Source organism: Bradyrhizobium sp. CCBAU 53421, from assembly GCF_015291625.1.
Lineage (GTDB): Bacteria > Pseudomonadota > Alphaproteobacteria > Rhizobiales > Xanthobacteraceae > Bradyrhizobium.
In genome coordinates, this window is record NZ_CP030047.1 from 9,157,853 (window position 1) to 9,214,585 (window position 56,733).

General features: G+C 63.9%; 52 protein-coding genes and 1 tRNA gene (2 of these 53 only partly in view). 28 read left to right on the forward strand and 25 right to left on the reverse strand.

Translation table 11 applies throughout. From position 1 onward, the window contains the following. From XH92_RS42350 to XH92_RS42365, 4 genes are all read left to right on the forward strand, one after another. On the forward strand, positions 1-905 hold the final stretch of the coding sequence (locus XH92_RS42350) for a PAS domain S-box protein (protein ID WP_246788142.1). It extends 907 nt beyond the left edge of the window; 905 of the gene's 1,812 nt are visible here — the last part of the coding sequence; its start codon lies beyond the left edge, outside the window; it ends in the stop codon at positions 903-905. Continuing rightward, the gene (locus tag XH92_RS42355; protein ID WP_194457327.1) at positions 899-1,573 is read left to right on the forward strand and encodes a response regulator transcription factor; all 675 of its coding nucleotides are present in this window, start codon (positions 899-901) and stop codon (positions 1,571-1,573) included. The genes XH92_RS42350 and XH92_RS42355 overlap by 7 nt, the downstream gene beginning before the upstream one ends. Positions 1,574-1,666: 93 nt before the next feature. Beyond that, positions 1,667-2,056: a response regulator transcription factor gene (locus XH92_RS42360; protein ID WP_246788144.1), complete on the forward strand. Its 390-nt coding sequence runs from the start codon at positions 1,667-1,669 to the stop codon at positions 2,054-2,056. Positions 2,057-2,413: 357 nt separating this feature from the next. After that, the gene (locus tag XH92_RS42365; protein WP_194457328.1) at positions 2,414-2,716 is read left to right on the forward strand and encodes a hypothetical protein; all 303 of its coding nucleotides are present in this window, start codon (positions 2,414-2,416) and stop codon (positions 2,714-2,716) included. A 27-nt stretch (positions 2,717-2,743) separates the two neighbouring features. On the opposite strand, the gene XH92_RS42370 is transcribed toward XH92_RS42365, so the two are convergent. Next, positions 2,744-3,268, reverse strand: coding sequence for a methylated-DNA--[protein]-cysteine S-methyltransferase (locus XH92_RS42370; protein ID WP_194457329.1), 525 nt, complete (start codon positions 3,266-3,268; stop codon positions 2,744-2,746). Positions 3,269-3,357: 89 nt separating this feature from the next. Here XH92_RS42370 and XH92_RS42375 point away from each other — a divergent pair, with 89 nt between their 5' ends. The 3 genes from XH92_RS42375 to XH92_RS42385 all read left to right on the forward strand — a co-directional run bounded on the left by XH92_RS42375 (position 3,358) and on the right by XH92_RS42385 (position 6,815). After that, positions 3,358-3,720 (forward strand): DUF1304 domain-containing protein, encoded by a 363-nt coding sequence (locus tag XH92_RS42375; RefSeq protein ID WP_194461694.1) that lies wholly within the window; start codon positions 3,358-3,360, stop codon positions 3,718-3,720. Between the two features lie 205 nt (positions 3,721-3,925). After that, positions 3,926-5,146: an ABC transporter substrate-binding protein gene (locus XH92_RS42380; protein WP_194457330.1), complete on the forward strand. Its 1,221-nt coding sequence runs from the start codon at positions 3,926-3,928 to the stop codon at positions 5,144-5,146. 442 nt (positions 5,147-5,588) lie between these two features. Beyond that, the gene (locus tag XH92_RS42385) at positions 5,589-6,815 is read left to right on the forward strand and encodes an ABC transporter substrate-binding protein (RefSeq protein ID WP_194457331.1); all 1,227 of its coding nucleotides are present in this window, start codon (positions 5,589-5,591) and stop codon (positions 6,813-6,815) included. A 205-nt stretch (positions 6,816-7,020) separates the two neighbouring features. Here the strand turns inward: XH92_RS42385 and XH92_RS42390 are convergent, their stop codons facing one another. Further along, entirely contained in the window at positions 7,021-7,446 is a 426-nt protein-coding gene (locus XH92_RS42390) for a DUF1330 domain-containing protein (RefSeq protein WP_194457332.1), read from the reverse strand. A gap of 139 nt (positions 7,447-7,585) precedes the next feature. On the opposite strand from XH92_RS42390, the gene XH92_RS42395 reads away from it, so the two are divergent. Then, positions 7,586-9,841 carry a transglycosylase domain-containing protein gene (locus tag XH92_RS42395; RefSeq protein ID WP_194457333.1) on the forward strand — a complete coding sequence of 752 codons (2,256 nt, stop codon included), beginning with the start codon at positions 7,586-7,588 and terminating at the stop codon, positions 9,839-9,841. Positions 9,842-10,028: 187 nt separating this feature from the next. Here XH92_RS42395 and XH92_RS42400 read toward each other — a convergent pair whose 3' ends face one another. The 4 genes from XH92_RS42400 to XH92_RS42415 form a co-directional block, all read right to left on the reverse strand. Further along, positions 10,029-10,868: a M48 family metallopeptidase gene (locus tag XH92_RS42400; protein WP_194457334.1), complete on the reverse strand. Its 840-nt coding sequence runs from the start codon at positions 10,866-10,868 to the stop codon at positions 10,029-10,031. 198 nt (positions 10,869-11,066) lie between these two features. Further along, positions 11,067-12,395 carry a polyhydroxyalkanoate depolymerase gene (locus XH92_RS42405; protein WP_194457335.1) on the reverse strand — a complete coding sequence of 443 codons (1,329 nt, stop codon included), beginning with the start codon at positions 12,393-12,395 and terminating at the stop codon, positions 11,067-11,069. A gap of 128 nt (positions 12,396-12,523) precedes the next feature. Further along, the gene (locus XH92_RS42410; protein WP_194457336.1) at positions 12,524-13,348 is read right to left on the reverse strand and encodes an ABC transporter permease; all 825 of its coding nucleotides are present in this window, start codon (positions 13,346-13,348) and stop codon (positions 12,524-12,526) included. After that, a complete protein-coding gene (locus tag XH92_RS42415) occupies positions 13,345-14,208 on the reverse strand; it encodes an ABC transporter ATP-binding protein (protein ID WP_371818116.1) in 864 nt (287 codons plus the stop codon). The genes XH92_RS42410 and XH92_RS42415 overlap by 4 nt, the downstream gene beginning before the upstream one ends. Before the next feature lie 78 nt (positions 14,209-14,286). Here XH92_RS42415 and XH92_RS42420 point away from each other — a divergent pair, with 78 nt between their 5' ends. Both XH92_RS42420 and XH92_RS42425 read left to right on the forward strand, forming a co-directional pair. Continuing rightward, entirely contained in the window at positions 14,287-15,606 is a 1,320-nt protein-coding gene (locus tag XH92_RS42420) for an ActS/PrrB/RegB family redox-sensitive histidine kinase (protein ID WP_194457337.1), read from the forward strand. Positions 15,607-15,740: 134 nt separating this feature from the next. Continuing rightward, positions 15,741-16,295, forward strand: coding sequence for an ActR/PrrA/RegA family redox response regulator transcription factor (locus tag XH92_RS42425; protein ID WP_016845514.1), 555 nt, complete (start codon positions 15,741-15,743; stop codon positions 16,293-16,295). 244 nt (positions 16,296-16,539) lie between these two features. Here XH92_RS42425 and XH92_RS42430 read toward each other — a convergent pair whose 3' ends face one another. Beyond that, a complete protein-coding gene (locus tag XH92_RS42430) occupies positions 16,540-17,022 on the reverse strand; it encodes an MmcB family DNA repair protein (RefSeq protein WP_194457338.1) in 483 nt (160 codons plus the stop codon). Positions 17,023-17,170: 148 nt separating this feature from the next. On the opposite strand from XH92_RS42430, the gene XH92_RS42435 reads away from it, so the two are divergent. Together XH92_RS42435 and XH92_RS42440 are read left to right on the forward strand one after the other, a co-directional pair. Further along, positions 17,171-18,289, forward strand: coding sequence for a VWA domain-containing protein (locus tag XH92_RS42435; RefSeq protein ID WP_194457339.1), 1,119 nt, complete (start codon positions 17,171-17,173; stop codon positions 18,287-18,289). A 107-nt stretch (positions 18,290-18,396) separates the two neighbouring features. Then, on the forward strand, positions 18,397-20,088 hold the full coding sequence (locus XH92_RS42440) for an alpha-amylase family protein (protein WP_194457340.1): 1,692 nt from the start codon (positions 18,397-18,399) through the stop codon (positions 20,086-20,088). Here the strand turns inward: XH92_RS42440 and XH92_RS42445 are convergent. Both XH92_RS42445 and XH92_RS42450 read right to left on the reverse strand, forming a co-directional pair. Then, on the reverse strand, positions 20,085-21,692 hold the full coding sequence (locus XH92_RS42445) for an alpha-amylase family glycosyl hydrolase (protein ID WP_194457341.1): 1,608 nt from the start codon (positions 21,690-21,692) through the stop codon (positions 20,085-20,087). The two genes, XH92_RS42440 and XH92_RS42445, sit on opposite strands and share 4 nt — an antisense overlap. A gap of 95 nt (positions 21,693-21,787) precedes the next feature. Beyond that, positions 21,788-22,600, reverse strand: coding sequence for an RMD1 family protein (locus XH92_RS42450; RefSeq protein ID WP_194457342.1), 813 nt, complete (start codon positions 22,598-22,600; stop codon positions 21,788-21,790). Between the two features lie 176 nt (positions 22,601-22,776). On the opposite strand from XH92_RS42450, the gene XH92_RS42455 reads away from it, so the two are divergent. Then, positions 22,777-23,445 carry an MBL fold metallo-hydrolase gene (locus tag XH92_RS42455; protein WP_194457343.1) on the forward strand — a complete coding sequence of 223 codons (669 nt, stop codon included), beginning with the start codon at positions 22,777-22,779 and terminating at the stop codon, positions 23,443-23,445. 101 nt (positions 23,446-23,546) lie between these two features. Here XH92_RS42455 and XH92_RS42460 read toward each other — a convergent pair whose 3' ends face one another. Beyond that, positions 23,547-24,752, reverse strand: a complete 1,206-nt coding sequence (locus XH92_RS42460; RefSeq protein ID WP_194457344.1) for a PHB depolymerase family esterase — start codon at positions 24,750-24,752, stop codon at positions 23,547-23,549. Between the two features lie 219 nt (positions 24,753-24,971). Continuing rightward, positions 24,972-26,378 (reverse strand): MFS transporter, encoded by a 1,407-nt coding sequence (locus XH92_RS42465; RefSeq protein WP_194457345.1) that lies wholly within the window; start codon positions 26,376-26,378, stop codon positions 24,972-24,974. 298 nt (positions 26,379-26,676) lie between these two features. Here XH92_RS42465 and XH92_RS42470 point away from each other — a divergent pair, with 298 nt between their 5' ends. Further along, on the forward strand, positions 26,677-27,918 hold the full coding sequence (locus XH92_RS42470) for an LLM class flavin-dependent oxidoreductase (RefSeq protein WP_194457346.1): 1,242 nt from the start codon (positions 26,677-26,679) through the stop codon (positions 27,916-27,918). 371 nt (positions 27,919-28,289) lie between these two features. On the opposite strand, the gene XH92_RS42475 is transcribed toward XH92_RS42470, so the two are convergent. Continuing rightward, on the reverse strand, positions 28,290-29,198 hold the full coding sequence (locus XH92_RS42475) for a LysR family transcriptional regulator (protein ID WP_194457347.1): 909 nt from the start codon (positions 29,196-29,198) through the stop codon (positions 28,290-28,292). Positions 29,199-29,374: 176 nt separating this feature from the next. On the opposite strand from XH92_RS42475, the gene XH92_RS42480 reads away from it, so the two are divergent. The 8 genes from XH92_RS42480 to XH92_RS42515 all read left to right on the forward strand — a co-directional run bounded on the left by XH92_RS42480 (position 29,375) and on the right by XH92_RS42515 (position 35,052). Then, positions 29,375-30,121 carry an SDR family NAD(P)-dependent oxidoreductase gene (locus XH92_RS42480; RefSeq protein WP_194457348.1) on the forward strand — a complete coding sequence of 249 codons (747 nt, stop codon included), beginning with the start codon at positions 29,375-29,377 and terminating at the stop codon, positions 30,119-30,121. A 35-nt stretch (positions 30,122-30,156) separates the two neighbouring features. Next, the gene (locus tag XH92_RS42485) at positions 30,157-30,903 is read left to right on the forward strand and encodes an SDR family NAD(P)-dependent oxidoreductase (protein WP_194457349.1); all 747 of its coding nucleotides are present in this window, start codon (positions 30,157-30,159) and stop codon (positions 30,901-30,903) included. Positions 30,904-30,918: 15 nt separating this feature from the next. Next, entirely contained in the window at positions 30,919-31,551 is a 633-nt protein-coding gene (locus XH92_RS42490; protein WP_194457350.1) for a glutathione S-transferase family protein, read from the forward strand. A gap of 117 nt (positions 31,552-31,668) precedes the next feature. After that, positions 31,669-32,118, forward strand: a complete 450-nt coding sequence (locus tag XH92_RS42495) for an ester cyclase (protein WP_194457351.1) — start codon at positions 31,669-31,671, stop codon at positions 32,116-32,118. Between the two features lie 138 nt (positions 32,119-32,256). Then, on the forward strand, positions 32,257-33,369 hold the full coding sequence (gene ada / locus XH92_RS42500; RefSeq protein WP_210345527.1) for a bifunctional DNA-binding transcriptional regulator/O6-methylguanine-DNA methyltransferase Ada: 1,113 nt from the start codon (positions 32,257-32,259) through the stop codon (positions 33,367-33,369). Positions 33,370-33,527: 158 nt separating this feature from the next. Then, positions 33,528-33,785 carry a hypothetical protein gene (locus XH92_RS42505; RefSeq protein ID WP_194457353.1) on the forward strand — a complete coding sequence of 86 codons (258 nt, stop codon included), beginning with the start codon at positions 33,528-33,530 and terminating at the stop codon, positions 33,783-33,785. A 159-nt stretch (positions 33,786-33,944) separates the two neighbouring features. After that, a complete protein-coding gene (locus XH92_RS42510) occupies positions 33,945-34,505 on the forward strand; it encodes a methylated-DNA--[protein]-cysteine S-methyltransferase (protein WP_194457354.1) in 561 nt (186 codons plus the stop codon). A gap of 55 nt (positions 34,506-34,560) precedes the next feature. Then, the gene (locus XH92_RS42515; RefSeq protein ID WP_194457355.1) at positions 34,561-35,052 is read left to right on the forward strand and encodes a hypothetical protein; all 492 of its coding nucleotides are present in this window, start codon (positions 34,561-34,563) and stop codon (positions 35,050-35,052) included. A 376-nt stretch (positions 35,053-35,428) separates the two neighbouring features. Here the strand turns inward: XH92_RS42515 and XH92_RS42520 are convergent, their stop codons facing one another. Further along, positions 35,429-36,478, reverse strand: a complete 1,050-nt coding sequence (locus XH92_RS42520) for an adenylate/guanylate cyclase domain-containing protein (RefSeq protein WP_194457356.1) — start codon at positions 36,476-36,478, stop codon at positions 35,429-35,431. A gap of 91 nt (positions 36,479-36,569) precedes the next feature. After that, positions 36,570-37,412, reverse strand: a complete 843-nt coding sequence (locus XH92_RS42525; RefSeq protein WP_194457357.1) for an SDR family NAD(P)-dependent oxidoreductase — start codon at positions 37,410-37,412, stop codon at positions 36,570-36,572. Positions 37,413-37,591: 179 nt separating this feature from the next. Between XH92_RS42525 and XH92_RS42530 the strand changes: the two genes are divergently transcribed. Together XH92_RS42530 and XH92_RS42535 are read left to right on the forward strand one after the other, a co-directional pair. Continuing rightward, entirely contained in the window at positions 37,592-38,554 is a 963-nt protein-coding gene (locus XH92_RS42530; RefSeq protein WP_194457358.1) for a sensor histidine kinase, read from the forward strand. A 213-nt stretch (positions 38,555-38,767) separates the two neighbouring features. Further along, positions 38,768-40,540 (forward strand): bifunctional diguanylate cyclase/phosphodiesterase, encoded by a 1,773-nt coding sequence (locus XH92_RS42535; protein WP_194457359.1) that lies wholly within the window; start codon positions 38,768-38,770, stop codon positions 40,538-40,540. 283 nt (positions 40,541-40,823) lie between these two features. Here the strand turns inward: XH92_RS42535 and XH92_RS42540 are convergent, their stop codons facing one another. Continuing rightward, positions 40,824-41,462, reverse strand: coding sequence for a carboxymuconolactone decarboxylase family protein (locus tag XH92_RS42540; protein WP_194457360.1), 639 nt, complete (start codon positions 41,460-41,462; stop codon positions 40,824-40,826). Between the two features lie 166 nt (positions 41,463-41,628). Between XH92_RS42540 and XH92_RS42545 the strand changes: the two genes are divergently transcribed. Beyond that, positions 41,629-42,033: a YccF domain-containing protein gene (locus XH92_RS42545; protein ID WP_194457361.1), complete on the forward strand. Its 405-nt coding sequence runs from the start codon at positions 41,629-41,631 to the stop codon at positions 42,031-42,033. 121 nt (positions 42,034-42,154) lie between these two features. On the opposite strand, the gene XH92_RS44205 is transcribed toward XH92_RS42545, so the two are convergent. The 3 genes from XH92_RS44205 to XH92_RS42555 form a co-directional block, all read right to left on the reverse strand. Continuing rightward, the gene (locus XH92_RS44205; protein ID WP_371817908.1) at positions 42,155-42,412 is read right to left on the reverse strand and encodes a GCG_CRPN prefix-to-repeats domain-containing protein; all 258 of its coding nucleotides are present in this window, start codon (positions 42,410-42,412) and stop codon (positions 42,155-42,157) included. A gap of 117 nt (positions 42,413-42,529) precedes the next feature. Then, positions 42,530-43,567: an alpha/beta fold hydrolase gene (locus XH92_RS42550; RefSeq protein WP_194457362.1), complete on the reverse strand. Its 1,038-nt coding sequence runs from the start codon at positions 43,565-43,567 to the stop codon at positions 42,530-42,532. A gap of 116 nt (positions 43,568-43,683) precedes the next feature. After that, positions 43,684-44,763, reverse strand: coding sequence for an LLM class flavin-dependent oxidoreductase (locus XH92_RS42555; RefSeq protein ID WP_194457363.1), 1,080 nt, complete (start codon positions 44,761-44,763; stop codon positions 43,684-43,686). A 129-nt stretch (positions 44,764-44,892) separates the two neighbouring features. On the opposite strand from XH92_RS42555, the gene XH92_RS42560 reads away from it, so the two are divergent. From XH92_RS42560 to XH92_RS42570, 3 genes are all read left to right on the forward strand, one after another. Further along, positions 44,893-44,969 (forward strand) — tRNA-Arg (locus XH92_RS42560). Positions 44,970-45,268: 299 nt separating this feature from the next. Then, complete coding sequence (locus tag XH92_RS42565) at positions 45,269-45,757, forward strand: lipocalin-like domain-containing protein (RefSeq protein ID WP_194457364.1); 489 nt, start codon at positions 45,269-45,271, stop codon at positions 45,755-45,757. Between the two features lie 508 nt (positions 45,758-46,265). Beyond that, positions 46,266-47,174, forward strand: a complete 909-nt coding sequence (locus XH92_RS42570) for a division plane positioning ATPase MipZ (RefSeq protein ID WP_194457365.1) — start codon at positions 46,266-46,268, stop codon at positions 47,172-47,174. Between the two features lie 240 nt (positions 47,175-47,414). Here XH92_RS42570 and XH92_RS42575 read toward each other — a convergent pair whose 3' ends face one another. The 7 genes from XH92_RS42575 to XH92_RS42605 all read right to left on the reverse strand — a co-directional run. Further along, a complete protein-coding gene (locus tag XH92_RS42575; RefSeq protein ID WP_194457366.1) occupies positions 47,415-47,735 on the reverse strand; it encodes a hypothetical protein in 321 nt (106 codons plus the stop codon). Between the two features lie 71 nt (positions 47,736-47,806). Further along, positions 47,807-52,630 carry an NAD-glutamate dehydrogenase gene (locus XH92_RS42580; RefSeq protein ID WP_194457367.1) on the reverse strand — a complete coding sequence of 1,608 codons (4,824 nt, stop codon included), beginning with the start codon at positions 52,628-52,630 and terminating at the stop codon, positions 47,807-47,809. A 359-nt stretch (positions 52,631-52,989) separates the two neighbouring features. Next, the gene (locus XH92_RS42585; RefSeq protein WP_194457368.1) at positions 52,990-53,409 is read right to left on the reverse strand and encodes a CBS domain-containing protein; all 420 of its coding nucleotides are present in this window, start codon (positions 53,407-53,409) and stop codon (positions 52,990-52,992) included. A 119-nt stretch (positions 53,410-53,528) separates the two neighbouring features. After that, a complete protein-coding gene (locus XH92_RS42590; protein ID WP_371817909.1) occupies positions 53,529-54,077 on the reverse strand; it encodes an aminoacyl-tRNA deacylase in 549 nt (182 codons plus the stop codon). 144 nt (positions 54,078-54,221) lie between these two features. Continuing rightward, entirely contained in the window at positions 54,222-55,034 is an 813-nt protein-coding gene (locus XH92_RS42595) for a pentapeptide repeat-containing protein (RefSeq protein ID WP_194457369.1), read from the reverse strand. Positions 55,035-55,216: 182 nt separating this feature from the next. Beyond that, entirely contained in the window at positions 55,217-55,639 is a 423-nt protein-coding gene (locus XH92_RS42600; RefSeq protein ID WP_194457370.1) for a PaaI family thioesterase, read from the reverse strand. A 19-nt stretch (positions 55,640-55,658) separates the two neighbouring features. Further along, positions 55,659-56,733 carry the 3' portion of a CaiB/BaiF CoA-transferase family protein gene (locus tag XH92_RS42605; protein WP_194457371.1) on the reverse strand. 164 nt of this gene lie beyond the right edge of the window, so only the last 1,075 of its 1,239 coding nucleotides appear in the window; the start codon falls outside the window, past its right edge — the gene reads right to left on this strand; the stop codon is at positions 55,659-55,661.

The following is a 56,733-nucleotide window of genomic DNA, read 5'->3' on the forward strand; positions in this document are numbered from 1 at the left end:
GCGCCTCACGCGACGGCAAGGACTTCGAGCACGGCTACCGGCTGCTGATGCCCGATGGGGCGATCAAATATGTCCACGCCAGGGCGCATGCTGTGACGAATCTGTCGGGCGACACAGAGTTTATCGGGGCGGTCACCGACGTGACCGCCCGCAAGCGAGCCGAGGCCGAGTTGCATGAGGCGCAGACCAACCTCGCTCACGTCACGCGCGTGACGGCGCTCGGCGAGCTTGCGGCATCGATCGCCCATGAGGTGAACCAGCCGCTTGCCGCCGTGGTCGCCAACGCCGCGGCATGCCTGCGGTGGCTCAACCGGGCGGCCCCCGATCTGAACGAGGCGCGCGGAGCGGTCAGATCGATCATCAGCGACGGCAACCGGGCGGGAGAGGTCATCCAGCGCGTCCGCGCATTGGTGAACAAGACGACCGATCAGAAGGCATCGCTCAATATCAATGAGGTGATCAACGAGGTGATAGGCCTGGTGCAACATCAACTGCAGAGCCAGCATGTGTCCTTGCAGCTGGAGCTCGCTCCCACGCTGCCGCCTGTCGCCGCCGACCGCATCCAGCTGCAACAGGTCATCCTCAACCTGGTCCTCAATGGCATCGAGGCGATGCAGCCGGTCACCGACAGGCCGCGGCAACTCGTGATCCGGACCCGCCATGACGATGCCGAGCAGATCGTGGTCACGGTCACCGATTGTGGTGTCGGGTTCGCCGCAGGGAATGCCGAACGGCTGTTTGACGCCTTCTACACCACCAAGGCCAGCGGCATGGGAATGGGGTTGTCGATCTGCCGCTCGATCGTCGAAGCCCACCGGGGCCGCCTGTCCGTGGCAGCGAACATCGGCCCGGGCGCGACATTCCAGTTCACCTTGCCACTGCGTCAAGAGGATCACGCATGGTGACCGGACGCGGGACATCGCCTTCCACGCTCGCACACGCCGAGGAGCCGATCGTCTTCGTCGTCGACGACGACGCATCCGTGCGGGACGCATTGAGCAATCTTTTCCGGTCGGTCGGCCTGCGGACCGCCGCGTTCGGATCAGCCCACGAGTTTCTGCAGCACAAGCCCCCGAATGTCCCGAGTTGCCTGATCCTGGACATCAGGCTGCCCCGGTTGAGCGGCCTCGACTTTCAGGCGGAGCTGACGAGGGCCGACATTCATATTCCGATCATCTTCATGACCGGCCATGGCGATATCCCGATGACGGTCAGAGCCATGAAGGCCGGCGCGGTCGACTTCCTGACCAAGCCATTCCGCGACCAGGACATGCTGGATGCGGTCACGACAGCGATCGAGCGCGACCGGAATCGCCGCGACGAAACCAGGGTGCTTGCGAACCTGCGCGCGGCCTTCGCGACCCTGACGCCGCGTGAGCGCCAGGTGATGACGCTCGTCACGGCGGGGTTGATGAACAAGCAGGTCGCCGCCGAAATCGGAGTGGCCGAGATCACGGTGAAGATACACCGCGGCCACATCATGCGGAAAATGGCGGCAAAATCACTGCCGGACCTGGTCAGGATGGCGCAGATCCTCGGGATCGGGCCGGCAGCCGGCGGGGCGCAAACCTAAGTATGATTCTCCGGCCCCGATTGGCGACGCACTGTGCTCCGCGTCATCGCACCGACCACAGGTCCCTGCCGCCCATCTCCAGGAAGATTCTCCTTGTCCAACCCGCCAGTGATATCAATCATCGACGACGATCTGTCGGTTCGCACCGCGACCGACAACCTCGTCAGATCGCTGGGCTACGCGGTCGAGACCTACGCATCGGCTGAGGAATTCCTGCACTCGCCCCACCTGAACGACACATCCTGCGTGATCGCTGACGTCAGGATGCCGGCCATGAGCGGGCTCGACCTGCAAAGCCACCTGATTGCCAACGGACGGCACTTTCCGTTCATCTTCGTCACCGCGTTCTCGGTCGAAAGCGATCGCATCCGCGCCCTCAAGGCGGGGGCGATCTGCTTTCTGATCAAGCCCTTCGACGGCGACGTTCTGATCAAATGCCTCGATACAGCCCTCGCGCAGCACGGCACGGCGCCGGGCAAATGAGCCGTGACCGGGCCGGCTATACGCAAGGATGATGCCGCAAAACATCTGGACAAGTTGCGCGGGGACGGCGCTGGCGCGAGATTTCGTACCGTCGTTGGAAAAATCGACGGCACAACATCGGACATGTTGACTGGCAAATGGCAATTTCTCGGAGGGAGGTCGCCATGCGTGCGGAACCGCGCTGCGCCCAGTGTGACAGCGAAGAACCCAAGATCATCTGTCTGCGAAATCCGGCGGGTGAACGCTACTGCGGACGCCTCTGCCTCTACAAAGGTCAGGAGAACTTCATTCGCTGGCTTTGGCGCGCGAATGCGGACGCGGAGGCAGTTTCATGACGGGCCGTTGCGGAAATCCGGAATGCAGGCGACCCTTCGGGCTGATCCGGCACAGTTGGCATTTCGAGCAATTTTGCTCGACCAAGTGCCGGGAGACCTACAAGCGGCAGTTGGAGCGCAACAGGGCCTATTGGAAGTGGCTCTACCCGTTCTCCAAAACCGTCGGCCCGTCGAGAAAACTGATCTGACCACGATCAAAGGAGCTCCCATGACGACGGTCGATGCGATGCTGGTAGGAGCGATCCTCGCGTGGGTGCCCTCGCTCATTGTATTCTGCTATATCGTGCGTGATCTGCGAAACATGCCTCGCGAAGATCTCGATTGAGCGTCGCACGGCGGCTCAAAGGCGCCGCTAAATTTCTACCCCCTCGTGGCGCAGCAGCCAGCGCTTGCGCTCCAGTCCGCCGCCATACTTCACCAGTGAGCCGTTGGCGCCGATCAGGCGGTGACAGGGCACGACGACGCTGATCGGATTGGAGCCGTTGGCGTGGCCGACCGCGCGCATCGCGTTCGGCACTTTCAGCCTCACAGCCAGCGCGCCGTAGCTCATGGTGGTGCCCGGCGGAATCTTCGGCAATGCGTGCCAGACCTTCTGCTGGAACGGCGTGCCGGCGACGCGCCATTCGACATCGGTCAGGCGATCGAGATCGCCGTTGAAGTAATCGCCGAGCGCCTTGCGCATCGCAGCCGGCGCGCGGCCGTCCCGCAACGTCACGGCGCCATAATGCAGCCGCAGCAGATCGAGCATGCGCCCTTCATAGTCGTCCCAGTCGAGCGCGCGCAGCACGCCGTCATCATCGGTCACCAGCAGCGCCGTGCCGATCGGCGTCTTGAGGCGATCGAGGTTGAAGGTCTGAGCAGTCTTGCGGTCGGCCATTGTCATAGCTCTGGAAACGGGTCACTCGGGATACAATTCACCGCCTGCATGCTAGCGTCCACCCGAATTCCGGTGAGGGGGACCGAATGATGCTTTTGCTTGCGAATATCCTGGTTGCGGTGGTGGCCGCGCTGCACATCTATTTCCTTGTGCTCGAGATGTTCCTGTGGACCAAGCCGCTCGGGCTGAAGACCTTTCGCAACTCGATCGAGAAGGCGACCGATTCCGCCGTGCTTGCCGCCAATCAGGGGCTTTATAACGGCTTCCTTGCCGCCGGACTGATCTGGGGACTGCTGCACGGCAACGCCAGCTTCGCGTTCCAGATCAAGACATTCTTCCTGCTCTGCGTGATCGTCGCCGGCGCCTATGGCGCCGCCACCGTCAGCCGCCGCATCCTTTATGTGCAGGCGGCGCCCGCGGCGATCGCGCTGATCCTGCTCTGGCTTGGCTAAAGCGCGGGCGCGCTTTTGCTTTCTGGAGCATGACCCTCTCGGAAAACCGCTTCGCACTTTTCCGGATCATGCTCAAACGCGACATCGCGTGCAGGGCGCATCGTCTTGCAATGCCCCTGCCCTTCCTCCATCATCCCTGACAACGGTGACATCCGCCGGCCGGCGCTGGCGGACAAGATCATCGGCAACATGGGAGGTCACGGACATGAGGAGCGTGCAATTGCTCGCTGCGACAGCGCTTGCCATCGCGTTGTCGGTTACATCGGCCGCCGCACAGAAGAAATACGACATCGGCGCGACCGACACCGAGATCAAGATCGGTCAGACCGTGCCGTTCTCGGGTCCCGCATCCGCCTATGCGGGCATCGGCAAGACCCAGGCGGCCTACCTCAAGATGATCAACGATCAGGGCGGCATCAACGGCCGCAAGCTGAATTTGATCCAGTATGACGACGCCTATTCGCCGCCGAAGGCGGTCGAGCAGGTGCGCAAGCTCGTCGAGGGCGACGAGGTGCTGTTCACCTTCCAGATCATCGGCACGCCGTCAAATGCCGCCGTGCAGAAATATCTCAATGCCAGGAAGGTGCCGCAGCTGCTCGCCTCCACCGGCGCGTCGCGCTTCTCCGACCCGCAGAACGCGCCGTGGACCATCGCGTTCAACCCGAACTACCAGTCCGAGGGCCGCATCTACGCCAAATACATCCTGGCCAATCACCCCAACGCCAAGATCGGCATCTTCTACCAGAACGACGATCTCGGCCGCGACTACATCACCGGCCTGAAGAGCGGGCTCGGCGACAAGGCCGCGAGCATGATCGTCGCCGAAGTCTCCTACGAGCTGACCGATCCGACCGTCGATTCCCAGATCGTCAAGCTGAAGGCCGCCGGTGTCGACCTGCTCTATGACGCCTCGACGCCGAAATTCGCGGCGCAGGCGATCCGCAAGGTCGCGGACCTTGACTGGCACCCGGTGCACATCCTCGACATCAATGCGAGCCCGGTGTCGGCAACGCTCAAACCGGCCGGCCTCGAGATCTCCAAGGGCATCATCTCGACCAATTACGGCAAGGACCCCGCCGACCCGCAGTGGAAGGACGATCCCGGCGTGAAGGCCTATTTCGCCTTCATGGACAAGTATTATCCGGAGGGCGACAAGCTCAACACCGTCAACACCTACGGCTACTCGACCGCCGAGCTCTTGATCCAGGTGCTCACGCAGTGCGGCGACGACCTCACCCGCGAGAACCTGATGAAGCAGGTGACCAGCCTGAAGAAGTTCGTGCCGAGCCTCGCGCTGCCGGGCATGTCGATCACGACTGGGCCGAACGATTATCGCATCAACAAGCAGATGCAGATGATGAAGTTCAACGGCGAGCGCTGGGAGCTGTTCGGCCCGATCATCGAGGACACCGGCCCGGCGGGCTAGGCTCGCGCCCCACCCTCTCTCCGTTCGTACAGGGAGAGGGCACCCTTTCGCACATACCTCAGCTGTCATCGCCCGCGAATGCGGGGATCCAGTACGCCGCGGCTTATCGGCTCAATTACAAATGCCTCTGGAATACTGGATCGCCCGCTTTCGCGGGCGATGACAGCTGAGGTGTACGAAAGACGTAACTGCCCCCGCGAAGACTCCCTGCACCCGCAAGCGGGGCGATGTGAAGCGGAGCCCAGTGCTCCCCTGCTGCGCCTTCCCTTTCGCACCGCCCCCTACTTTGGTTGACTGAAATTGCTCGCCTTTTCGGCACCCTTCGTCTTGCGTCGCAGCAACGGTTCCTCCAGTATCCCGGCCCAGCGATGGCGACCGCGGGACCTTGAACCCGCGGACAAGATCATCGGCCAATCATCAGTCACGTGAGGAAAGCAGCATTATGAGGAACGGGATTTTCCACCTGGTCACGGGAACGGCGCTCGCGATCGCGCTGTCTGCAACGGCGGCCTCCGCGCAAAAGAAATACGATCCCGGCGCGAGCGATACCGAGATCAAGATCGGCCAGACCGTCCCCTTCTCCGGACCGGCCTCCGCCTATGCCTCGATCGGCAAGACCCAGGCGGCCTATTTCAAGATGATCAACGATCAGGGCGGCATCAACGGCCGCAAGATCAATCTGATCCAGTATGACGACGCCTATTCGCCGCCGAAAGCGGTCGAGCAGGTACGCAAGCTCGTCGAGAGCGACGAGGTGCTCCTGACCTTCCAGATCGTCGGCACGCCGTCGAACGCCGCCGTGCAGAAATATCTCAACGGCAAGAAGGTGCCGCAGCTGTTCGCCGCGACCGGCGCCTCGAAGTTCACCGATCCGAAGAACTTCCCCTGGACGCTCGGCTTCAACCCGAACTACTTCGTCGAAGGCCGCATCTACGGCCAGTACATCCTGAAGGAGCATCCCAACGCCAAGATTGGCGTGCTCTATCAGAACGACGACCTCGGCAAGGATTATCTGAACGGCATCAAGGCCGGCCTCGGCGACAAGGCCGCCAAGATGATCGTGGCCGAAGCCTCCTATGAAGTCTCCGACCCGACCATCGATTCCCAGGTCATCAAGATCAAGGACGCCGGCGCCGACCTGTTCTTCTCGGCCTCGACGCCGAAGCAGGCGGCACAGGCGATCAAGAAGATCGCCGAGCTCGGCTGGCATCCGATCCACATCGTCGACATCAACGCCACCTCGGTCGGCGCGGTGTTGCAGCCGGCGGGACTCGAGGCCTCCAAGGGCCTGATCTCGACCAACTACGGCAAGGATCCGGCCGATCCGCAGTGGAAGGACGATCCGGGCATGAAGCGCTATTTCGACTTCATGGCCAAGTACTATCCGGACGGCGACAAGAACTCGAACTTCAACACCTATGGCTACTCGACCGCCCAGCTGATGGTGCATGTGCTGAAGCAGTGCGGCGACGAGCTGACGCGCGAGAACGTGCTGAAGCAGGCGACCAACCTGAAGAACGTCGACCTCGACATGGCGCTGCCCGGCATCAAGGGCAACACCACGCCGAACGACTACCGTGTCAACAAGCAGCTTCAGATGATGCGCTTCAACGGCGAGCGCTGGGAGCTGTTCGGCCCGATCCTCGAGGACGCTGGCCCGGCGGGCTAGTCTTGGTGTTCGATGTCTGAAGAACAATCGGCGGCCTCCGGGCTGCCGATTTGCTTTTGAGACCATACGCAACATCCATCCCCGTCACCCTGAGGAGCGCGCAGCGCGTCTCGAAGGGTCGACGGCCCGAATGGGGCCGTGCATCCTTCGAGACGCCGCTTCGCGGCTCCTCAGGATGACGGGATGAACATCTCGCTTCGTGCGCCTACGTCGGAATCTCGCCGAAATTCTTGCCGACCGGCAGAACGGCGTGTCGGATCAGCCGCGAATCCTCCACCGCGGCCTGGCGGTGCTTGACCGCCTCGCGATAGACGGGATCGCGGATCATTTCGACGAAGGCGGCGACGCTTGGATATTCTGCGATGAAGCAGTGATCCCAGCGTTCCTCCTGCGGACCGATCAGCATCAGCTCGAAGCGACCCTGCCAGATGATGCGGCCGCCGAGCCGTTCGAACACCGGGCCGCTCTCGCGGCCGTAAGCGGCATAGGCCTCCGCGCCGGTCGCCTTGCGGCCGTCGGGATAGGCGGCCCATTCGCGCAAGCGCACCAGGTTGAGCATGTGGATCGGGCCCGGCCGGTTGTTGTCCCGGAATTGCGCGAAGACGTCCTTGGTCGGATCGATATGGCCCATGCTGTGCTCCTTCGTCTTGTTGTTCCATCTCTATCTAGCACGCGCTGCCTCACCTCCTAATCCCCCGTTAAGCTTTGCGTAACCGCCCCTTAAACCGGGAACGCTAGCGTGCGACCCTGTCAGGGTGTGAGCGTTGCGGATGGCGTGGGGACGTAAAAAAGGCGGTGCGCGCAAGGAGCCGCTGTTCGGGCTTCCGGCCGCGCTTGCCGACCTCCGGCTGTCGCCCTCCGATCGCGTTCCCGGCGGTGACGACGACAAGCCCGCCAAATCCAAAGCCAAGAGCAGCGACAAGAGCAGCGATTCCGGTAGCGAGAAACCGCGGCCGTCGCGCAGCGGCAGCAAGCGGCGCAAGTCGCGCGGCTTCGGCATCGGCCGGCTGTTCTACTGGACCGCGGTGCTCGGCCTGTGGGCCGGCATTGCCGTGATCGGTGTCGTGGTGTGGGTCGGCGCGCATCTGCCGCCGATTCAGTCACTGGAAATTCCCAAGCGTCCGCCGACCATCCAGATCGTCGGCATCGACGGCAGCGTGCTGGCACAGCGGGGCGAAATGGCTGGCGCCAATATCGCGTTGAAGGATCTGCCGCCCTATCTGCCGAAGGCATTCATCGCGATTGAAGACCGCCGCTTCTATTCGCATTTCGGCGTCGACCCGGTCGGCATTTTACGCGCAGCCGTCACCAACGTGCTGCATCGGGGTGTGTCGCAGGGCGGCTCGACGCTCACCCAGCAGCTCGCCAAGAACCTGTTCCTGACCCAGGAGCGCACCATGCAGCGCAAGCTGCAGGAGGCCGAGCTCGCGCTGTGGCTGGAGCGCAAGCATTCCAAAAACGAGATCCTCGAGCTCTATCTCAACCGCGTCTATTTCGGCTCCGGCGCCTACGGCGTCGAGGCCGCGGCCCAGCGCTATTTCGGCAAGTCGGCGAAGAACGTGACCTTGCCGGAAGCCGCGATGCTCGCGGGCCTCGTCAAGTCGCCGTCGCGGCTGGCGCCAAACCGCAATCCCGAAGGCGCGGAGCAGCGCGCGCAGGTCGTGCTTGCGGCGATGGCCGACGCCAAGTTCATCACCGAAGCCCAAGCGAAAGCCTCGATCGGCCAGCCCTCGATCGCGGTGAAGCCGGCCGGCGCCGGCACCGTGAACTATGTCGCCGACTGGATCGGCGAAGTGCTCGACGATCTGGTCGGCCAGATCGACCAGGACATCGTGGTGCAGACCACGATCGACCCGAAGCTGCAGGCCGTTGCGGAAGCCGCCGTGATCGACGAACTCGCCGCCAAGAGCGTGAAGTTCAATGTCAGCCAGGGCGCTCTGGTGGCGATGACGCCCGACGGCGCGGTGCGCGCCATGGTCGGCGGCCGGAACTATTCCGAGAGCCAGTACAATCGCGCCGTCACCGCGAAGCGGCAGCCGGGCTCGTCGTTCAAGCCGTTCGTCTATCTCACCGCGGTCGAGGCCGGGCTGACGCCGGACACCATCCGCACCGACGCCCCGCTCGACATCAAGGGCTGGAAGCCGGAGAACTACACCCACGAATATTTCGGCTCGGTGACATTGACCCAGGCGCTGGCGATGTCGCTGAACACGGTCGCGGTGCGGCTCGGCGTCGAGGTCGGCGCCAAGAACGTGGTGCGTACCGCGCACCGGCTCGGCATCTCCTCCAAGCTCGAGCCCAACGTCTCGATCGCGCTCGGCACCTCGGAAGTGTCCGTGCTCGAGCTGGTCGGCGCCTACGCGCCGTTCGCCAATGGCGGTTACGCCGTGTCGCCGCATGTGGTGACCAAGATCAAGACCAGCTCCGGCAAGCTGCTCTATGACCGTCCGACGGATCCGCCCAACCAGGTGATCGAGCCGCGCTATGACGCGATGATGAACAGCATGATGCGCGAGACGCTGATCTCCGGCACCGCGCGCAAGGCGGAGATCCCCGGCTGGACCGCCGCCGGCAAGACCGGCACCAGCCAGGATTATCGCGACGCCTGGTTCATCGGCTACACGGCCAAGCTCGTCACCGGCGTCTGGCTCGGCAATGACGACAATTCGCCGACCAAGAAGGCGACCGGCGGCGGACTGCCGGTGGAGGTGTGGAGCCGCTTCATGAAGGCCGCGCATCAGGGCGTGCCGGTCGCGGCGATCCCGAACTCGCAAGGTAGCTGGGCTCCGGCGAACCTGATGCAGATCTCGTCGCAGATATCAGCGCCGTCAGCGCCGGCGGCACCGCTGCAGATTCAGCCGCCGATGCAGGCACCGCCGCCCGCGCCGGCCCCGTCGGGCGGCGGCTATTACCGCCAGCCCCCGCCGACGCCGGCCCGCGCCTCCGCGCCGCCGCCGAACCCGAACGCGCGGCCGGAATCGGCAGCGGGATTGGATGGATGGCTGGCGGATCGGTTGTTTCGGTAGGCGTTAGGCCGAAGGTCGCACCGCAACTCCAACTATCATCCCCCGCGCATGCGGGGGATCCAGGACGCCGCGGCCGATCGGTTGAACACGAATGCCTCTGGAATACTGGATCGCCCGCTTTCGCGGGCGATGACGGCAGAGGTAACCGAGACAGTGCGCAGGATGGGCAGAGCGACGAGAGCGCCGCCTACTCCTGAATCCCGTAGCGGTGCAGGTCGTTGCCGTAGGTGTCGAGCCAGTTCTTGGCGCGCGTGACCGAGGCGCAGACCTTGTCGACCACCCGCCAGAACCGCGGCGAGTGGTTCATCTCAACGAGATGGGCGACCTCATGCGCGGCGAGATAATCGAGCACGAAGGGCGGCGCCAGGATCAGCCGCCACGAGAACGACAGCGACCCCGCCGAGGTGCACGAGCCCCAGCGGCTCGACTGATCGCGGATCGAAACCCGCCGCACCCGCACGCCGAGTTCCGCGGCGTGCAGTGCCGCCGCCTTCTGCAAATCCTTGCGCGCTTCGCGCTTGAGGAAGTCATGCACCCGGCGATCCATGTGCTCGACGCCGCCGGCGACGCAAAGGATCTTCTCGCCGCTATCGCGTGTCTCGGTCCAGACCGTGCCGCGCTCGCCCGAGCGGTGCACCAGCCGATGCGGCACGCCGCGGAGCGGCACCACGGTGCCGGGCTGGAACGGTGCGGCCTTCGGCAAGCGGCCAAGACGGGCGGCGATCCAGCCACCATGGATGTTGGCGAACTCCTTCGCCTCCACGATGGTGCCGCGCGGCGGCATGGTCAGGATCGCTTCGCGATCGGTCGGATGTATCCTGAGGGTGTAGCGGCGCGCGCGCCTGTGCCGGCGCAATCTGACGGTGAAGAACTGGGAGCCGTGTCTGACCAATACGGTCGCGGGTTCGGCAGGCCGCCGATAGAGGAGCGCGCGAGTAGCCATTTCTGAGAGTCCGGGGAGCAGGAGTTCGCCCGAACTTTGCCATATCCGCCGCCAGGGAAAGCGCTCGGCGCAAAAACAAATCATTTGCCCAATATACAGGGGTTGGCCGTTAATTGACCTCTACCGGCTGGGGTCGGAACCGGCATTTTTTCGATGAATCAAGGTTACGAAAAAGGTCCAAGAAATGAAAATAAATTCATCACTTGGGCCTTGGCCGATTTGAGATTCTTTTAGTTAAATCAGCGGCTTGCGCGACTGCAACAATCGCGGCCGGGGTGATACCTATTCGGCCGCGGCGACCAGGGAAAGCCGCGTATTGGCCGACGAAACCATGAAATCGGAGATCCGCGGCACGATTTCGGAACGGAAACGCGAGCCGTTGAACACGCCATAGTGCCCGACGCCCTTCTGCACGTAGTGAACGCGGCGGTGGTTCGGAATCGCGGTGCAGAGCGCGTGCGTCGCCTCGGTCTGGCCGAGGCCCGAGATATCGTCCTTCTCGCCCTCGACCGTCATCAGCGCGACGCGGCGGATCTTCGACGGATCGACCGGCTTGCCGCGATGGGTCATCTCGCCCTTCGGCAGCGCGTGCTTGACGAAGACGAGGTCGACGGTCTGCAGGTAATACTCGGCAGTGAGGTCCATCACCGCGAGATATTCGTCATAGAATTCACGGTGCTTGTCGACGAGATCGCCATCGCCCTTCACCAGATTGGCGAACAGCGCCTTGTGCGCGTCCATGTGCCGATCGAGATTCATGCTGATGAAGCCGTTGAGCTGCAGGAAGCCCGGATAGACGTCGCGCATCACGCCCGGATGCGGGAACGGCACCTTGGTGATGACATTGTTGCGGAACCACTCGATGCCGCGTTCTTCCGCGAGGTTGTTGACCGCGGTCGGATTGCGCCTGGTGTCGATCGGGCCGCCCATCAGGGTCATCGACAGCGGCACGAACGGGTCGTTGTTGGCTTCCATCACGGAAACCGCTGCCACGACAGGCACCGAGGGCTGGCACACCGCGATGATGTGCATGTTGCCGCCGAGCGCGTGCAACATCTCGATCAGGTAATCGACATAGTCCTCGAGATCGAACCGGCCAGCCGCCAACGGCACCATGCGCGCATCGGCCCAGTCGGTGATGTAGACCTCATGCGTCGGCAGGAACGCCTCGACGGTGCCACGCAGCAGCGTCGCGTAATGGCCCGACATCGGCGCCACGATCAGCACGCGGGGCTGCGGCGAGCGCAATGGGCGCGTCAGCTTGCGATCGAAATGCAGCAGGCGGCAGAACGGCTTTTCCCAGACGGTGCGAACCTCGACCGCGGTGCGGATGCCGTTGACCTCGGTCGTCGGCAGGTTCCAATCCGGCTTGCCGTAACGGCGCGTGGTGCGCTCGAACAATTCGCAGCCGGCGGCGATCGATTTGCCGAACTCGGTGTGCGTCCACGGGTTGAGCGGGTTCTGAAACAGGATCTTGGTGGCGTCGGTCACGGCGCGCACCGGATTGAGCGACGCGTGCGCCATCTCATACATCCAGTACAGCGGCGTCGTGAGTGCCGGGCTGCCTTCCGCCGCTAGTGGCGGGGCACCGCCAAATTCACCGATGGGCATAGTATTTTCAGACCCCTGTTTTGCGCCGCAGCATACTGACCAATGCGCAACAATGCGTCAATGCGCCGCGAGCCGAATCTGGGGCCGATATCGGGTTAATACCCCGAGAATCCACGTGAAAGTGACATTTATTCACCACCCGCGAGCAGCGACCCGTTGCGCTTGGCGCTCTGCAAAAGGGCAAGGAAGACCGCAAAAGAGGCAACGAGCAGGACGGCGTTGATGGCGAGCGCCCACGCCATCAGGTCTGCACGGAAGACGTGATCGATCAGCAGCGATCGCATGCCTTCGAACACATAGGTCGGCGGCAACGTCCAGGCGACATATTGCAGCCAGGCGGGCAGCACCTCGACCGGATAGTAGATGCAGGCGAGCGGCATCACCGCGAACATCAGCGTCCAGACGATGCTCTCCGCCCCGAGCCCGTTGCGCAGCACGAGGCCCGAGGCGAACACGCCGACCGACCAGCTGGTGAAGATCAGATTGCAGAAGAACGCGATCAGCGGCAGCCCGATGGCATAGAAGTTGAAGCCGAAAAAGAACAGCGCCAGCAGCGTCATCGGGATCACGCCGATGGCAAGCCGGATCAGGCTCATGATCATCAGCGAGAGCAGGAACTCGATCGGCTTCAGCGGGCTCATCATCAGGTTGCCGAGATTGCGCGCCCACATCTCCTCCAGGAACGAGATCGAGAAGCCGAGCTGGCCGCGGAACAGGATGTCCCACAGGATCACCGCGCCGATCAGCGTGCCGCCCGCCTTGGCGAAGAAGCCGGACGCCTGCGAGATGTAGTTCTGCAGGAAGCCCCAGGTGATGATCTGCAAGGCCGGCCAGTAGATCAGCTCCAGCAGCCGCGGCCATGACGACATCAGGAGATACCAATAGCGCAGCACCATCGCATTGATGCGTTGCAGGGAAATGGCGCGCGGCTGATGGCTGACGATCTCGCTCATGATGTGCCCTCTGGCGCGCCCTCCCGGAGGCGGCCGCGCGCCACGTCGAGAAACACCTCTTCCAGCGTGTCGCGGTTGTAGCGCGCCATGATCCCTTCGGGGCTGTCGTCGTCCTCGATCTTGCCGCGCTTCATGATGATGACACGATCACAGAGGCGTTCCACCTCCAGCATGTTGTGCGAGGCCAGCAGGATCGTCGCGTTATGGGTCTTGCGGTAGGTCTCGAGATGCTGCCGCACCCAGTCGGCCGTATCCGGGTCGAGCGACGCGGTCGGCTCGTCGAGCAGCAGCAGGTCCGGCTCGTTGATCAACGCCTTCGCCAGCGCGACGCGGGTCTTCTGCCCAGCGGACAGCTTGCCGTTGGAGCGGTCCAAGAATTCCTTGAGATCGAGATCGGTGGCGAGCTGGTCGATCCGCTCGCGCAGGTGCTTCACGGCATAGAGCCGACCGAAAATGGTCAGGTTCTGCCGCACCGTGAGCCGCATCGGCATGTCGACATAGGGGCTCTCGAAATTCATCCGGCCGAGCACGTCGTAGCGCTGCTCGGGAATTTTGGCACCGAGCACCGCGACGCTGCCCGAGGTCGGCAGCACCAGACCCATGATCATTGCGATGGTCGTGGTCTTGCCGGCGCCGTTGCCGCCGAGCAGGCCGGTGATGCTGCCGCGCGCGATGCGGAAGGAGATGTCGTCGACCGCGCGGGTGGTCTTGTAGACCTTGACCAGATGCGCAACGTCGATCGCGACCGATCCGCCCTGATCGGCCACCTGGTTGGCCGCAGCCGCTTCATTGGCCGCAGGCGCTTGCGCCTGTCCTGTCCCGCGCTGTTGCATATGGCCGTCATTGAGCCATTGCGACAATAAGCGCAAGGCTTGCTCCGCGTCCTTGCGCTAAGTCGCGAATTTGTGCGCCGCCCACGGCACAGCTAAAGTCCAGGCATGACCGACGTCGCTTCCGATTTCCGCCAACCCCGCCGCTATGTCCGCCTGGATACGATCCTGCGGCTGCGCTGGCTCGCCGCGCTCGGCCAGCTCGTCGCGATCTTCATCGTGGCCCAGGGACTGGAATTCGACGTACCGATCGTGCCCTGCGTCATCATCGTGACGTTCTCGGCGCTGCTCAATCTGGCGCTGCAGATCGCGTTCAACCCGATGCAGCGGCTGGAGCCGGCCTATGCCGCGGCCCTGCTCGCCTTCAACATCGTCGAGCTCGGCGGCCTGCTCTACTTCACCGGGGGCTTGCAGAACCCGTTCTCGTTCCTGTTCCTGGCACCGGTCCTGATCTCGGCCACGGTGCTGCCGATCCGCCTGACCATCGCGCTCGGCTGCCTTGCGGTCGCCTGCGCCTCGGCGTTGTTCTTCTACCACCTGCCGCTGCCCTGGGATAACGACGATCCGCTGGTGCTGCCGCCGATCTATCTGATCGGCGTCTGGCTCTCGATCCTGCTCGCGATCGGCGTCACCAGCCTTTACGCGTTCCAGGTGACCGAGGAGGCGCGCCAGCTCTCCGATGCGCTTGCCGCAACCGAGCTGGTGCTGACGCGCGAGCAGCATCTGACCCAGCTCGACGGCCTCGCCGCCGCCGCCGCGCACGAACTCGGTACGCCGCTGTCGACGATCTTCCTGATCTCGCGCGAGCTCGAGAAGACCGTGCATGACCCGGCGATCGCCGGCGATCTCAAGACGGTGCGCGAACAGGCGCAGCGCTGCCGCGACATCCTGAGCAAGATTGCGCAATTGTCATCGAGCGGCGCGCCGTTCGACACCATGAAGTTGTCGACCCTGATCGAGGAGGCGGTCGCGCCGCATCGCGATTTCGGCATCAACATCAAGGTGCGGCTTGCTGTCGCAGCAACGCGCGAACCGGTCGCCGCGCGCAATCCCGCGATCCTTTATGGCGTCGGAAACATTCTCGAAAATGCGGTCGATTTCGCGCACCAGACCGTCGAGGTGAACGCCTGGTGGAACGCCGAAACCATCGAGATCGTGGTCTCCGACGACGGCCCGGGCATCGCGCCCGACATGCTGAAGCGGATCGGCGAGCCGTATTTGTCGCGCCGCCGGGGCGCCGATGAGGCCCAAAATGCGCGTGGCGGCTTGGGCTTGGGCGTTTTCATCGCAAGGACGCTGCTGGAACGCACCGGCGCCAAGGTCTCGTTTACCAATCGGCCCTTCCCCGATCACGGCGCCGTGGTGCAAATCGTGTGGCCCCGCGAGCGCTTCGAGGAAGCCGCACCTAGTGACGAAACCGAATCCTGAGAACGGTTCTTAATCGCAGCTCTGGCATACCGGATGCAGCACACTTTCCGGAACGGCACGCGACTTTCGGCTGCCTTGGCAGCGCCGCAGTAGGCCCCCATATATTGGGTGTCTGCCACAGGGAAAAATGGATCGTGAACGCCATCACTGAACTGAATGACCATGCCGACCGCTCGCTCCTCATTGTCGAGGACGACAAGCCGTTCCTGGAACGCCTGTCGCGTGCGATGGAGACGCGCGGGTTCGCAGTGAAGTCATGCGACACGGTGTCTGATGGCCTCGCCGAGATCGGCCGCGCCGCGCCCGCTTTCGCGGTCGTCGACCTCCGCCTCGGCGACGGCAACGGCCTCGACGTCGTCTCGGCGTTGAAGCGCAAGCGCCCCGAAGCGCGTGCGATCGTGCTGACCGGCTACGGCAACATCGCCACCGCCGTCACCGCGGTGAAGATGGGCGCCGTCGACTATCTGTCGAAGCCCGCCGACGCCGACGACGTCGTCGCAGCGTTGCTCGCGACCGGCACCGAGAAGTCCGAGCTGCCGGCCAATCCGATGTCGGCGGACCGCGTGCGCTGGGAGCACATCCAGCGCATCTACGAGATGTGCAACCGCAACGTCTCGGAGACCGCGCGCCGTCTCAACATGCACCGCCGCACCCTGCAGCGCATCCTCGCCAAGCGCGCGCCACGCTAAGCGATAGGTTCATAACGTTTCGCGATGGCCGGGCTCGTCCCGGCCATTTGCTTTTGTAGGACGGGTCGAGTGCAGCGTCCCCTCAGTTTTCGTCGCGGCACGAGGCGACGAGTCTCGCTTCTATCACCGTCACCCTGAGGAGCGCGCTCTTGCGCGCGTCTCGAAGGGTCGACGGCCCGGCTCGTGGCCGATTCATCCTTCGAGACGCCGCTTCGCGGCTCCTCAGGATGACGGATCACTTGATCTAAAACTCGTGCCCCTGCGGGTCGACCAGCCGGTTGATGCGCTGCGCTGCAGCCATCGCAAAGCGCACCGTCATCGCCTTGCGGGTGGCTGCAGGCAGGCGATGCTCGGGCGCCTCGCAATGCAGATGCGCGCCATAGGCGTCGGCGATGATCAGGCCGGTGTCCGTGGGGAATATCTCGCACGGCAGATCCTGCGTGAAGGCGAAGAACAGCCGGTCGCAATGCATGCGGTAGTCCTGCCATTTCTGGTCGGCGCGCAAATCCTCGATCGACGACTTGATCTCGACGATCCAGATCTCGCCGCGCTCGTTCAGCGCGACCAGATCGGCCCTTCGGCCGGACGGCAGCGGCAACTCACTAATGCAGGAAAATCCAAGCGATCTCAGAAGCCTTGCCGTGCCGCGCGCGATCGCAAGCGCGGTCTCCGACTGGCGTCGGTCGGGCGCGGGCACGAGCGCGATCTGGCGGGCGGGTGACTCCATCCAAGGAGATTAGCCGATTCCATAACCCAACGGCAGCGCCGGAATCGGCCGCAAATTCGCACCCAAGCCGCCGCGATTCCGGCCTCAAGCCACCGCGAAGCCGGTGGAACCTTGGTTCCGAGGGACGAAACCACTGGAGGAGAGACCCATGCGGTCACGCATCACACTTCGCTCGTTCGTCTTCGCTCTCGCAACCCTTCCGCTGTCCGCCGGACTCTCGTCGGCCATCGCCAAGCCCGTGGTCGAAGTCGCCTTCGTGCTCGATACCACGGGCTCGATGGGCGGATTGATCGAGGGCGCCAAGCGCAAGATCTGGTCGATCGCGACAGCGATCGTCGATTCCAATCCCGACGCCGATATTCGCATGGGCCTCGTCGCCTATCGCGACATCGGCGACGACTATGTCACCCAAAAGGTCGAGCTGACGCGCGACATCCAGGACCTCTATGCCAATCTGCTGGACCTGAAGGCGCGCGGCGGCGGCGACTGGCCAGAAAGCGTCAACGAGGCGCTCGACGTCGCCGTCAACAAGATGCAGTGGACGCAAGGCCGCGACGGCACGCGCATCGTGTTCCTGGTCGGCGACGCGCCGCCGCATATGGACTATGCGCAGGACACCAAGTACCCGGTCACGCTCGCGGTCGCCAAGCAGCGCGACATCATCGTCAACGCCGTGCTCGCCGGCAATGCGCAGGATACCGAGCGGGTGTGGCGCGACATCGCGCAGCACGGCAACGGCGAATTCATTCCGATCCCGCAGGATGGCGGCCAGATCGTCACCATCGAAACGCCGTTCGACGAGGACATCATCATCCTGCAGCGCGAGATCAACGGCACCGTGATCCCCTACGGCCCGCGCGCGATGCAGAAGCGCACGGAATCCAAGACCCAGCAGCTCGCGAGCGTCGCCGCCGCTTCCCCGGCACGCGCCTCGGAGATGGCAAGCTTCATCAACAAGCGCGCCAAGGTGACGTCGGAGGCAGTCACCGGCGACGGCGACCTGGTCGCCGACGTTGCTGCCGGCCGCAAGGAGATCGCCAAGATCAACGACGAGGATCTGCCGGACAATCTCCGCGCCATGAAGCCGGAAGCGCGCACCGCCGAGATCGACAAGCAGATCACCCAGCGCAAGACGCTGAACGAGAAGCTCGCCGCGCTGGTCGCCAAGCGTGACAAATACGTCGCCGAGCACCGCAAGAGCGCGCCGAAGGCCTCATCGTTCGATCGCGTGGTCGAGGATACGCTGAAGGCGCAGATCAAGCGGTAGCAACACGGCTCGGGGTGTCGTCCTGCAGCTTGCGGAGCGACACTCCGGCCAGGAACCCGCCGCCGCCTCGCCGCTTATCCCCCGGCCCCGCCGGAGAGGATAGCCTGGTGATCGACGACCTCTGGTACAAGAACGGCGTGATCTACTGCCTGTCCGTCGGCAGCTATATGGACGCCAACGGCGATGGCATTGGCGATTTCAGCGGCCTGCTGCGACGTCTGGATTACCTGAACGGGCTCGGCATCACCACGATCTGGCTGATGCCGTTTCAGACTTCGCCCAACAGGGACGGCGGCTACGACATCTCGGACTATTACGGCGTCGATCCGCGCTACGGCACGCTGGGCGATTTCGTCGAATTCACCCATGGCTGCCAGCAACGCGGCATCCGCGTGATCATCGACCTCGTCGTCAATCACACCTCGGATCAGCACGCCTGGTTCAGGTCCGCGCGGGGCTCGAAGGACTCGCCCTTCCGCGACTGGTACGTCTGGTCGGACAAGAAGCCGGCGAACGCCAACACCGGCATGGTGTTTCCCGGCGTTCAGAAATCGACCTGGACGCGCGACAAGCAGGCAGGCGCCTGGTACTTCCATCGCTTCTACGATTTCCAGCCGGACCTCAACACATCGAACCCGCACGTGCAGGCCGAGATCCTCAAGATCATGGGGTTCTGGATCCAGCTCGGCGTCTCCGGCTTCCGCATGGACGCCGTGCCCTTCGTGATCGCGACCAAGGGCGCCTCAGTGCGCAAACCGGTCGAGCAATACGACATGCTGCGATCGTTCCGCGAATTCCTGCAATGGCGACAGGGCAACGCGATCATCCTCGCTGAAGCCAATGTGCTGCCGGAGACGGACATGGAGTATTTCGGGCGCGACGGCGACCGTATGCAGATGATGTTCAACTTCCACGTCAATCAGCATCTGTTCTACGCGCTGGCATCGGCCGATACGAAGCCGCTGGCGAAGGCATTGACGGCGACCAGGCCACGGCCTCCGACCGCGCAATGGGGTCTGTTCCTGCGCAACCACGACGAGCTCGACCTCGGCCGCCTCACCAAGGCGCAGCGCGAGACGGTGTTCAAGGCGTTCGGTCCCGACAAGAGCATGCAACTCTATGACCGCGGCATAAGGCGGCGCCTTGCGCCCATGCTGGGCGGCGACCGGCGGCGCCTGGAGCTCGCTTACAGTCTGATGTGCACGCTGCCCGGCACGCCCGTGATCCGCTACGGCGACGAACTCGGCATGGGTGACAATCTCGATTTGCCCGAGCGCGCTTGCGCGCGCACACCGATGCAATGGTCGACCGAGCCGCACGGTGGCTTTACCGAGAGCGATCGGCCATGTGTGCCCGTGATCGACGAAGGTCCCTATGGCTATGAACACGTCAACGCCGCCAAGCAGCGACGTGACCCGAATTCGATGCTGAACTGGACCGAGCGTATCATCCGCATGCGCAAGGAAGTCCCCGAGATCGGCTGGGGAGACTTCAAGGTTATCAGCAGCCGAAATCCTGCCGTCCTGATCATTCGTTACGACTGGCGCAACAACTCGGTGCTGTTCGTGCACAACTTCGCGGAAAAGCCGCTCGAGATATCATTCAACGTGGGGCTGCCTGACGACGCCGGCAATCTCCTTGTCAATCTCCTGACCGAGGATCACAGCCGCGCCGACGATGGCGGCCGTCACAAGCTTCTGATCGAGGCCTATGGCTATCGCTGGTACAGGGTCGGCGGGCTCGACTATCTGCTGAAGCGCAGCGATATCGATACCAAGGAGCCCCGCACATCCCGCTAATCATCCTGATGCGGGCCGAGGATCACGCCCTCATTGCCGCGCAGGTCGAGCACGCCTTCGATCTTCTCGCCTTGCCGGTCCATGAAGGTCGACAGCAGGACCTCGTTGCTGAAGCCGATCGCGCTGGAGGAGACCGACGCAGGCGCCGCGCCGAAATTCAGCGCGATCACGACGACGCCCTCGGCGCCGCGCCGCCGGTAGAGCAGCACGTCGCCGTGTGCCGCCACCGGCTCGTAGCTGCCATGGACGAGCTGTGGCAGCTTTCGCCGCAGCGCGATCAGCGCCTTGTAGAGGTTGAGGATCGACGCCCTGTCCGCTTCGAGGCTTGCGACATTGTCGCTTGCAAAATCCGGCGCCAGCGGCAGCCACGGCTTTGCCGTCGAGAAACCGGCATAGCGCTCGGCGCTCCATTGCATCGGCGTGCGGCAGCCGTCGCGGCCGACGCCGATGCCTGGCACGTTCTTCTCGAAGGGATCACGCACCTCGCCAGGGGCGATCGCAACCTGGCGCATGCCGATCTCGTCGCCGTAATACAGCGTCGGCGTGCCGCGCAGCGTCAGCAGCAGCATCGCCGCGACCGGTGCCTGCGCAGGTCCCACCCGGCTCGCCACCCGCGGCCGGTCGTGATTGCCGAGCACCCAGTTCGGCCACGCCCCCGGCGGCAGCGCTTTCTCATAATCGGCGATGATCTGTTCGACCGCGCGCGCACTCCACAGGGTCGACAGCAGCGCGAAATTGAACGGCATCTGCGCGCCGCGCAGATCGTTGCCGTAGTAAGCGACCAGCCGATGCAGCGGCAGGTAGATCTCGCCGATCAGCACGCGGTTGTCGAACTCCTCGGTGACGCGGCGCATCTCGGTGATGACGGCGTGCACCTCGAGCTGATCGGTCGAATACTGCGTCAGCACCTTCTCATGCGGCGGCCGGCCCCCGCGATAATGCGGGTTCGGCGGATTGTCGCGGAATTCGGCATCCTTGATCAGGTGCCAGATCACGTCGACACGAAAGCCGTCGACGCCCTTGCGCAGCCAGAAGCGCATCACATCATAGATCGCGTCCCTGACCTCGCGATTGCGCCAGTTGAGATCCGGCTGCTGCGCGAGGAAGGCGTGATAGTAATATTGGCCCGAGGCCTCGTCATAGGCCCAGGCGCTGCCGCCGAACTCCGACAGCCAGTTGTTGGGCGGACCGCCATCCGGCGCCGGATCGCGCCAGATGTACCAGTCGCGTTTCGGGTTCTCGCGCGAGCTCTTCGCCTCGATGAACCACGGATGCTGATCCGATGTATGGTTCGGCACCAGATCGAGGATCAGCTTGAGGCCGGAATCGTGCGCGGCCGCGACCAGCGCGTCGAAATCCTCCATGGTCCCGAACAGCGGATCGATGCCGGTGTAGTCGGAGATGTCGTAGCCGAAATCGGCCATCGGCGACGGGAAGATCGGCGACAGCCAGACCGCATCGACGCCGAGCCGGGTCAGATAAGGCAGCCGCGCGATGATCCCCCTGATATCGCCGACGCCGTCGCCATCGCTATCTCCGAACGAGCGCGGATAGACCTGATAGAAGATGCCGCGCCGCCACCAGTCGCTGTTGTCCTGATCCATCCCGTCCCCCTCGCTCGTCGCCCCGTGTCCCCGGGGTTGTCCGCAGGTTCAGGGATGACGCACAATTCGGGACAGAAAAATGGCGATGCAGCGCGTCAGTGCCGGGCGATCGCCAGCTGATAGATGGTGATCAGCACCTCGAACAGGATCAGGAAGACGATGATCAGCTCCAGCCGCAGCGAGCGGCTGGTGTCGATGATGTCGGTCAGCACCTGCGCGGTCTCGGCCACGACGGCGAGCTTGCGGTTCAGCGATTCCGCGCGCTCCTTCAATTCGTATTCGTCCTCGAGGCGGGCATAGAGGCGTTCGAGCTGCGGCTTGTCCCAGAGGGTGTCGGGCTTCTCCGACACCTCGACCGGGCCGGCCACGCGATGCCGCACCAACAGTGCGTTGCCGATGTGCTTGAGGATCGCGACCCGGCCACCACGGACCTGGCCGCCCTTGGCGAGTTCGCGCGCCAACGGCTCGGTGGTGTCGAACACGGCTCGAACCTCGCGCTCATGCCGCGCCAGCACCACGCTCTTGGCCAGCGCTTCGCCGACCAGGATCAGCCGTTCCGGCGACAGGCTTTGCAGATAGATCGGGCCGCCCGGCGGAATCTGGTCCTCCTTCTCGGCGGCGAGTTCGATGATCGCGATCTCCTCCTCGCGTCGCGTGAACAGTCCGGTCATGCGCGATTGCAGGCTGCGCAGGAATTCATCCTCCTCCAGCGCATTGAGACCGATCAGGACGACGACGCCGTAGCGAAACAGGATCGCTACACCATTGTCATTGACGCGAAACGCGAGCGGCGTCGTGGCCAGCACGTCGCCGCGCTCGAGGCCGGACGTGTTGATGCGATCCGCGACGAAGAAGGCGCGGGCGGTGGTCCGGGGTCCGCCGAGCGGTGAGTTGGGAGCCTGGGTCATGAAGTTCCGGACTGCGAGGACTTAAACTGGTGATCGAGAGCAACCTTATACCGGCCTGCTCACGGACCTATTGTGCTGGAGGTGACCTTATCACGGTCCGTTTTGGGATCACACGCCACGGCAAAAGCAATTCCCGTGCGTGTTGACGGCGTATCCCGGAAGCCTATGGTGCCCCCATGAACGAGACAACCGACACCAAACCGAAGGCCGGCGCGATCATCGTGCCGGTGACGCTGTTCGAGCAGAACTGCACCATCATCTGGCACGAGCCGACCAAGAAAGCCGTGGTGATCGACCCTGGCGGCGACGTGCCGAAGATCCAGGCGGCGATCAAGCAGACCGGCGTGACGGTCGAGAAGATCTGGCTGACCCACGGCCATATCGACCATGTCGGCGGCGCCGCCGAATTGCGCGACGCGCTGCAGGTCAAGATCGAGGGCCCGCATATCGCGGACAAGCATCTGCTCGACAACGTGGTCTCGAGCGGCGAGCGCTTCGGCATGACCGGGGTGCGCAATTTCGGCCCCGACCGCTGGCTCGACGAGGGCGATCAGGTCTCGATCGGCGACCTCACCTTCGACATCCTGCACTGCCCCGGCCATTCGCCGGGCAGCGTGGTGTTCTTCAACAAGGAGCTGCGCTTCGCCCATGTCGGCGACGTGCTGTTCGCCGGCTCGGTCGGGCGCACCGACCTGCCCGGCGGCAGCCATCCGACGCTGATCCAGTCGATCAAGCAGAAACTGCTGCCGCTCGGCGACGACGTCGGCTTCATCTGCGGCCATGGCGCCGGATCGAGCATCGGCCAGGAGCGGATGACGAACCCGTTCCTGACCGGCGAGATGTAGGCGCTAGAGCCCGGTTCTGACTGAATCAGAACCGGGCTCTCGATTCTGGTTTTGACGCGTTTTCTTCACGCGAACCGGTTTCCACTTCGCTCGAAAACGCTTTAGGGCTCCTTCATCAGCCCCGCGGCGGTCAGCGCGCGGGTGATAACGCGGCCGACATTGACGCTCCTGCCCTGCGGCTTGGCCTGCTGCTTGCCTTGCTGTTTTCGCGGCCGCCCGCTGCGACGGCCGGAGGCAGGCTCGGGCTCGGCCGCGGGCAGCGGTATCGTCATCGAGATCGTGTCCGCGCGCTCGCGCGGGATCCCGGTCGGCGCGATCTGCGGCTGACGGACCTTGTCGGTGAGGCCGAAGAAGCTCGCGATGTGATAGGACGAGGAGATGCCGGCCTCGATCAGGAACGCGCCCTCCACGCCATAGCGCTCGTCATTGCCGGCAAGCCCGAGCGGCGTGCCGTGCGCCATGTCGGTGATCGAGTAAGACTCGACCAGTGTCTCGCCGTCGGCATTCCACCAGACCTCGCGCGGATGGCCGTCGACTTCCGACTTCGACATCGCCGTCAGCGGCAGACCGTGAAGGTCGAGCCACTGCCGGACGATCGCATCGCCATTGCCCGGATGCACGGTACGATCGGCGCTGCCGTGCCACACCGAGATCCTCGGCCAATCACCCGTGTGCTTGGACGCATTGCGCACGAGATCGCCGAGCTCCGGCGCCGACAATGCGCTTCCCTGCATCATGGCACCCAGCGCCTCACGCAGATTGCCGGCGACGCCGAACGGCAATCCCGCGATGATGGCGCCGGCCGCAAACACATCCGGATAGGTCGCGAGCATGACGGTCGCCATCGCGCCGCCGGCGGAAAGCCCCGTCGCGAACACCCGGCGCGGATCGATCTTGTGCGCACCAGCGATGTGTCCGACCATCTCCCTGATCGATGCGGCTTCGCCTTGGCCGCGCGCGACGTCTTCCGGATCGAACCAGTTGAAGCAGGTGTTGGCGTTGTTGGCTGACTGCTGCTCGGGCATCAACAGCGCGAAGCCGTAATGCTTCGCCAGCGTCGACCAGCCGGCGCCGAGATCATAGGACGCGGCGGTCTGGCCGCAGCCATGCAGCACCACGACGAGCGCGGGCGATCGCGCCAGCTGCTCGGGCACGTATGAGAACATCTTCAGCGCGCCGGGATTGGCGCCGAATTCGGTCGTCTCGACAAGCGGCGTCGGCACGGCCGGCGCAAGCGCGCCAAGACCGCTGAACGCGTTCATCTTGGGCAGATGACGCAGAAATTCGACGTTGTTGATCAGGGACAACAGCAACTCCTGAGGTGATTCATTCTTCTGTGTCACCCGAACAGATAATTGCTGCACTGCGAAATAAAAAGGCCGTGTGCTGTCTTCCCCTGCGGAATAGTGAGAATCGGCGTTAACGCGTGATCGGAACCGGGCACGATGCGGAGCGCTCGAAATAGTTGCCTTAGCACCTTGTTCGAGCATGAACTTTTCAAAAATGACGCACCACGCGCCTGCGATTCATGCGGTCGCGCGGCGCATCCATGACAGAAATGCGGCTGAAATAATGATCGACAGCACAAACAATGCGCATGCCGCAAACAGCGCCAGACGTGCTGACGTCGCGCTCTCCACAGCGAAGAACACCGCGCCGATCGCGGCGACGCCGGCCGCGTTGCCGATCTGCGTCGTCGTGCCATACATGCCGGAGCCGGCACCGGCGCTCGCGGGCTTCACGCTCGACAGCACCGCGCTCGACAGCGGCGCCATCACGAGACCCTGACCATAGCCGAATATGACGAGCATCAGTGCGAGCAGCAGCGCTGATGGTGCAGCGATCGCCTGAACCGTCGCGACCAGTACGGCGAGTCCAACGATCTGCAGCGCGCAGCCCTCGATCAGCACCAGCGTGCCGCGATGCTTCGCGCGCACGCTGCTGTGCCGCGAGGCGATCACGAAGGTCAGCGCCAACGGCACGAACACCAACCCGGCCGCTAGCGGCGGGATCTGCAAGCCCTTCTGCATGAACATGGTCATGATCAGATAGAACGACAGGTTGGCGAAGAAGAAGAAAAACACCGCGACCAGGCCGCGCATGAAGGCGCGATCGGACAGCAGCGACAGATCGATCAGCGGCATGCCGCCACCGCGCGCGACGCTGCGCTCGAGCTGCACGAAGGCTGCGATGACGGCGATGCCGACAGCCATCGCCAGCCAGACCCACGCTGTCCAGTCGAAATCGTGGCCGAACAGCAGCGGGCCGATCAGGCAGAGCAGGCCGACAAACAGCACGATGGCGCCGGGAAGATCGAGCCGCGTGCCGGCGCGGCGCGGTACCGTCGGCATGATCTTCAGCGCCGCGGCGATGATGATGGCGCCGAACGGCACGTTGACGAAGAACACCGCACGCCAGCCGAGGCCGGCAAGATCGAGCGTCACCAGCACGCCGCCGAGCATGAAGCCGGCCGCGCCGGCAAGCCCCAGCACGATGCCGTAGATGCCGAACGCCCGCGCCCGGGCGGCATCGGAGAACAACAGATGCAGCGTCGCCAGGACCTGCGGCACCATCAGCGCCGCGGTCGCGCCCTGCGCCAGCCGTGCGACGATCAGCTCGGGTCCGGACTGCGCGAGACCACACCACAGCGAGGTCAGCGAGAAGCCGGCGACGCCGGCGATGAACACGTTCCTTGTGCCGTGGATATCGCCGAGCCGGCCGCCGGTGACCACCAGCGTCGCGTAGGCGATCAGATAGATCGCGATCACGGCCTCGATCTGCGCCGGCGTCGCGTGCAGCTCCGCCGCAATGGTCGGGATCGCGACGTTGACGATGAAGGCATCGACACCGAACATGAATTGCGCCGACACCACGATCGCGAGCACCCACCAGCGGCGGGAGGTGTCCGCGTGCGTCGAAACGATCTGGTGCATGCCCTGTCCTGCCCGAAATGACGTTACGGCCGACATCAGCAGATTCCGGTCATCGGCTCGATTACCTCGGACGTAAGCGTTGGTTCACGGGCACGTCATCCGTGGCAATCCCGCACCTGCCCGCGCCCCGCCGCGCAATTTGCGTTGACGCGCTGGGAAACATTCCGGAGGGCGGCAATCGCAGCCGATTTGCGCAACAACCATGCCGCAGCCGCAGCCTCGGAGCATTGCCTTGCCACGGGCCACCCCGTAGGTTGGCGGAAAGCCCCCGATAACAATAATCCGGAGAGAACGACCTATGGCGCGCCTCAAGTTCGGAGCCTTCCTCGCCCCGCATCATCCGATCGGCGAGCATCCGATGCTGCAATTCCGCCGCGACCTCGATTTCGTCGAGCAGCTCGACGCGCTCGGTTACGACGAATTCTGGTGCGGCGAGCACCATTCCTCGGGCTGGGAGACCATCGCCTCGCCGGAAATGTTCCTGGCCGCCGCCGGCGAGCGCACCAAGCGCATCAAGCTCGGCACCGGCGTGATCTCGCTGCCCTATCACCATCCCTTCAACGTCGCGCAGCGCATGGTGCAGCTCGACCACATGACCGGCGGCCGCGCCATCTTCGGCTCCGGCCCCGGCGCGCTCGCCTCCGACGCCCATACGCTCGGCATCGACCCGATGACCCAGCGCGACCGCCAGGACGAGGCGATCGCGGTGATTCGCCGCCTGTTCAACGGCGAGCGCGTCACCGCCAAGACCGACTGGTTCGAGATGCACGACGCCGCGCTGCAGATCCTGCCGCTGCAGGAGGACATGCCGTTCGTGGTGGCCTCGCAGATCTCGCCGTCGGGCATGACGCTCGCCGGCAAGTACGGCATCGGCATCATCTCGCTGGGCTCGATGTCGACCCAGGGCCTGATGGCGCTGCCGCAGCAGTGGCAATTCGCCGAGGACGCCGCCGCGAAGGCCGGCACCACGGTGAGCCGCGCCAACTGGCGCGTGCTGCTGTCCTGGCACATCGCCGAGACCCGCGAGCAGGCGCGGCGCGAGGCCGGCGCCGGGCTGATGCGCTGGCACAACGAATATAATGTCGGCACCTTGATGCGGCCGGGCCTGACCGCGTTCGGCTCTGCGGATGAAGCCGTCGACAAGACCGCCTTCGTCGAAGGCGCCGCCTCGACCATCGGCACGCCGGATGATCTGATCAAGATGATCAAGAACCTGGTCGACGTCTCCGGCGGCGTCGGCTCGATCATCGGCTTTGCCCATGACTGGGCCAATCCGGAAAACACCCGCCGCAGCTGGGACATGGTCGCGCGCTATGTCGTGCCGGAGATCAACGGCTATATCGATGGCCTGCGCAAGTCGCGCCAGTTCGTGATCGACAACCGCGCCGTGTTCGAGCGCGCCGGCCAGGCCGTGATGGCCAAGATCATGCAGAACGACAAGGCCGCCGCCGCGCTTCAGCATACCGGCACCGGCCGCGTCGCGATCCCCGCCGTGAATGCGCCCGATCTCGCGAAGGCGGCGGCGAAGCAGAAGGTGTAGGGCAAGGGCGTCCTGCCGTTCGTCCCGTCATCCTGAGGAGCGCGAAGCGCGTCTCGAAGGATGCACGGCCATGGTCGGGCCGTCGTGCTTCGAGGCTCGCTTCGCTCGCACCTCGGCATGACGGAGATGGGTAGCGCACGCGACCGCCTCCAGACGTCGTCCCGGCCTTCGCTGGGACGACGATGAGGATGGGGCGCGGTCCAAACAGCGCCGTGTCATCGCCCGGCTCGGGCTATGACAGTTGTGGCGGAGACGCAGCTTCGCGTTCTCGCGCCGCCGTCGGGTTAACTTGTCGCAGCCCGACCAGGCGGACACCTCGATCACGATCGAATTCCCACCGGCATTCCGAGACGGCCCGCTCTCTCCCGACGCTATCTGCCCTCGTGCCCCAGCGCCTGAAACTTGATCTCGTCCACCCGCGAGAGCACGAACTGCAGCAACGGAGAACGGTTACTCTCATTGTAGCCGATCACCAGATCGACCATGGGCGGCGCGCCCTGAATTGGGCGGCTGACGATGGTTTTCGGGATCAGGTTCTGCGCATAGAGCGGAAGAAGGCTGATGCCGCCGGTAGAGGCGATCAGCGAAACGGCCATGGCTAGGTTTTCTGCCTGGTGCGCGGCCTCGATCGCCAACCCGTGCCGCTTGAAGAAGTCATCGATCGCAGCGCGCAGCGTCGGCGCCCTTGCCAGGGAAACGCCGATGTAGCTCTGGCCCATCAGATCCTTCGGACGGACCGCGGAGCGTGCCGCAAGCGGATGGTCTCGTGGCATCATGGCCAGGATCGGATCATGGCGGAGCAACTTGAACTGAAGACCCGCCGTGCTCTTCTCCGGACGCATGAACGCAAGATCGAGCTTACCCCGCGTAAGTGCCGCAGCGAGGTCGGGCGAGTCCTCGCTGCGGATCGTGATTTCCGTGCTGGGCAGCTTGCCGCGCAGGATATTCATGACCGCCGGAAGCCAGTCCATCTCGTAGCCGGTGAGAAACCCGATCGAAAAGGCCGATTTCGCCGGCTGGGCAGCACGCCTCGCGGCTTCCGCGGCGGCCTCGACCTGCAGCAGCGCCACTCGCGCATGGTCGAGGAAGACGCGACCCGATGGCGTCAGTTCGATGCCGCGCGGTCCGCGCACGAACAGCTGCACACCGAGCTCCAGCTCCAGGTCGTGAATCTGGCGGCTCAGTGATGGCTGCGCGGTGTGCAGGCGCTTTTGCGCCGCGACCGAGAGGCTGCCCTCCTCAGCCACGGCGATGAAATAACGGAGATGTCGTAGCTCCATAGCTATCCCTCAAAAGTATGGCTCAGACCCTACGAAGTCTTTCTCAAAGAAGCCAGCCCCTCCTAAATCTCCTGTCCAGGAAGCCACACCAGCGCAACAGCCTTCGGGGCCCCGCTGCGGAAGGCTTAGCGAACCAGGCCGCTAAAGCATATCGGCCGCATCAACTGGAGAGAAATATGACCAAACCCGTTGTCCTGATTACAGGTGCCCTTACCGGTATCGGCCGCGCCACGGCGCTCGCCTTCGCCCGCGAGGGCGCCAACGTGGTGATTTCCGGTCGCCATGCCGATGCAGGGCGTGCGCTGGCGGAAGAACTCCGTTCGCACCGCGCCGATGCGGAATTCGTCCGCGTCGACGTCCGGCGCGAGAGCGACGTTGCGGCATTGGTCGAGCAGACGATCACGCGCTTCGGCCGGCTCGACGTGGCAGTCAACAACGCGGGCACGGAAGGCACGCCGGGCCCGGTGACCGAGCAGACCGCGGAGGACTACGCAGCGACGTTCGACACCAACGTCCTCGGCGTTCTGCTGTCGATGAAGCACGAACTCCGGGTCATGCAGCCACAAGGCTTCGGCAGCATCGTGAACATCTCGTCGACCATGGGCAGCCGCGGCGCGCCGAACGCTTCCCTCTACGTCGCCAGCAAACATGCCGTCGAAGGCTTGACGAAATCCGCCGCGCTGGAGGCGGCAGCCTTCGGCGTTCGCGTCAACGCGATCGCACCGGGCCCGATCGAGACCGCGATGCTCGACCGGTTCACGGGCTCCGCCGACCGGAAGGCCGGGCTGGTCGCGGGAATTCCGCTGAAGCGCGCGGGGCGCCCCGAGGAGCTTGCGGACGCCATCCTGTTTGCAGCTTCGAGCAAGGCGTCGTTCGTCACCGGCCAGATCATCAGCGTCAACGGCGGCAAGACCGCCGCGTGAACACCCCCGATAACAATCCAACCAGGAGAACAATCATGACCGACCTCATCAGCCGAACTGCTCTCGTCACCGGTGCCTCCCGAGGTATCGGCCGCGCCACCGCCCGCGCACTCGCGCTCGCCGGCGCCCGCGTTATCGTTCACTACGGCAATTCGGCCGAGGATGCGCATTCCCTGGTCGCGGAAATTCGCGAAGCCGGGGGGCAGGCCGACGCCGTCGGCGCCGATTTGTCCGCATCCGATGGCGCGCAGAGGCTCGCCGCCGAGGTGCGCAAGCTCGTCGTCGGCCAACTCGACATTCTCGTCGCCAACGCGGGAATTGCGGTACCCGCCACGATCGAAGCGCAGACCGTCGAAGATTTCGATCGCATGTTCGCGGTCAACGTCCGGGCGCCATTCTTCCTGGTGCAGCAGTTGCTGCCCCTATTGGGCGACGGCTCCAGCATCGTGATGACGTCGTCATTGGCGGCGCGCGCCGCGGTTGGGCAATTGTCGGCGTATTCCGCCACCAAGGGCGCGATCGACACGATGGTGAAGCACTTCGCCTCGCTGCTCGGACCGCGCGGCATCCGCGTCAATGCCGTGGCACCGGGCATCATCGACACCGACATGTCGGAATTCGCCAGGACGGAAGAAGGCCGCGACTACGCGCTCAAGATGCAAGCCCTGCAACGAATCGGCCATGCCGACGACGTCGCCGACGCGGTGACCTTTCTCGCTTCGAATTCCGCCCGCTGGGTGACCGGCGACACCATCCAGGTCGGCGGCGGCTCAAAGCTTTGACTCGGGAGATCCGTCATGAAGCTCTATCAGTCCTCCGCCTCGCCCAACTCGCGCCGCGTCCGAATCTATCTCGCCGAGAAGGGCATCACGATGCCCTTCGTGCCGGTCGATCTCGCCTCGCGGGAACAGTTCTCCGATGCTTACGCGGCAATCAACCCGCGACGCGTCGTGCCGGCTCTCATGCTCGACGATGGGACAGCCATAGCGGAAGTGCCGGCGATCATCGGCTATCTCGAAGAAACGCATCCGGAGCCGCCGCTGCTCGGAGGTTCGCCCAAGGAGAAAGCGACGGTCACCATGTGGGAGCGCCGAATGGAGCTGGAGGGCTTCGCTTCGGTCATGGAGACCGTGCGCAACGGAGCCCCCGGCCTCAAGGGGCGGGCAATCGCAGGTTCGCATGGCTACGATCAGATTCCCGAACTGGTCGTCCGTGGCCGGCGTCGGATCGCCGATTTCTACGGCGATCTCGAGGCGCGACTATCCGAGACGCCGTTCGTTGCGGGTGACGCGTTCAGCATCGCCGACATCACGGCGATCGTCGCAATCGACTTCGCCGGCAAGGCCCTTGGATTATCCACGCCGGAAGAGCACGGGGCGACGCGCCGTTGGTACGATTCTGTCGCTTCGCGCCCCAGCATGACGGCCTAGACCTGGAATTCCACGGCAAGAACCGGAGTTTGGCCGATTGGAATCGGACGTAGACGCTCTCCCGGGTCGCTGGCGACACCAGCGACCTCCTACGAGTCTGATCAAGGAGCCACCCGAATGAGCAAGCAAGAAGACAACAAGGCGGTCGTCGGCCGCTGGTTCACCGAGTTTTGGGGCAAGTCCGTCAACCTCGGTGTGATCGACGAGATCGCCGCGCCCGACATGCTGTTGAAATATTCGCTGCACGAGCCTCGCCGCGGACGCGACGACATCAGGGCGTTCATGACCGATTTCCGCGCCGCGTTCCCCGATCTCAATTTCTGGGGGACGGCCGACCTGATCGCCGAGGGCGACTATGTCGTCGGTCGGTGGGAAGGCGGCGGCACCCACACGGGGCCGGCCTTCAAGGACTTCCTGATCGGCGATCTGCCGGCCGCGACCGGACGCAAGATGCACTTCAGCGGGACAACCGTGCTGAAGGTCGTCAACGGCAAGATCGTCGAGGAGATCGGTCTCGACGACGGTGTCGCCGCGCTGACGCAACTCGGGTTGCTGAAGGCTGCGTAATCGGCGTGGCCGAGAACAGACGAGGCCCGCGCCGATTTGCGGGCCTCGTTTGTCCCGTCCGGATTTGAAGGCAAGGATCGGAGTGTGTCCTCGGAAACCGGGTGGCAGTGTTGGCCGTCCCGTGGCGTGATGCAATCGATGGACGTGAACCTCAAAAGGCCCGAGCAATCGAAACTGCCTCCCGTCGCCGCCGATCCGCGATGGGCGCGGGTTCTTGCACGCGACAGGACCGCGGACGGCGAGTTCTGGTATTCGGTCGCGACGACCGGCGTCTACTGCCGGCCCTCGTGTCCTTCGCGCACCGCCAATCCCGGGAATGTTCAGTTCCATGACACTCTGGAAAGCGCCAGGGCGACCGGCTTTCGGCCGTGCCGGCGCTGCAATCCGGACGGGCTGTCGATCGAGGCGGAAAATGCCGCGCTTGTCGTCAAGGCATGCCGTCTTGTCGAGGAGAGAGAAGAAGAGCCTTCGCTCGAAGAGCTGGCTGACGCGGTCTGCCTGAGCCCGAGCTACTTCCACCGCATGTTTAAAGCGGCGACCGGCCTGACGCCCAAAGCGTACGCCGCGGCCTTCCGCGCCAGGAAGGTTCGCGAAAATCTCGTCTCGGGAAACAGCGTCACGGAAGCGATCTATGACGCCGGGTTCAATTCAAGCGGCCGCTTCTACGAAAAATCCACCGGCATTCTCGGCATGACGCCATCGCAATACCGCGCAGGTGGCGCGAATGAGGAGATCAAGTTTGCGATCGGCCAGACTTTTCTCGGCGCCATTCTTGTCGCGTCGAGCACGAAGGGCGTTGCCGCGATCCTGCTGGGCGATGATGCGGAGGCGCTGCTCCGCGATCTGCAGGACCGCTTCCCGAGCGCCTGCCTGATTGGCGCCGATCAGGACTACGAGGCCATCGTCGCGCGCGTTGTCGGTTTCGTGGAGGCACCGCAACTCGGCCTCGATCTGCCGCTCGATGTCCGCGGCACCGCCTTCCAACAGCGTGTCTGGCAGGCGCTCCAGGAAATTGCCGTCGGCGAGACCGTCACCTATGCCGAACTCGCGCAACGTATCGGGGCCTGCAAGTCGGTACGTGCGGTCGCCGGCGCTTGCGCCGCAAACAAGCTCGCTGTCGCCATTCCCTGCCACCGCGTGGTCCGCACGGATGGCTCCGCTTCAGGTTACGCGTGGGGCGTTGAACGAAAGCGCGCCCTGCTCGACCGGGAGGCATCGCAGAAGGTCCACGTGCCCGACCGTCGAACCTGAACTGAAGCCATGAACGTTCCGGAGCCCGCCATCCAGCACGAGCACAACAACGGGAGTGTCGGGTCGCGCGCCGCCCGCCATTCGGTCATGACAAGCAATCCAGATCGGGCGGACAGACGGCCGCGGATGTTTGGTGCCGACGCTCGCCGGGACAAGGAATGCCGCTGACGATGGATCCGCGCTCCGCACCGAAGAAGCCGCTTGATAGGTCAGAGCGTGTCGAGACGACGTTCGATGCGATTGCAGCCCTGATACCGTCCGATCTCGCCAAGATCAAAGTGATGGCCCATTTCCGCAAACTCGTCGCAAACGGATTCGCGGAATGGCAAGCGCTGGACAATGGGACCGTCCGCCTGCAGCTCGCCACGGGCGAGACGTATCTCCTCGAACACACCACGATCACGCGCATCGCGTGATCGGTGATCGCAGATTCTGATCTTCGTCGGCCAGGCGTCGACGCGCCTGTTTTTTCATCGGCGGCTCAAGACCTTTCTCGATTTGAAAGCAAGCATCGGAGTTTGACGCAACTGGCTTCCCCGTACATTCGGTCATGAGACAGATGAAGGAGACGATCCATGAATCTCATGCCACACGCCAGGCCCTCGGCCGACCTCGCCACCACCACCGCTGACGTCCTCTTCTACGCGACCGGCGGCTGCGCATTCGGCACGGTCCTGATCGCACGCAGCATCAAGGGCGTTTGTGCCATCCTGCTCGGTGATGACGCCCGCGCACTGGAAGATGATCTCGCGAGACGCTTCCCGCATTCCACGCTCGTTCCGAACGAGGTGATGGTTCGCGACGACCTGGCGAAGGTGGCACGCTATGCCGACAAGCCGTCCGTGGGCCTCGATCTCACGCTGGATATGCGCGGCACGCCGATCCAGCGCCGCGTATGGAACGCGCTTCGTTCGATCCCGCTCGGCGAGACCAGGAGCTATATGCAAGTGGCTCGCCTGATCAACGGCGCCTATCCCCAAGCCACCGCGCGCATCGTCGCGAACGCCTGCGCCGCCAATCCGCTCGCGCTCGTCATTCCCTGTCACCGCGTCATTCGCACCGACGGCGAACTCGCCGGCTATTGCTGGGGCCTCGAGCGCAAGCGCGTGTTGCTCGAAAAGGAAGCCAGCGCATGAGGCGCAGCGCCGCCTGCGGCGTTGACGGCCGGCTCGTTCGCGAAAAGAGGACGTCATGAAACTCGCTCTGATGACAGATGAGACGATCGGGCTCGTCGTAACCCTTCCCAATGGCCCCCAGATCATCGACATCGCGAGGAGCGCGGGCGTCTTTGTGCCGCACGATCCGCTGTCGAGCGGGCTCTTGAACGGCGCATTCAAGGATGGCGCCGACTGGCCGTCGATCCTCAAGCACTGGGAGCGTTTGCAATGGCCACTCAGGCGGCTCGCTCTCATCGCGGAAAGCTGCCCGGACCACCCGAGCCTTGTCGTTCAATCGCTTGCCGATCGGCAGCTGAAAGGCGAGTCGGCCATTCCGATCGTCGCCATCGACATCACAGATATGCAGCCGTTGGACGAACGGGATCCGACCGGCTGGCGTGCGATGAAGCGGCAGTTCGTGACACCGTCGCAGGAAGCTGTTGAAGCGGACCCGACTGCCACGGCGGAGACGGCTCAAGTCATCGGCTTCGCGCGCCCGAACAAGGACGAGTCCTCGAAGCGGTGACGCGCCGTCTTGCGCGCCCGAAGACAAGGACCGGTGCGGTCCGGCCCGATCGAAAGCTCAGTCGCTTGTGTTCGCACCGCAACGGCTTTTGCACGCGGCGGCCTCGGCCGTGCATTGGGCAACGCAGGCTCCGGACAAGCCGCAACTCGTCGCGCACGAATAGTTGGCTGAGTTGCAGGTTGCGACGCACTTCGTCGGCACATCTCGTTGCGCCACTTGACGCCTTTCGAGCAAGGAAGCGGCATTGCTTGAGACTGCTCCCGACAGCAACAACACCAGTGCTAGCGTTATCCGCATGAGATGCTCCCGGACACGATCTGCCGCAACATCGGCCGCCGCAGTCGCTTTCGCACTCCGGTTCTTGCTTCCAAAACGGTTACGCCGCCGCCCCGATCCCGACGACGTCGATGCCGTCGACGCGGCCGCGGATCGGCAAGGTGCCGAGATCGCTCACCGGAAACGGCGGCGGCGCGGCAAAATGCGCCATCGCCGCGCGCGAGGCGAGGAAGCCGCCGTCGACCTTGCGGCTCAGCTCCTCCAATCGCGCCGCGGTGTTCATGACATCGCCGTTGAACACGATCGCGCGCTTGATGTCGCCGATCTCGCCGACGATCACCGGACCGAAATGCAGGCTGCCGCGGATCTGCGGCACCGCGCCGAACTCGCGCTCGAACTGCGGCGCCGCCTTTTGCAACGCGCTCCGCATCGCCAGGAAGCAGCGCAGCGGCCGGCAATCGACCGCGCCGTGCTGCTCCGGCCAAGTGACGATGATTTCGTCACCGATGTAATTCAGCACCTCACCGCGATAATCGACCACCGACTGCGTCAGCAGGCGGAAGGTGCGGTCGAGGAAGCGATGGATGCCGATGCCACCGAGCCGTTCGGCAAGCCCGGTCGACCCCGCGATGTCGACGAACAGCACGAAGCGATCTTCCTCGACCGGCGTGTGGTAGCGTCCGGTCACGAAGTTCATGAAGGCGCGCGGGCCGATCAGATTGGCGATCGCGAAGCCGAGGTTGATCAGCACCGAGACGCTCGCGGAGTAGGCGAAGCCCCACCAGAAATCTCCAAACGAGGCCCCTAGCGGGATCCCCGCGATGCGCTCGCCCGGGTGCATCAGCTGGATGCCGATGATGATGGCGGCGTAGACCGCGCTGCGCACCGCCAGATTGGCGAGAAAGGACAGGCGGCTGAGCCAGTCCCAATCCTCGAGCACGAACAGTTCGACCGCCCCGATGATTGCGCCAAGCAGGAAGCCGTAGACGGCGCCGGTGATCAAAGGCGCCGCTCCGCTGCCATGGGTGAGGCCAACCGCGATGCCGGACAGGGTGCCAACCACGATCACGGCGGCAAGACGGTGCAGCTTCCGCTCGAGCCTGGCGCTGACGCGGGGGAGCTGTCGGGGGGAGCTCGCCAAATCGACCATTGCCATCTTCCTCCCCGCGTCGTTGCGAGATGCGAAGCGACGAAGCGTCAAGGCTTGCTTCGCTTCGCCCGCAATGACGGATGCTGCTGCTCTATCCCGCCCCCTGATCGAACGCCTTGCGCAGCGCGACATAGCCCGCCTGCTGCTGGCTCCAATTGCGGCCGCCGGTCATGGCGCCGTCGACGACCAGGTCATGGCCATTGATGAAGCTCGACTCGTCGCTCGCCAGGAACACCGCGGCATGCGCGATGTCGTCGGGCAGGCCCGCGCGCGGGATCGGCTGCGCCGCCTTGTAGACCTCGCGCATCACGGCCGGGGTCTGCTCGGCGGCTTCGGTCGACAGCCCCAGCGCCTTGCCGAAAATGCCGGTGGCGATCGCGCCGGGCGAGATCGAGTTGACGCGGATGCCGGACTCGCCGAGCTCCATCGCCACGCATTTGGTGAAATGAATCACCGCGGCCTTCGCAGCGCCATAGACCATCGATGAGGAGAAGCCGGCGAGCCGGCCGGCGATGCTGCCATTGTTGATGATGCTGCCGGACCCCTGTCTGCGCATGATGGGCGCGGCATGCTTCATGCCGAGCATGACGCTGCGTACCAGGGTTGCCATCGCGGCGTCGAACCGCTCGACGTCGAGGCCCTCGATGCCGCCGGTCTGCGCCGGGCCGCCGGCATTGTTGAACAGGCAGTCGATCCGGCCGAACTTCTCCACCGCAAGCGCAATCAGCGCCTGCATCTGCGCCTCGACCGTGACGTCGGTCTGGCGAAACACACAATTGCTGCCGAGCTGGCGCGCCAGTGCCTCACCCTCCGGCGCGCGGCGCCCGGCAATCACGATCCTCGCGCCCTCCGCAACGAAGATTTCGGCCGTGCGCAACCCGATGCCGCTCGTCGCCCCGGTAATCACCGCGACCTTGCCGTCCAACCGTCCCATGCCAGTCCCCCGACTTAACTTCTGACTTTAGGGATATTCCCCAGCCGCGCCTGACGACGCAAGCGCAGGCGCGGTTAACGGCGGGCGAGGTCCACCTGTGGCTAGAAGGCCACAACTGCGGTTTTTCGGTCGCAGCGGCCTTATTTTGGGGCGCCTGTTCACGTGAACTGGAACGACCGATGGCGAAGTGGATCGACGATTTCTGGGCGGGTTGGCGGGGTGATGCGCAGCCATCGCTGCTGCTTGCGGTCACCTTCGCCGTGCTCTGTCTCGTTTTGGCCACGGCCGCGCGCTTCGGGCTCGCCCAGATCAGGCCGGATGTGTTCTTCACGCCCTATTTCCCGGCGGTTTTCTTCGCGACTGCCTTCGGCGGCTTCCGGATCGGGATCGCGACCGCGCTGGCAAGCGGCCTGCTCGGCGTCGTGCTCAATTTCAGCAGCGGGCACGCCGATCCGGCGCGCTTTGCGCTGCTGATGATCTTCTGGGTGGTATGCGGCATCGCGATCTGGGGGGTGGAGCACTATCGTTCCCTGGTCGCGCAGCAGCGCGAGGTGTCCAAGCGGCTGATCGAGGAGGAGCAGTACCGCAAGATCGTGGTCGACGAACTGCAGCACCGGCTGAAAAACAAGTCCTCGACCATTCATGCCGTGCTGCATCAGGCGCTGCAGGACCGGCCCGACGTCTGGCAGCGTATCGACCATCGCATCCGCGCGCTCGCGGCGACCGACGATCTGATCGCGCGGGTCGACGGCTATGGCTGCGATATCAAGGATTTGCTCCGCTCGGAGCTCGGGCCCTACGGCCATGTGCGGTTCAATCTCAATGGCGAGCAATTGTTCCTGCCCGCCAAGCTCGCCGTCTCGCTGGCGCTGATCTTCCACGAGCTCGCGACCAACGCAGGAAAATACGGCGCCTTCTCCTCGCCGCGCGGATTTCTCCAGGTGTCATGGACGGTGGACGACGGGCGTCTCAACGTGATCTGGGACGAAACCGAGGGACCGGTGGTCGACGTCATCGGCGAAGCCGGCTTCGGCACCAAGCTGTTGAAGTCGGCGCTGCGGCCGTTCGACGGCAAGACCGAGATCAGTTACCTGAAGACCGGTGTTCACTGCACCATGCAGTGCAAGCTTCCCAACTGTTGATAAGTCGGCTTTTCGGTACACGCACATTATTTGCGCGTGTCGATGCAACCGCGCGCTCCGCAATCGCTTTCACCGGCGGCCGATACCGACATTGATACTCTGTTAATGACGATTGCCGCGACGGCTTGCGAAAGCAGCCCCGGTCTCTTTCTGTCACGGCATTTCGCAAGTCCGCTTAACCAAAACTACAACGGACTTTGCCAAGGTCGGCGCATGCATAATCTCACCAAGTACGATTTTCAGGCGGGCACCGCAGGGACCGGCCAGGACGACATTTCCAATAGCGAATTGCGCATCCTGCGCGATCTTCTCCAGCTGCTGCCGGCCGGCGTCACCGTCCAGGACGAGCAGGGCCAGTTCATCCTGGTGAACGAAGCGGCGGCGAACCAGTTGCAGCTGGCGGCCGGCGCGAGCCAGCCATCGCCTGTCGACGAACGCCATGCCGCCAACCTCGACCTGTTGCGCAGCGGCCGCCCCGTGGTGCTCGAGGAGGTCCTCGCCTGCGGCGCTTCCAAATACGTGTTCCTCACCGCGCACCGGCCGGTCCAGATCGCCGGCCGCAATCTCCTGATCTCGACATCGACCGACATCAGCGAGCAGAAGGCGTTCGAGGACCAGCTGTTCCGCTCGGCCTATTACGACGAGCTGACCGGCCTGCCGACCCGGCGGGTGATCGAGCATCGCGTCAACGGCCTGATCCGCGACTCCTCGCAGAACCATTTCGCGCTCGCCTTCCTCGACGTCGACAACTTCAAGCACATCAACGACTATTACGGCCACGCGATCGGCGATGCGCTGCTGGTCGAGCTGTCCAAGCGGCTCGGCCACGCGCTGCGCGACACCGATATCCTGTCGCGGATCTCCGGCGACGAATTCCTGCTGCTGCTGAACCCGATCAGCAGCAACGACGAGGTTGCCGAATTCATCCAGGTCATGCAGGAGCGGCTGAAGGCGCCGTTCTTCATCGAGGATTCCGAGATCTTCGCCTCGACCTCGGTCGGCGTCAGCCTCTACCCCATGCATGGTCGGAGCTACGAGGCGCTGCGCCAGAACGCCGACATCGCGATGTATCGCGTCAAGAACAACGGCAAGGGCTCGATCGCGTTCTTCGACAACAGCATGGAGCGCGAGGCGTTGGCGCGGATGAAGATCGAGCAGTCGTTGCGGCTGGCGATCCTTGAGAAGCGCTTCTGCTGCGCGTTCCAGGCCAAGGTCGACATCCGCACCCTCGAGGTCAAGGGCATCGAGGCGCTGGTGCGGCTGCGCGACGACGAGGGCGTGATCCAGGCGCCGGGCACCTTCATCGACCTCGCCGTGGAGCTCGGCCTGATCGACGAGCTGACGTTCCTGGTGCTGGCGGAAATCGTCAAGTCGATCGACCTGATCAACGACACCTTCGGCCCCACGGCGACGATCAGCATCAATGTCGCCGCCAAGCAGGCCGGCAACGTCGAGTTCATGCGCCGCTTCGCCCGCGCGCTCGAGGAGACCGGCTTCCCGAAACGATTCATGATCGAGGTGACCGAAGACGCGTTCGTGACCCGGTCGCATTTCCAGGACCAGATCCTGCCGATCCTGCGCGGCATCGGCGTCGGCATCTCGATCGACGATTTCGGCATCGGCTATTCGTCGCTGTCGGCGCTCGCCGACATCACCGCCGACGAGATCAAGATCGACCGCTCCTTCATCACCGACATCCACAAGCGGCCGCGCAGCCAGGGCATCCTGCGCGCGATCGAATCGCTGAGCGAGGCGCTCGGCATGACCGTGATCGCCGAGGGCATCGAGTCCTACGAGGAGCTGACCTATCTGCAGGCGGCGACCAAGATCCGCTATGCGCAGGGCTACTACTTCGCCAAGCCGATCTTCCTCGAGGACCTGAAGCCAGCGACGCCGGTCGCCAGCGAGAGCCGCGCCAGCATGGCGGCGCGCCCGTCCCAGGACGGCCGCCAGGGCTACTCGCGCGCCAGCGGCTTCAGGCGGTAGAGGCGACCACGCAATAGATCGAAGCAGCGAGCCCTCGCTTCACCTCGCCTCACCTTCGGGCGCACGGCCAAAATATCGAAAACAACCCCATGCAAAGTAGCCGGCGGCCGCCGGCGTTCGACACGGCAACTTGACACGCCGGGCAACTCAGCCGTATTCTTCCATTATTCCGAAATTGTACAAACTCCCTCTCCGAGGCTATCGCATAGGGCATTTGCGGACTTCTGCAACTGATAGCGATGTGCGATAGCCCTGCCACCTGCGGGGCGAGGGGAAGGTCGAGCTACTTCTCCAGCACCGGGAGCGGCGGCACGCTGTCATTGGCGGCGCCGGCCTGCATCGTGATCAGCGTCATCGAGACGAGGTCGTAGTAGCCCATGATGCCGATGATATCCATGATGCCGCGCTCGCCGAACTTCTCCTGTGCTGCCTTGTAGACGGCGTCGCTGACCTTCCTGTCGCGATAGAGCGCGATGCCGAGATCGTAGAGTGCGGCCTCGTCGTCCTTCATGCCGTCCGGCCGCGTGCCCTTGGCGATGGCGTCCGCGATCTTCGGATCCAGCCCGCCCTTCATCGCCAGCGGATAGTGCGCGGACCATTCGTATTGCGCCGTCCAGTGCCGCGCCGTGATCAGGATCGCCATTTCGCTGAGCCGCGCCGGCAGCGAAGTGTTCCAGCGCAGATAGTCCGACAGGTTCGACAGCTTCGGCGCCAGATCGGGATTGCGGATATAGGCGCGGTAGGGCGGCGCGGTGAACTTGGCATTGCGCGGCGGCGCGCTGATCAGGTCGGCCCAGGCCTTCTGCGGCGGCGACAGCTCCTCGGCCTTAAGCGGCGCGAAACGCGCGGCATCCTCGCCGCGCGCGGCGGGCGCGGTCAACGCCAGGACTGCCAGAACGCCCGCCCCAAGTAATTTTCTCATTGTTGCTCTCCCTTTCCGATGCAGGCTTCTCGTGTCCTGCACGGCGGCGGAGCTTAGTCGCGACCAGGACAGATGCAATGAGGCCGGCACGCCCGCGCCGCACCTACCGCCGCAGCCGACATCGGCCTATATTGACGGCGTCCGAAGCGACGCGAAGGTGTCTGCCATGCAGCCTGTCTCCATTCTCCTCAACATCCTCTGGATCCTGATCGGCGGCGCGTGGATGGCGTTCGGCTGGCTGATCGCCGCTGTCATCATGGCGATCACCATCATCGGGCTGCCCTGGGCGCGCGCGGCGTTCAACATTGCGGTCTACACGCTGCTGCCGTTCGGCTCGCGTGCGGTCCGGCGCGATGAAGTCACCGGCATGTCCGATCTCGGAACCGGGCCGCTCGGCGTGATCGGCAATCTGATCTGGTTCATCCTGGCCGGCTGGTGGCTCGCAATCGGCCACGTGATCACCGCCATCCTGCTGGCCGTGACCATCGTCGGCATTCCCTTTGCCTGGGCGCATCTCAAGCTTGCCAGCATCGCGCTGTGGCCGATCGGCAAGGTGATCGTACCGGCGTGACGCAGGCCTGCCGTCGACGGCTAAAGCGCGATGAGATTGGGTTGAATCATCGTCGCGCTTTAGCTCCTTGTTTGAGCATGATCTTTTCGGAAAACCGCTTCACACTTTTCCGGATCATGCTCTAGAGCCAGTCCTTGGTGGTTTGGCTGCAAGCCTGGTAGTCGCGTCGCCAGATGAAGCCACCGCCCCCACAGGGGGGACGTGGGCGCGAGGTGGCGGGGCACTCGTTCCTGACCCGCGCGCTGGTGCCCCAGCCGTCGATCACGCAGGCACCTCGTGAGGTCCTGTGGCAACCGTCGCCACATCCCTCGGCAGCAAAGGCGGGGGTCAAGCCAAGAAACGCACCGGCCGTCAGAACCACGAGCAGACCTGCTCTCATGATGTCCTCCATTGTGCCGTCGGTTGTGATGCTCCATTCACGTTGCGCACTGAGCCTAGGCGATATCGATCGCGCTCGCCACCGAATCCATGCGCACATTCCGGTGTGCGCTGGGGGTCAGCGCGCCGCCTCGCAGCCCTCGATGTCGAACACCGCAGTCAGGCCGCAGGGCGAGTTGAGCATCTTGCCGCCCTCGTGACCGACGCCGGGGACATCCCACACGCTGTGGTTCGGCGCGCCGTTGTCGCGGGCCTGCATCGCCGCGACGTAGGAATGCCCGCGTGCGTAACGATACGGCCCCTCGGCTTCCGCCATGCAGGATTTATCGAGCGCGGGATGATTGGGGTTGGTGTCGAGCGTTCCCAGGAGATAGATCACGCGGCGCGCGACATAGGCCCGCTCCAGCGCGGCCGGGGTCGGCTCGGCGAGATAGGGCGGACGGTCGTCCATGCCGAACTTCCAGCTGTTGTAGCCTTCGCACGTCGCCGCAATCGCGGGCTCCGGCCGCTCCTTGGTGAAATAAGCGTAGGAGGACGGATTGGCGACGACGTAGCGCACGCCAATGCCCTCGCGCAGCAGCACCTGGTCGCCCTTCACCGCGATCGCATAGCGCTGCACCACCTGGCCGCCGCCGGAATGGCCGAACACCACGACCTGCTTCAGGTTGGGAAACAGCTTGCGGTCGCCGAGCCTCGCCAGGATGGCGTCGAGCGCCTCGAACGAGCTCGCCGGATTGGGTGCAAGCGCGGGCTCGCCGCCCTGCCAGCCATAGAGGCTCCAGCGCAGTGTTTCCGCCGGCAGCTTGAACGCCTCGACGTCGGGCTCGATCAGGAATTGCGGCGCGATCATCAGCGCGCTCTTGCCGGCATCGCCGGCCGCGGCCTGCGCGCTCAGCGCCGCGCGGAAATAATCGTCGGCATTGCGCAGCACGCCGTGCAGCACCAGCACCGCGCGGGTGACGTCCGGCAGCGGATTGGACCAGTCCGCCGAGAGGTAGACCGGAAACGTCGCGTTGCCGACGGCGATCCGACCGCTCGCGACCTCCTTGACCGGCTTCTTGTCGCGCTCGATCTGCGCCTGCGTCGCCGACGCGACCGGCACGTGAACGGCCGCGATCAGCAGCGCCAATACCGCAAGCCAGTGCCGATGATGCATGGTTCAACTCCATTGGTGCCGCTAGCGGCGATGCAATCCGTCCTGATCATGGCGCATTGGGCTGCACTTCATGCATGAATTTTCGGAAAGGCAACACACTCGGAAAGGGATGACGCTCACGCCGCGAGCCGGCCGCGATTGTTCGCGGCGAGGATCGGTCGGATCAGTCGGCCGAACCGCTCGGCCTCCTCGTCATGCAGATAGCCGGACAGGCAGAAGGAGTGGCAACCGGCGTCGATGAACTGCTGCAGCGTCGCGGCGCATTGTTCGGGATTGCCGACCACAGCGATGCCGGCACCGGGCCGCACCTTGGTGATGCCGGTCCACAGATGCGGCATCAGGAGGTCGCCGTAGTCGCGCGCGAGCTGCTGCACGCGCTGGTTGGCTTCGGACTTGACGTAGAGTGTCTTCATCTCCTGCTTCTGCCGCTCGGTGGCGTGGCGCACCAGCTGGTCGGCGGCCTCCCAGGCATCCGCCTCGTTCTCGCGGCAGATCACCTGCAGCCGCATGCCGAAGCCGATCGCGTCCTCGCGGTCATGCGCCCGCGCCATCCGCCTGATCTCCGCGATATTATCCGCGATACGCTCGGGCAGATCGCCCCAGAACAGATGGACGTCGGAATGCTTCGCCGACACCTCCCAGGCCTGCCGCGAGCCGCCGCCGAGATAGAATTTTGGAAACGGCTGCTGCAGCGGACGCGGGCGGATATGCGCGCCCGAGATGGTGTGAAACTTGCCCTGGAAATTCACCGGCCCGCGCGTGGTCCACAGCGCCTTGAGGATCGAGACCTCCTCGTCCATCAGCGCGTAGCGCTCTTCCTTGGCGTAGCGCACGCCTTCGGCCTCGACCTCGCTCTCGTTCTGCCCGGCGATCAAATTGATGCAGATCCGCCCGCCCGACATCTGGTCGAAGGTCGAGATCATCTTGGCCATCAGCACCGGGTTGATATAGCCGGGCCGCGCCGCAATCAGCGGCTTGATCCGCGCCGAGCGCGCCGCCATGAATGCACCGGATATCCAGGCCTCCCAGCACACCGACCCGACCGGGATCAGCAGATATTCGAACCCGGCATCCTCGGCCGCCTTGACCACGCGGTCGCAGAGTTCCGGCGACCCCGCGATCTGCGCCTCCATCAGCCCATAGGCCGTGGTGTCGCCATGCGTGGGCAGATACCAGCCGAATTCCAGCGGACGCATGGGCAAACTCCCTCAAAAGCCGGCCTTTTCGGAAGGCCTGTCATATTGGCGCAGGCAGTTTACAGCCGTTAACCGGCCGGACAACGCCGTTGCCGACACCGAGCCAATCAGCTAAATGGTGGCCGGTACGCACCCGTAGCTCAGCTGGATAGAGCGTTGCCCTCCGAAGGCAAAGGTCACACGTTCGAATCGTGTCGGGTGCGCCATTTCGCAATTTTCGCTTCCGACCAATACCGGATTGATGCCGCATCTCTGATGCAGGTGCGGGCTCGGCTTGTCACCGCAAGGCGACAGTAAGCCGCGTCTCAACAGCGCAATACTGTCGCAGCGATTGATCTCCGCATCCTGTTGCGATCGGATCGGCGCAATTTGAGATCGGGGGATTTCATGGGGCGGCGTTTGCTGTCGCGGCTCACCCGGAACGGACATTCCAGCCGCTCAATTCCTGCGCTAGTGTCAGCCCACCGAGTGCCAAAAAGTGCAGAACATGGGAGGGAAACTTCTTATGTCCACGTTAAAATGCCTCGTTGCCATCGTTGGGTGGCTTATTGCGGCGTATCCGAGCTTTGCCGATGACCGTGAGAAGGTGATCGGCATCTGGAAACTGGTTTCTCAAGAAATTGAAATTCAAGCCACCGGGCAGAAAGAACCCGTCTTCGGACGCTCCCCTACGGGATACGCAATTTTCACGGCTGAGGGCCGTGTAATGTTTGTCCTGACTGGAGAGGGGCGCAAGCCACCACAAACGGTCGAAGATCGCGCCGATCTGCTAAACAGCATGGCCGCCTACACCGGCATGTACCGTCTCGAAGGGGACAAATGGATTACGAAGGTCGATGTTGCTTGGAACCCTGAATGGGTAGGCACCGAGCAAACACGCTTCTTCAGATTAGACGGGGATCGCCTTCAAGTCACTTCGACGTGGCGAATAATGCCAAACTGGGCAGATAAGGGGATGCAGAGGAGCCTCCTTGTATTCGAAAAAACGAAATAGGAGTTTGAACAACCTACCTTCGCGAGCCGGGCGACTATGAGTGCATGCGCCGAGTGCATGCGCCGTGCGTGCATTCCCCGAACGCCTTCCGTTACGTCGCATAGGTCTCTTGTTGGCCAATCGCGCCATTCCCGGAATTGATCGAAATGGCCGCAATCGAAGGATGGCCGGACCACCCGTGAATTTGGGAACACCGCCGCCCATGAGGCGTAGCGCAAGATCACAGTCCGTCGCTGGTTATCCGGCCGGATCGCGTCGGCGGCCGCCGCGTCATAGCGCCACGGCGAAAGCGTAGTGCCCATCTTCATCGGCCTGGCGCGCCACTTCGGAATGCGCCATCGCCGCCAGGTGCCGCCTCTTTTATCCCTCGTTGGCAAGCGAACTGCTCAAGCTAACATCCCAACGGACGGCACGGCTTGCCCGCACATCGGCGACAACGTCGGTCAGGAACCATACGTGGTGCATCGCATTGGTTTTGTGATAGAAACTCTGGTTTGCAAGGCTTGCGATGCTGCACGCGACAGATATCGCAGGGGCAGGATCGCCGTACGTCGTCGTCATCGGCAATGAGAAAGGCGGCTCCGGGAAGACCACGCTTGCCATGCATTTGGCCATCGCACTCCTGAAAGAGGGCCATCGGGTCGGAACCATTGATCTCGACAGCAATCAGAAAGGCCTGACGCGATACATTGAAAATCGGCGCATTTGGGCGAACCATCGGCAGATCGAACTCGAACTACCGCTGCATAGCTTCGTTCCGCGCGCCGGCGGCGCGAAGCTGGAGGACAACGAAGCCGAGGAACTGGCTGCCTTCGAGGACACCGTTTGCGACGTCAGGAAGTTCGTCGACTTCCTGGTGATCGACACGCCCTCGACCGACACGTATCTGATGCGACTTGCGCATCTGGTGGCCGACACTGTGCTGACACCGGTCGCCGACAGTTTTCTTGACCTCGGCACGCTGGCCTCGATCGATCCCATCACGCATGAGGTGACGGGAACCGGGCACTACGCGGAAATGGTGCGCGAGGCCCGCAGGCATCGGCGCGAGTTTGACCGTGGCGGTACCGATTGGGTCGTCATCCGCAATCGCTCGGCGCGGCGCCGACTGGTACGTCGTAGCGTTGCCGAGCTGGGCATCAAGCTGGGCCTCAGGGACGTCGAAGGCTGTGCTGAGCGGATCGTGTATCGCCAGTTCTTCCCCGCGGGTCTGACCGCCCTCGATGCGCTGGACGAAGCGGCCCTCGGCGCCACTCCCGGTCGGTCACACCAATTGGCTCAACGGGAGATTAGCATGCTCGTCGGCCTGTTGAATCTGCCCACGAGCGAGCGCGCGCGCCGCAGGGCGGCCGCGCGCAAAGAATGGTTTGCTTCGTCAGACGCACCACTCGGCATCGACGAATTGCTGATCGAATAGCGGCTCGTCTGACGGGAAATACCTCAGATGCGATCGTCGCCCGCAGACGACGGCCGGCGCGCTTATCAATTTCAGCCATGAGGCGTAGCGCAAGATCGCAGTCCGTCGCGGGTTATGTGACTGGATCGTTTGGTCGGCCACCACATCATAGCGCCACAGCGAAGCTATAGTGCCCATCTTCATCGGCCGTGGCGCGCCATTTCCGCCTCACCGCCGACCAATCTTGGCCCTTGCTGCGGCTTACGGGATCCTTGCCGCAACGTTGGGACGGTTTTTCTCGAGCCAGGCGACAGCGTCGGGTTCATCGACGACGCACTGGAAGGTTTCCCAGGTTGGGTCCTCCAGAGATTCCAATTGCAGTCGCTTCGCCGCATACTCAACGAGATCGTGCAAGCGTTCGTATCCTTGTCGGTGCTCGAGGGAATCTGCAATTGCGGTGCTGGTCCATCCTCGTTGAGCCAAATCGATAATGCTCGGGGCGTCAGCCTCGTTGAACCACGGTGTCGCATCGAACTCGATGCAGCGGACGTTGTCCGCGGTATGGCAAGTGGCGTGGATCATTGGATTCCTCCATTCGCCGGTTATCAACCTGCGCAAGCATTGCGCTTCTCACATCGCCGCCTCGCACGCCCTCAGGCTTTGACCAGGTCCCCGAGCAGGTTCGCCGCCACCGTCAGCTTGGCGAGGGTCATGCCACTGGCAGCGATCTCCTCGACCGAGCGGCGGATACGGGTCGCTTCGGGGTGAGCCGCGAGCCAGGTCTCGACGGCCTCCTGGCCAGACTGGCCGGTTGCGAGCATGTCCGCGGCCAGTCTCCTTTCAGCGCCGGCGATCTGCTCAACGGCGCGGTCAATGGCCATGCGTTCGAAATAATCGTTGGCCGGCACATTGCGAGCGGCGGTGATGATGCGGTCGAGACGGAAATTCGCCTCGGCGGCGTAGAAGGTCGCGGCGGCATCGCCGATGGGGCGCCTGGTGCGCTCGGCAACCGTCACGATGTCGGGTGCCGAATCCAGAGCGTCGAGATCGGCGAGCTCGCCGGCGAGGCCGGCCGGGACACCGGCGTCGGCGAGTTCCTGCCGCCGCTTGACGCGCGCGGCTTGCAAGTCCGGCGGCAGGGCGGTGTCGAGCCCGGCGACGATCTGGCGGATAGCCGGGCCGAAGCGCGCGACGACGGCCTCCAGTCCATCCTTGAAATCGACATTGCGCACGTACCAGACCATGCGTGAGAGCAGGAGGTCTTGCACTGAAGCGTAGAGGGACAGCTGCAGCTGCCCATCGACGCAGGCGTCGAGTGCATCGATCGCGTCATTGAGCCACTTCAGTCCGTAGCATTCATCGACCGCCACATAGGCCATGACGATGGTCGGGACATCGGCGTCGGTCTCGTCGATCAGGCGCACCACACAGGCCGGGCCGCCGCGATTGATCACCGCATTGGCGAGACTGGTCGCGATGATCTCCCGCCGCAGGCGATGCAATTCGGCCGCGCCCGGGAATTTGTCCTGAATCTCGCGCGGAAAGTACTGGGATAGTTCGCGGGCAAGATAGGGATCATCGGGCACGCTGGTGACGAGCAGGTCATCGTAGAGGGTCAGCTTGGCGTAGGCGAGCAACACGGCGAGCTCGGGCCGCGTCAGGAACTGGCCGCGCCGCGTGCGCTCGGTGAGCGCGGCGTCGTCGGGCAGGAACTCCACCGAGCGGCTGAGCAAGCCGCGTAGTTCGAGCGACTGCATCAGGCGGGTGAGGAAGCCGGTCTCTGCCACACCCTTGCGCTCGGCCAGCGAGAGCGCCAGCGTCTGCAGATAGTTGTTGCGCAGCACCAGCGCGCCGACCTCTTCGGTCATCGCGGCAAGCAGGCTGTTGCGGTCAGCCGGACTGAGGCGTCCCTCGCGCTCGGGGCGCGCCAGTGCGACCTTGATATTGACCTCGACATCGGACGTGTTCACGCCGGCCGAATTGTCGATGGCATCGGTGTTGAGCTTGACGCCCTTCTGCGCCGCTTCAATGCGGCCGCGCTGGGTAACGCCGAGGTTGGCCCCTTCGCCGATCACCCGGGCGCGCACGTCGCCGCCCGCGATGCGGATCGGATCGTTGGCGCGGTCCCCGGCCTGATCGTCGGTTTCCGCGGAGGAGCGGACATAGGTGCCGATGCCGCCAAACCACAGGAGGTCCGCGCGAGCCTTCAGGATCGCGGTCATGACCTCGAAAGGCGTGGCTTGCGGCTTGTCGAGATCGAGCAGCGCGCGCACTTCCGGCGTGAGCGGAATCGCCTTGAGCGAGCGCGAGAACACGCCGCCGCCCTGCGAGATCAGCGACTTGTTGTAGTCCTGCCAGCTCGATCGCGGCAGATCGAACAGCCGCTTGCGCTCGGCGAAGCTGGTCGATGGATCGGGCGAAGGATCGATGAAGATGTCGCGATGATCGAAGGCCGCCACAAGCCTTGTCGCCGACGAGAGCAGCATACCATTGCCGAAGACGTCGCCCGACATGTCGCCCACGCCGACCGCGGTGAACGGCATGGTCTGAATGTCGGTGCCGAGCTCGCGGAAGTGACGCTTGACCGCCTCCCAGGCGCCGCGCGCCGTGATCCCCATCTTCTTGTGGTCGTAGCCCTGGCTGCCGCCGGATGCGAAGGCATCGCCGAGCCAATGGTTCTTCTCGGCCGAGATCGCGTTGGCGACGTCGGAGAAGGTGGCGGTGCCCTTGTCGGCGGCAACGACGAGGTAGGGGTCATCGCCGTCGTAGCGCACGGTGGATTCGGGCGGCACCACGATGTCACCGTCGAGATTGTCGGTGAGCTCGAGCAGCGAGCGAACGAAGATGCGATAGGCTTCGGTGCCCTCCGCGAGCCAGGCGTCGCGATTGGAAGGTGGCGGCAGGCGCTTGGGTACGAAGCCGCCCTTGGCGCCGACCGGCACGATCACGGCGTTCTTGACCTGCTGCGCCTTGACCAGGCCGAGGATCTCGGTGCGGAAATCCTGCGGCCGGTCGGACCAGCGCAAGCCGCCGCGCGCAACCTTGCCGAAGCGCAGGTGAATACCTTCGACACGGGGCGAATAGACGAAGATCTCGTAGAGAGGCCGTGGAGCGGGCAAGTCATCGATCCGGCGCGCCTCGAACTTGAAGGAGATCACCGGGCGGGGATGTCCGTTCTCGCCGATCTGCCACAGATTGGTGCGAACGGTCGCCTGCACCAGATTGGTGAAGCGGCGCAGGATGCGGTCTTCATCGAGCGAGGCGACGGATTTGAGCTGCTCCTCGATCTCGGCAAGCAAAGCCGTCTCGCGTGCCGAGCGCTCGGCATCCGTCAAGGCGAGGCGCGGATCGAGGCGGGTCTGGAACAGCGCGACCAGGGTGGCCGTGATCGCGGCGTTCTTGCGCAAGGTCTCCCACATGTAGTCCTGGGTGAACGGCGCGCGGATCTGGTGCAAATAGCGCGACAACGCCCGGATGGCCGAGACTTCCCGCCAGCTCAGGGCGGTGCGCAGGATCAGGCCGTTATATCCATCGGATTCGGCGCGATCGGTGACCACAGCCATGATCGAGGCTTCGAGGCGATGGCTGAATTCCGCGTTGATCTCGATCGGCTGGCCGTCACTGGTCTCGATCGTCATGTCGTGCAGCCACACCGGCTCCGGCCGGTTACCGGGCGTGACCTTGTAGGTGCGTTCATTGACCACGCGCAGGCCGTGATTCTCGATCACCGGCACGCGATAGGACAGCGACAGCGGTACGGCGTCCGAGAACACCTTAAGGCCGAAGTGCCTCGGATCGTCGCCTGCGATGCGGTAAACCGAAATCGTCACCGGGCGGGCTGGCGTCAGCTTTTCGACAGTCGCGATATCGGTGATCGCCTGTTCCGCGCCGAACACCTCGGTATAACCGCCGCTAAAGGCCTGGGCGTATCGGCTGGCGAGCATGCGCGCCCGCATGCCGTCGGTCGACGCAGTGAGTGCGACCTTTAGCTTGTCAGCCCAGGTTGCGGCAATGGCGCTGATCCCGGCTTCAAGCGTCGCGTGCTCGACGACAGGCGTCTTGCCTTCGTAGCGCCCGATGATGAAGTGGACGCGCGCCAGCGCCCCCTCAGGGAATGATACGTAGGAGGCAGACAGCCTTCCCTTGTAGGCCTGCGCCAAAAAGCTTCCGACGCGCGTACGGACGTCGGTGTCGTATTTGTCGCGCGGAATGAAGGTGAGGATGGAAACAAAGCGATCGAACTTGTCGACGCGCGCCAGCGCCCGGACGCGCGGGCGCTCGTAGAGGATCAGGATCTCAATGACGAAATTGTAGAGCGTGTCGACGTCGATCTGGAACAGCTCGTCACGCGGATAATCTTCCAGAATGTGCATGAGCGCCTTGCCGGAATGGCCGTTCGGGTCGAAGCCCGCGCGCTGCAGCACCCGGGAAACCTTGTGGCGCACATAAGGGATCTGCCTTACCGAGCGGGTGTAGGCGCCCGAGGTGAACAGGCCGACGACGCGCAGTTCGCCTTCGAGCCGACCGTCGGGCGAATAGAGCTTGATGCCCACATAGTCCATCCGGATACGGCGATGGACGCGGCTGGAGACATTGGCCTTGATGACGATCAGCAGGGTCGGCTCGTGCATGAACTCGCGGATTTCCGGCGTCATCACCACCATGTCGTTGCCGCGGCGCAGAACCTTCACGTCCGGATCGCGCAGGATTCCGAGGCCTTCGCCGGTCGTGATGTCGTCCGACGCTTCGCCGTCGGGCGAGAAGCGATACTCGCGCACGCCGAGGAAGGTGAAATTGTCCGCGCAGAGCCATTGCAGGAACTGATTGGCTTCGGCGACCTCGTCGATCGGTAGCGGCGGCGGATTTGACGAGAACGTCTTGATCGCTTCCTCGACGCGGTCGCGCATGCCGCGCCAGTCCGCGACGCAGGCGCGGACGTCGCTCAACGTTCTGGTCAGGCCGTCAATCAGCTTCTGGCGATCGGCATCGGCGTCCAGGCGGGTGATGTGGAAATGAATCAGGCTTTCGCGCGCGCCCTTGGCTCCCTCCGGCAAAGCTTCCCCGTAGAACCGCAGCAGCTTGCCCACATCATCGCGTTCCACGGCAATGATCGGGTGGGCGACGAGGCTGACTTCGATGCCCTGCTCGGCGAGCTCCGCCATGGTGGAATCGAACAGGAAGGGCATGTTGTCGTTGAGAATTTCGAGCACGGAAATCTCGCGCCCGTTCGGCAATGTCGGGTTGACGACGCGGATATCGGCGCTGCCGGCCGTGCGTCGCTGGACGTGCTCCCAAGCCTGCTCCGCCAGGAGCGCAAGCGAGGCGGCATCGTAATTGGCGAGATCCTCGATATTGGTGTAGCCGAACAAGGGCTCGGCAAAGGCCCGGGGGCTCCTGCCCGCTGGCACGCTGCCCGCTGCGTCGCGGATCAGGGTTGCTCGGGCCTTGTCGTCGCGCCACGCCATAATGTCCTCCATCTGCCGTGCCGTCCGATCGCAGCCGCGATCATCAGCTTGATTCTGGAGTGCATCCCTTCGAGCGCCGCGATCGATTGATCCTCGGTATCGAAGCTTCGACGGCTTCCGATAACAATACACGATCCCGCAGCGAAAGGTGCACGCTGTCGTGAGGCGTGCTGAATTTCCCCATGACAGCGAGTAGGGCCGAAGTCGGCAGCGACGGCGATCGAACGCTTAGGCAGGAAATCACATGTAATTTCAATTATATATGTGTTCGTTGGTTTGTCCTGAATGGCGCGCCAGTTCGTTTTTCTGCCCGCTCATTGTCCGGCCATGGTGCCGGCCGATCTGCCGGTTTCCGGCAGACCGGCCTCGCCTCAATGATGCGCCGACACGCTCTTCATGTATTGGGACATGAGATCGGCACCGGCAAAATGGCCGATGTCTCCCAGGCTGACCATGCCGACCATCCGTTTGCTCTTGTTGATCACAGGCAGCCTGCGGACCTTCAGCGTTTCCATGTGATGCACCGCTTTCGCCAGGTCGTCGTCTTCCCGGCAGCAGTGGATGCCTTCGGTCATCACATCGCGCGCCGTGGTGCGCGCAGAGTTGAAGTCCTTGCTCGCAAGACCTTTGCAGACGAGGTCGCGATCGGTCACCATCCCGATCAGACGATCGTCTTGCCCGATCGGAATGCAGCCGACGTCGTGCCCTTGCATCAATTTTGCGATCTCGGTGATCGGGGTATCGGGGCTGACCCAATCGACACCCTTATGCATCACGTCCTTGACCTTCATGGAGGACCTCCCTTGCAAGGCAGCAGCCCCCTCGCCTGCAACCATACAACAGATCGGGCGTAAGCGCATGCGTGCCGCGGTTTGGTCAAGGCGCAGCAGATGGTCCTGCTATCATGCCCTCAGTCGTGCGTACTGAAGCGGCCGTGCTGGGAACCGGCGGTCAAGCGCGCGAATTGCGCACGACCGAGGTGCAGCAACGTCTCATGATCGCCGGCTTCGATATAGATCTCGGGCTGCATCTGGATGCTGTCATCAACGATGACATCGAGCCCATAGCAGATGCCGGCGGCGGGAACCGCCCCATGCGCGCAGTCGGCGAACAACCGATCGATCTCGCTTTCAGTGGCCATCGCAATATCATCGCCGAAGCTCGCCCTCAGATCCGTCAGCCTGAGGTGATGCGACGCCGGCAGCACGGCGAGCAGGTAGCCGCCATTGCGGCGCAACACGACGGCTTTGGCCAGGCGATCACCCGGGACGTGAGACGCCTGGGCGGTCAGGGCTGACGACATCGTCAGCGCATGCGGAATCTCGTCGTACACGATGTTTTCGGCGGCGAGATATTTGTGCAGTGTGGGAGAAATGGTCATGACGTCACCTCCGGTGCGACATGCAACCATCCACCGTGGTCCTGCCCGCCGCACGATGAGCGGCTGCGTGGTTCTCATCCCAGAACATAAGTCCTGCTTCAGGACACTGCAATTCGATCCCTAGAGCATTTCGGTTCTGGTTGAATCAGAACCGAAGCTCTAGATTCTCGTTTTGACGCGTTTTCTTCACGCGAACCGGTATCCACTTCGCTCGAAAACGCTCTAGTTTGCGCGCCGCGCCAGGTCCAGGTTCCGGGCCTTGTCCAGGTTGCGGGCCTCTGCCAGCGCGGCCGGGCTCGGCAAGACGGCCGACGCAAGGTCGGCCTCGGTGAAATCGGCGCCGGCGAGATTGGCGCCGGAGAGGTCGGCTCCCGCAAGGTCGGCCTTGCTGAGGTTGCAGTTCGCCAGATTGGCGTTCTGCAACTGCGCGAATTCGAGATCGGCACGCGCGAGATTGGCGCCGCTCAGATCCGCATTGCGGAGATCGGCGGATTTGAGCACGCCGCGCATCAGGCCCATCGATTGGTTGCGCATATCGGCGCTCAAATCCGCGCCGGCGAGCTTGGCCCCGACCAGGCTGGCGCCGGATAGATCGGCGGTGATGCGAGCGCCGCTCAGATCGGCGCCGCCAAGCTTGGCGCGCTGCATCTGCGTGCCGAGCAGCGACGCCTTGACGAAGGACGCCTCCGTCAGATCTGCGTCGATGAGCCAGGCCTGGTTCAGCATGGCCCGATCAAAGCGCGCGGCTTTCAGATTGGTCCGGTTGAGCTTTACGAGATGAAGGTTGCCGCCGGAGAAGTCGAGGCCCGAGAGATCAAGGCGCGACAGCCGCTTTCCCTCCAAGTCCACGGTGTGTCGATCTCCTTGAGGCGCGGCCTTGAGCAGCGCGTCGACCTCGGCGCGCGTCATCTCCGACGTCGTCATGTCGGGACTGTCGAGGTCAACGCTGCGCAACATGTCCTGCGACACGGCGGCAAGCGGATCAACGAGCAGCGCCGCGATCGATACAAAAGCAAATGCGAGACGAAACCGCATCGCCGTGTTTCCGCTCTTAAGGTATCGCTTCCCGCATCTTCGCGCCAGCCGCACCGTGGAGACGTGCTTCCGGCTTCAGTATGAAACCGGATCACGATCCTGGCAATGCTCGTGACCGTTTCGTGCGAAGGAACGGGCCTCGGCGGCGCGAGGAAGGGGCCGCCGCGAACCGGCCGCGCCTCTCAGCTTCGGCTCAGCAATTGCCAGGTCGATGTGGCGTGCGCGATCAGCTCGCCGGATGCGTTGGAAGCCTGCGATTGCAAGAAAAAGGTCTTGCGGCCTCGCTTGAGGAAGGTCGCGTGACAGGTGACGCGCCCTTCGCGGACCGCGGCAAGATACTGCACCTTCATCTCGAGCGTGGTGCCGGCACCCGCGACGTGGTTGACGAGATGCCCCATCGAGATGTCGAGCGCGGTCGCGAGAACGCCGCCATGCAAGCTGCCTTGCGGGTTGAACATCGGCCTCTCGACATCGAAGGAGACGATGCAGGCCTCGCCCTGGTAGGCAACCTCGAGGCCGAGGAAGCGTGACAGGAAGAACGATCCGAATTCCTGCCGCTCGTCCGCGACGGCGCGGCGCATCATCTGCTCGGCGATATCTCTCATGACGACACTCACTTGATGCTCACTTGGGCGATCGCATGAAGTTTCGCCCAAAGTCTCCGAACGCGCCTTCGAGGGCGAATCTCTCCAGCCGATCGTCTGTCCAGCCGCGCCATTCCGCAAGCACCTCGCGCGTGTGTTCGCCGAGCATCGGCGGCGGCGTGGAAGGTGCCGGCGGCTCGTCGCCGAATCGCGTCGGCCGGGCAATGAACCTCACATCCCCCGCGGCGGGATGGCGCACGCTCTGCACCATGCCGCGCTGCGTGAGCTGCGGCGTCTCGCAGACCTCGCCGACCGACTTGATCGCGCCGCAGGGAATGCCGGCCGCGCCCAGCGCCTGCAGCCAATCGGCGCGGCTCCTGCCGGCGAAGATGGGAGCGAGGAGCGCGACGAGTTCGTTGCGGCTCGCCGCGCGCTTCGGGGCAGTTTCGAAACGCGCATCATCGCGCAGGTCCGGCCGGCCGATGACGTCGCAGAAGGCCGCCCAGAACTTGTCGTTCGCGACCCCGACATTGATCCAGCCGTCACTGGCTTCGAACGGTTCGTACGGGCTGATGGTCGGATGGACGTTGCCGCGACGCCTCGGACTTTCTCCCGTGGCGAAGTACATGCCGGCGTTGAACGTCAGCAGCGATGCCATGGCGTCGAGCATGGAGACGTCGACCCGTCCGCCCTCGCCGGTGCGGCTCCTCCGCATCAAGGCGGCGAGCACCGAATGCGACGCATACAGGCCGGTGGCGAGATCGGCGATCGAGGTACCGACCTTGGTCGGCGGCCCAATCGGATCGCCGGTGATGTCCATCACGCCGGATTCGCCCTGCAAGATCAGATCGTAGCCGGGGCGCAAGGCGTCCGCACCGGTGCGGCCGAACCCCGAGATGCTGCACAGGATGATGTCGGCCTTGCGGGCCCGCAGCGCGTCGAAGCCGAGCCCCCATTTATCGAGCGTGCCCGGGCGGAAATTCTCGATCACGACGTCGGCCGCTGATGCAAGATCGAGCGCCGCGTCGCGCCCCGCCGGCGATTTCAGGTCGATGGCGCAACTGCGCTTGTTGCGGTTCACCGACAGGAAATACGCGCTCTCGCCGCCGACGAAG

Coding starts and splice junctions, on each gene's coding strand:
- XH92_RS42420 (WP_194457337.1), top strand. CDS start 14,287: ATGACCGACGTCGCTTCCGATTTCCGCCAACCCCGCCGCTATGTCCGC.
- XH92_RS42370 (WP_194457329.1), bottom strand. CDS start 3,268: ATGGCCGACCGCAAGACTGCTCAGACCTTCAACCTCGATCGCCTCAAG.
- XH92_RS42555 (WP_194457363.1), bottom strand. CDS start 44,763: ATGCGTCCGCTGGAATTCGGCTGGTATCTGCCCACGCATGGCGACACC.
- XH92_RS42475 (WP_194457347.1), bottom strand. CDS start 29,198: ATGGAGCTACGACATCTCCGTTATTTCATCGCCGTGGCTGAGGAGGGC.
- XH92_RS42395 (WP_194457333.1), top strand. CDS start 7,586: ATGGCGTGGGGACGTAAAAAAGGCGGTGCGCGCAAGGAGCCGCTGTTC.
- XH92_RS42570 (WP_194457365.1), top strand. CDS start 46,266: ATGCTGCACGCGACAGATATCGCAGGGGCAGGATCGCCGTACGTCGTC.
- XH92_RS42510 (WP_194457354.1), top strand. CDS start 33,945: ATGAATCTCATGCCACACGCCAGGCCCTCGGCCGACCTCGCCACCACC.
- XH92_RS42540 (WP_194457360.1), bottom strand. CDS start 41,462: ATGAGAAAATTACTTGGGGCGGGCGTTCTGGCAGTCCTGGCGTTGACC.
- XH92_RS42575 (WP_194457366.1), bottom strand. CDS start 47,735: ATGATCCACGCCACTTGCCATACCGCGGACAACGTCCGCTGCATCGAG.
- XH92_RS42390 (WP_194457332.1), bottom strand. CDS start 7,446: ATGGGCCATATCGATCCGACCAAGGACGTCTTCGCGCAATTCCGGGAC.
- XH92_RS42490 (WP_194457350.1), top strand. CDS start 30,919: ATGAAGCTCTATCAGTCCTCCGCCTCGCCCAACTCGCGCCGCGTCCGA.
- XH92_RS42505 (WP_194457353.1), top strand. CDS start 33,528: ATGCCGCTGACGATGGATCCGCGCTCCGCACCGAAGAAGCCGCTTGAT.
- XH92_RS42550 (WP_194457362.1), bottom strand. CDS start 43,567: ATGCATCATCGGCACTGGCTTGCGGTATTGGCGCTGCTGATCGCGGCC.
- XH92_RS42365 (WP_194457328.1), top strand. CDS start 2,414: ATGCAGGCGACCCTTCGGGCTGATCCGGCACAGTTGGCATTTCGAGCA.
- XH92_RS42600 (WP_194457370.1), bottom strand. CDS start 55,639: ATGAGAGATATCGCCGAGCAGATGATGCGCCGCGCCGTCGCGGACGAG.
- ada (WP_210345527.1), top strand. CDS start 32,257: ATGGACGTGAACCTCAAAAGGCCCGAGCAATCGAAACTGCCTCCCGTC.
- XH92_RS42410 (WP_194457336.1), bottom strand. CDS start 13,348: ATGAGCGAGATCGTCAGCCATCAGCCGCGCGCCATTTCCCTGCAACGC.
- XH92_RS42535 (WP_194457359.1), top strand. CDS start 38,768: ATGCATAATCTCACCAAGTACGATTTTCAGGCGGGCACCGCAGGGACC.
- XH92_RS42565 (WP_194457364.1), top strand. CDS start 45,269: ATGTCCACGTTAAAATGCCTCGTTGCCATCGTTGGGTGGCTTATTGCG.
- XH92_RS42405 (WP_194457335.1), bottom strand. CDS start 12,395: ATGCCCATCGGTGAATTTGGCGGTGCCCCGCCACTAGCGGCGGAAGGC.
- XH92_RS42380 (WP_194457330.1), top strand. CDS start 3,926: ATGAGGAGCGTGCAATTGCTCGCTGCGACAGCGCTTGCCATCGCGTTG.
- XH92_RS42545 (WP_194457361.1), top strand. CDS start 41,629: ATGCAGCCTGTCTCCATTCTCCTCAACATCCTCTGGATCCTGATCGGC.
- XH92_RS42375 (WP_194461694.1), top strand. CDS start 3,358: ATGCTTTTGCTTGCGAATATCCTGGTTGCGGTGGTGGCCGCGCTGCAC.
- XH92_RS42385 (WP_194457331.1), top strand. CDS start 5,589: ATGAGGAACGGGATTTTCCACCTGGTCACGGGAACGGCGCTCGCGATC.
- XH92_RS42495 (WP_194457351.1), top strand. CDS start 31,669: ATGAGCAAGCAAGAAGACAACAAGGCGGTCGTCGGCCGCTGGTTCACC.
- XH92_RS42590 (WP_371817909.1), bottom strand. CDS start 54,077: ATGAGAACCACGCAGCCGCTCATCGTGCGGCGGGCAGGACCACGGTGG.
- XH92_RS42400 (WP_194457334.1), bottom strand. CDS start 10,868: ATGATTTGTTTTTGCGCCGAGCGCTTTCCCTGGCGGCGGATATGGCAA.
- XH92_RS42520 (WP_194457356.1), bottom strand. CDS start 36,478: ATGGTCGATTTGGCGAGCTCCCCCCGACAGCTCCCCCGCGTCAGCGCC.
- XH92_RS42430 (WP_194457338.1), bottom strand. CDS start 17,022: ATGGAGTCACCCGCCCGCCAGATCGCGCTCGTGCCCGCGCCCGACCGA.
- XH92_RS42465 (WP_194457345.1), bottom strand. CDS start 26,378: ATGCACCAGATCGTTTCGACGCACGCGGACACCTCCCGCCGCTGGTGG.
- XH92_RS42355 (WP_194457327.1), top strand. CDS start 899: ATGGTGACCGGACGCGGGACATCGCCTTCCACGCTCGCACACGCCGAG.
- XH92_RS42435 (WP_194457339.1), top strand. CDS start 17,171: ATGCGGTCACGCATCACACTTCGCTCGTTCGTCTTCGCTCTCGCAACC.
- XH92_RS42595 (WP_194457369.1), bottom strand. CDS start 55,034: ATGCGGTTTCGTCTCGCATTTGCTTTTGTATCGATCGCGGCGCTGCTC.
- XH92_RS42530 (WP_194457358.1), top strand. CDS start 37,592: ATGGCGAAGTGGATCGACGATTTCTGGGCGGGTTGGCGGGGTGATGCG.
- XH92_RS44205 (WP_371817908.1), bottom strand. CDS start 42,412: ATGAGAGCAGGTCTGCTCGTGGTTCTGACGGCCGGTGCGTTTCTTGGC.
- XH92_RS42585 (WP_194457368.1), bottom strand. CDS start 53,409: ATGAAGGTCAAGGACGTGATGCATAAGGGTGTCGATTGGGTCAGCCCC.
- XH92_RS42485 (WP_194457349.1), top strand. CDS start 30,157: ATGACCGACCTCATCAGCCGAACTGCTCTCGTCACCGGTGCCTCCCGA.
- XH92_RS42445 (WP_194457341.1), bottom strand. CDS start 21,692: ATGGATCAGGACAACAGCGACTGGTGGCGGCGCGGCATCTTCTATCAG.
- XH92_RS42450 (WP_194457342.1), bottom strand. CDS start 22,600: ATGACCCAGGCTCCCAACTCACCGCTCGGCGGACCCCGGACCACCGCC.
- XH92_RS42580 (WP_194457367.1), bottom strand. CDS start 52,630: ATGGAGGACATTATGGCGTGGCGCGACGACAAGGCCCGAGCAACCCTG.
- XH92_RS42515 (WP_194457355.1), top strand. CDS start 34,561: ATGAAACTCGCTCTGATGACAGATGAGACGATCGGGCTCGTCGTAACC.
- XH92_RS42525 (WP_194457357.1), bottom strand. CDS start 37,412: ATGGGACGGTTGGACGGCAAGGTCGCGGTGATTACCGGGGCGACGAGC.
- XH92_RS42480 (WP_194457348.1), top strand. CDS start 29,375: ATGACCAAACCCGTTGTCCTGATTACAGGTGCCCTTACCGGTATCGGC.
- XH92_RS42470 (WP_194457346.1), top strand. CDS start 26,677: ATGGCGCGCCTCAAGTTCGGAGCCTTCCTCGCCCCGCATCATCCGATC.
- XH92_RS42455 (WP_194457343.1), top strand. CDS start 22,777: ATGAACGAGACAACCGACACCAAACCGAAGGCCGGCGCGATCATCGTG.